Source organism: Capnocytophaga periodontitidis (assembly GCF_016126015.1).
Classification (GTDB): domain Bacteria; phylum Bacteroidota; class Bacteroidia; order Flavobacteriales; family Flavobacteriaceae; genus Capnocytophaga; species Capnocytophaga periodontitidis.
The window spans coordinates 1-57,671 of sequence record NZ_JAEFDB010000012.1 but is presented as its reverse complement, the minus strand read 5'-3'; the positions used below and the strand labels follow the sequence as shown (position 1 = coordinate 57,671).

Genomic DNA, 57,671 nt, shown 5'->3' with positions numbered 1-57,671 from the left:
CAAATTATCTAATGCTTGCTTTTAAATACTCACGGTTGAGGCGTGCGATATTTTCAAGTGAAATACCTTTAGGACATTCTACTTCGCAGGCACCAGTGTTGGTACAGTTACCAAAACCTTCGTGTTCCATTTGGTTTACCATATTGAGTACGCGCTCGGTAGCCTCTACACGACCTTGAGGAAGGAGGGCAAATTGCGATACTTTGGCAGCCACAAACAGCATAGCCGAAGAGTTTTTACAAGTAGCCACACAAGCTCCACAACCTATACAAGCCGCAGCGTCCATAGAGCGGTCGGCATCGCGTTTAGGGATAGGAATAGCGTTGGCATCTTGCGTATTACCAGAAGTGTTCACAGAGATATATCCCCCTGCTTGTTGAATGCGTTCAAAAGCAGTTCTATCTACCATCAAGTCTTTGATAACAGGGAAAGCAGTAGCGCGCCAAGGTTCAATAGTGATGGTATCACCATCTTTGAACATACGCATGTGCAACTGACAAGTAGTTACCCCACGGTCGGGTCCGTGAGCTTCCCCATTGATAAAGAGCGAGCACATACCACAGATACCTTCACGGCAATCGTGGTCGAATGCTACAGGTTCTTCTCCTTTTTCAATGAGTTGTTCGTTGAGTACATCCAACATTTCCAAAAAAGACATATGGTCTGAAATGTTGGTTACTTTATAATCTACCATACGACCTTTCTCTTGCGAGTTTTTTTGTCGCCACACTTTGAGTGTTAGGTTCATCGTTGCCATATTTTTCTATTTATAACTACGTTGTTTCAATTCAATATCTTTAAATACGAGAGGTTCTTTATGCATTACCTCTTCACTAGGGTTGTAGGTATTCACTACTTCTTTAGGATTACCAGTGTATTGCCAAGCGGCTACATAAGCATAGTTTTTGTCGTCGCGGAGAGCCTCACCATCAGGAGTTTGATACTCTTCGCGGAAGTGACCACCACAAGACTCATTACGCTCTAAAGCGTCTTTAGCAAATAACTCACCAAGTTCAAGGAAGTCGGCTACACGACCCGCTTTTTCAAGCTCTACGTTCATACCAGTGAGTTCACCAGGTACTTTTACGTTTTTCCAGAAATCTTCGCGTATTTCGCGTATTTCTTTGATAGCTTCTTTCAAGCCTTCAGCATTACGCGCCATACCTACTTTATCCCACATCACTTTACCAAGTTTTTTGTGGAAGTAATCTACAGAGTGGGTACCTTTATTGTTGATGAAGTAAGCCAAACGCTCTTTTACGATGCGTTCTGCTTCGTCAAACTCAGGAGTATCAGTAGGGATTTTACCAGTACGGATATCAGCGGCTAAGTAATCGCCAATAGTGTAAGGTAATACAAAGTAACCATCAGCTAAACCTTGCATCAAGGCAGAAGCTCCTAAGCGGTTAGCTCCGTGGTCGGAGAAGTTTGCCTCACCGATAGCATAACAACCAGGGATAGTGGTCATCAAGTTGTAATCTACCCAAATACCACCCATAGTGTAGTGAGTAGCAGGATAAATCATCATTGGTGTTTTATAAGGGTTTTCGGCTACAATCTTTTCGTACATTTGGAAAAGGTTGCCATATTTAGCTTCTACGATTTTTTCACCGCGTTTTGTAACTTCTTCTTTAGTAGGTTCTACACCATGGATTTTACATTGTTCTTTACCGTAACGTTCGATAGCTGAAGAGAAATCCAAATAAACAGCTTCACCTGTTTCGTTTACACCATAACCTGCATCGCAACGTTCTTTAGCAGCACGTGAAGCTACGTCACGAGGCACGAGGTTACCAAAAGCAGGGTAACGGCGCTCCAAGTAGTAATCGCGGTCTTCTTCAGGGATTTCAGTAGGTTTTTTGCGTTTTTCGCGTATCGCTACTGCATCTTCCATTTTCTTAGGCACCCAAATACGTCCGTCGTTACGCAAAGATTCAGACATCAAAGTTAATTTAGACTGATAGTCGCCTGAACGAGGGATACAAGTAGGGTGGATTTGAGTGAAACAAGGGTTAGCAAAGTAAGCACCTTTTTTGTGGATTTTCCAAGCTGCGGTAGCGTTAGAGCCCATCGCATTGGTTGAAAGGAAGTATACATTACCATAACCACCAGAGGCGATAACTACAGCGTGAGCAGAGTGGCGTTCAATTTCACCAGTAACAAGGTTACGAGCGATGATACCACGAGCTTTGCCGTCTACTATTACCACATCGAGCATTTCGTGGCGGTTGTACATATCTATTTTACCACGAGCGATTTGGCGGTTCATTGCGGCATAGCAACCGAGCAAAAGCTGTTGTCCTGTTTGACCTTTGGCATAGAAAGTACGAGAAACCAATACCCCACCGAAAGAACGGTTATCAAGTAGCCCACCATAATCACGAGCGAAAGGTACGCCTTGCGCCACACATTGGTCGATGATATTGCCAGATACTTCAGCAAGGCGATATACGTTAGCCTCACGAGCGCGGTAGTCGCCCCCTTTTACAGTATCGTAGAACAAGCGATAGTTAGAGTCGCCATCGCCCATATAGTTTTTAGCGGCATTGATACCCCCTTGAGCAGCGATAGAGTGCGCACGGCGAGGAGAATCTTGGTAAGCGAATGCTTTTACGTTGTAGCCTAATTCAGCAAGGGTAGCTGCAGCCGAACCACCAGCCAAACCAGTACCTACCACAATCACGTCGATATTACGTTTGTTAGCAGGGTTTACGAGGTTGATATGGTCTTTATATTTCGTCCATTTGTCCGCTATAGGACCTTCAGGAATTTTAGAATCTAATGTACTCATAAGATTAAGCTGTTAAAAATTTAATGTAATGGAAGAGAGCTATAAAAATAAAGCCTCCGCAGATAATGTAAGAATACCAATTACCTACACTGCTGATGAGCTTTTTGCGAGCATCGTCTTTCCAGCCCATAGATTGGAAAGCAGATTGGAATCCGTGCAACAAGTGCAAGCAAAGGAAAACAAAGCACAATACATAGAATCCCACACGTAGAGGGTCGTGGAATTTCTCTACCAATTCATCGTAGTAGCGGGTAGGGTCTGGAGCTAATTGCTCAATGTACTTGTAGTTCATTTCGCTTACCCAGAAATCGTAGAGGTGTAACCCTAAGAAGAGGAGAATCATCACCCCAGTGATAATCATATTACGAGACATCCAAGTGGAGTTAGCTCCCCCATTATAGCTGTAATATGCCTCACTACCACGAGCTTTTTTGTTTTGGATTTCCAAGACAAATCCCATAATGAAGTGAAACAACACCCCAGCGAGCAATACAGGTTGCATAGCAAACTGAATCAGCGGGTTAGTACCCATAAAATGGGATAGCTCGTTGAAAGTACTCTCACTAATCACTGAAGTAAGGTTTACTGCCAAGTGAATGATTAGAAAGAGAATGAGAAAGAGTGCCGAGAGAGCCATCGCCACCTTTCTTGCAACAGATGTTTTAAATAATCCTGCCATTCGTTTTATAGTTTTTTTATATATTTACGTTAAATAATTTCGCTACAAAAGTAAGGCTTTTTAATTATGTATACAACAAAAAATATACAAAAAACATTAATTTATATTCGGTTTAAAAAAGAAGAAGAAAGTTATTTGCTGAAAGTAAGGTATTAACAAATTTTAGAAGTTAAAAATTAGAAGCTAATTGCTGAATTGTCAAATTGTCAAATTGTCAAATTGACTAATTGTTTGATCTCTTTTTCGGTATTAAAACTGTGTAAACACACCCTTAAACGCTCTTGTCCTGCGGGTACCGTAGGGGCTAAAATAGGCAATACCCCTATGCCTTGAGCTTGCAAACGCTCAGCAAGGGCTTTCACGCGATCGTTGCCGCTTACTACCATTGCTTGGATAGCTGAATTGGAAGGTATAAATCCTTCAATACCGTATTGAGTTATCAACGATTTGAAATATTCTATATTGTGGTGAAGTCCGTTCATTGCCTCCGTTTGTTGCAACTGTTCGTAACCTGCGCGAATAGTCGCTACACTATGTGGACTCATAGCTGTTGTATAAATAAATGAGCGCGAGAAGTTTACTAAATATTGTATCACCTCATCATTAGCAACTACCGCTGCTCCGTGAGCTCCCAAGCCTTTGCCAAAGGTGACAATGCGCGCGAAGATTGCTGTTTCTAATCCTAAGGCTTGTACCAATCCACAGCCGTGTTTGCCAAAAACACCTATAGCGTGCGCCTCGTCCACTGCTATATAAGCACCATATTGTTGCGCTAAAGCTACCAAACGCACTAAATCTGGGCTGTCGCCATCCATTGAAAAAACGCTTTCAGTAGCGATGAGCACTGTTTTGTCACCCGTAGCAAACTTTTTAAGCAGTTTCTCCAAATCGTCTAAATCGTTGTGTTTGAACTTGTACGAATGTGCTAAACTGAGTGAAATACCATCGCGTATAGAAGCGTGACTATAACTATCATATAAAATTACATCGCCACGACCTACGATGCAAGAGAAAAAACCTACATTGGCATCATAGCCCGAATTGTACAAAAGAGCCCCTTCAGCGTTATGAAAATCAGCGATATAACGTTCAGTTTCTGTGAATAAATGAGAGTTCCCCGATAGCAATCGAGAGCCTGTTGCACCGTGAGGTGTTGTGGCGCTTATTAGTTGGCTAACACGTTCAGTGATAGTGGGATTTGTGCTAAAACCTATATAATCATTAGAGTAGAAATCAATAGCAAACGATCGTTCACTAAGTTTGCGCAAGGCATTGTTCTTTTGGCGTTCAGTTAATTTTTCTCGGATGTGTTTCATATTGCAAAAGTAGAAAATAATGACGAATTACGAATTACGAATGACGAAAATTTGTTACCTTTGCCACATTCTAAACTTCTTTAAGTTAGCTTATTATGCTGAAATTATAGGACAAATGGTAGATAAGGAATATCAATATTTTGTAAGAATAGGTTTAGAAAACGGTGGATTTGATTACGAAAAAGAGTTTAAAAAACACAACTACTACAATATCTCTGATTTTAAACAAGTGTGGGAAGATACGCGTTATGGCGGTACTTGGTACCCTGGAATGCCCGAATGAAAAAACAAACTTTTCTAATTCTCTAATTTGCTAATTAACAAATTATTTATAACTTTGCCCATTGTAAAATTTTAACTTATCACTTTTAACCTTTAACTTTTATGAAAAAATTGTATTCGATGCTCCTCGGCATCTTTCTATCAGCAGGTTTTACCGCTTGCAATCAACCTCAAACCAACTCTAAATCTGAAACTTCTAATGCACCTATCAAGTTAGAAACACCTCAGCGCGCTCAAGGTCAAACTGATGTGTTGAACCTCACGACCAATAAGTTAGATACAGTACGTGTGGGGATTATCGGTCTGGGAATGCGCGGTTATAGTGCCGTGGAACGCTATATGCACATTGAGGGGGCTAAAATCACCGCCCTTTGTGATATCCGTCCTGAGATGGTGGAAAAAGCCCAGCAAGTAATTGAAAAAGCAGGTCACCCACGTGTGCCTCAATACACGGGCAGTGAAGATGCTTGGAAAGCCCTTTGTGAACGCCCTGATGTTGATCTTGTTTATATAGTAACCGACTGGAAGCACCACACCCCAATGGCACTCTACGCAATGCAACACGGCAAACACGTGGCTATAGAAGTGCCTGCAGCGCTTGATATGGATGAGATTTGGGCGCTTATTGATACGAGTGAAAAAACACGCCGCCACTGTATGATGCTCGAAAATTGTGTGTACGATTACTTTGAGATTACAACCCTTAATATGGTACAACAAGGACTCTTAGGGGAGGTGATTCACGGTGAAGGTTCTTATATCCACAATCTCGATGAGTTTTGGACAGAATATTGGAATAATTGGCGTCTTGATTATAACCATAAACACCGTGGCGATGTATACCCTACACACGGTATAGGTCCTGTTTGTCAGGCATTAAATATCCACCGCGGCGACAAGATGAACTATTTAGTTTCGGTAGATACTAAACCTTTTAGAGGTAAGGAAGTATACCAAAAAGTAACAGGTAAAGACGCTGCTGATTTCCAAAATGGCGACCTTACCATTACAATGATTAAAACTGAACAAGGCAAAACTATTCAAATTCAGCACGATGTAGTAACCCCGCGTCCGTACTCACGTATGTACCAACTCACCGGTACTCAAGGTTTTGCTAATAAATATCCTATGGAAGGTTATTTGTTACAGCCCGAAAGTGTGGCAAAAGCCGAAGTGCCTAATCACGAAAATCTATCGGCTCACAATTTTATGCCTGAGGATGCTAAAAAAGCACTGATGGAAAAATACAAACCACGCATATTGAAAGATTTGGAAGAACAAGCTAAAAAAGTAGGTGGTCACGGCGGTATGGATTTCATTATGGATTACCGTCTTATCTACTGTTTGCGCAATGGGTTGCCTTTAGATATGGACGTGTACGATTTAGCCGAATGGTGCTGCTTAGCACCTCTTTCCAAACTGTCACTTGAAAACGGTAGTGCTCCAGTAGAAATCCCTGATTTCACTCGTGGTGCTTGGAATAAACAAAAAGGCTATAAACACGCGTTTGTTAATTAGTAAATTTGTCAATTAGCCAATTAGCCAATTGGTAGTGATGCAAAATGATTAGTAAATTAATTGATAGTGACAAATCAACAAATCATTAATCTTATGTCAAAACCTAATTTAATTGTGGATAAAACATTTCATTTTTCACTTATGGCAATTGAACTCTGTAATGCTTTAGATGAGAAAAAGAAGTTTGCAATATCTAACCAATTATTAAGATCTGCTTAATAGGAACTATAAAAACGAAACAAATAAGTAATTTGTCGATGACTCAATAAGTCAGTTTTCCAATTGATAGTGACACAAATTGACAAATCGGCAAATCGACAAATCAATAATCTATGTCAAATGTATTACGCCTTCCTGCGGAACAACTCTACGCTAAGGAATTAGAGGCTTTAAAAGAAGAGGATAAAAAACAAGAAAAGCCCATAGGCTGGCAATTGTCGCCTAAAGCTGTGCTGAAATTTGTAACTGGTGGTACTGCCTGCGGGGTGGAAATTACTCCTAAGTACATCGGTCATAATCGCTTGGTGGAAATCGCTATTGCTACACTCCTTACCGACCGCTCTTTGTTGCTCATAGGTGAGCCAGGAACCGCCAAATCGTGGCTTTCTGAAAACCTTACAGCTGCCATTTGCGGCGACTCAGGCAAAGTGATTCAAGGTACTGCGGGTACCAGTGAAGAGCATATACGCTATTCGTGGAACTATGCAATGCTTTTGGCTAACGGTCCATCGCACGAAGCCTTACTTAAATCACCTATTTATCGCGCGATGGAAACAGGAACTGTCGCTCGTTTTGAGGAGATTTCGCGTTGTGCTTCCGAAGTACAAGATGCATTGATTTCTATCCTATCGGAGAAAAATATCGCTATTCCTGAACTCAGTGAAGAATTACCGGCTCAGCGTGGTTTCTCTATTATTGCGACAGCTAATACCCGCGACCGTGGTGTGAACGAAATGTCATCAGCACTTAAAAGACGTTTCAACATCATTGTGCTACCTGCTCCTGCTACTTTAGAAACCGAAGTATCTATTGTAACCAAGCGTGTAGCCGAAATTTCTAACAACTACAAACTGAAAGCCGCCTTGCCAAGCAATGAAGCTATAGAGAAGATTGTAACTATTTTCCGCGAATTGCGCAAAGGAGCTACTTTAGACGAAAAACAAAAACTCAAATCGCCTAGTGGAGTTATTTCTACTGCCGAAGCTATTTCGCTTATCACCAATAGTATGGCATTAGCAGGTAGTTTTGGCAACGGCACTGTTACCGATGAAGATTTAGCATCAGGATTGCAAGGAGCTGTAGTAAAAGATGAAGACAAAGATAAAATGGTGTGGAAGGAATACCTTGAAAATGTAATGAAGAAACGCGGAGCATCGTGGCGTGAACTTTATAACCAATGTTCAGCAATGAACAATTGATAATTGACAATTGATAATTATCACATTGGCAAATTGGCAAAATTGCACATTTCCACATAGTAATAAATAAGCGAATTGTATTCAGGATGCGCTTGAATCCACTGATGCAAGATAGGTATAAAGGTGGCGATAATCTCTTTATCGCCACTTTCTAATATACGTTTGCTATAAGCGATATAGATTTGCTCTGCCAAAGGCATTATAAGTATACCTTGGTATGACTTAGGTGCAAAATCCTCAGCGCGCAGAAAAGGCATCACGTCAGTAATTACTTCCAAATATTCCTCACGATCTTTATAAGCTTTGTGCAACTGCTCTGCTAGGGCAGAAAACGCTTTTGAAGGCATCGTGAAATACATACCTTTCAAATTCTCGTACAGCACATCAATAAGCGTTATTTTTCCTGTTTTGCGCAACTGTGCGAAGAACTTCACATATTGCCAAAGCAGTTGGTCAGTGATGAGCACTTCTTCAATGCTAAAACGCAGGTCTTTGAGCGCTTGCACATATTGCAGAAAAGTGTCTAAGTCGTTTTCGACTACTGCCCTCTTGCAAAAATCGTAATACACCCAGCCCAACGAATATTTGTTGATACTGCTATCGTTTTCCTTAAATTCCTCAAGAGCGATGCGCAACGCTTCTTCTAAGTCACCTGCTTTGCGCAAAGCCGTTACCTCACTTATCATCATTTCTTTACAACTCTAAAAAGGGTGATTTTCTCATTGCCCGAAGCAACCATAGTTTGCTCATCTACAAAGAGTAGCGCGTGATAGACTTTATCTGAAAGTTGTTGCCAGCTCCTACCTTGGTCGTTAGAGAAGAAAAGACCATTAGGCGAAGTTGCTACTAAAGCATTTCCCTCACTATTAGGGATGTATTGCACACAACTCGCATAGCCAATAGCCTTGTCGGTCGCGATAGGCTGCCAAGTTTTACCCCCATCAAAAGTGAGTGCGCCAGAGCCTTTGCGCTCTGTAGGTTGTTCATAATCACCACCGAGAACGATGCCCTGCTGGTCGTTGTAGAAAGCTATGGTGAAAGCCCCTTGAGTAGCTTGCCCTTGAACGAGAGGTAGCGTAGCGAGGTCTTGCCATTTATAGCCCTTGTTGTCCGAGAACAACACCCTACTTTTGCTACCGCCTGTTACTACCCATAGCTTGTTGCCATAGTGCGCCAAAGCCGAGTTGCTAGCCGCAAATACACTTTCCCCCTCTTCGAGTTTGGGTGATTGTGACCACGTGAGTTTCGTCCATTGTTGTCCGCCATTGAGCGTTGTTACTACCGATAGGCGATTGTCGATAGGGTCGCCAATAGCAATACCAAATTGGTCGTCCGTAAAGCGCAATACATCGTAGAAAACATCGGGGTGTTCCTCGCAATATACTTCTTCCATACCACTTTGTTCAGCTTTGTAGAGCAAGGCAGGGTTGCCGATAGAGAGCATAAAAAAGTTCTGACTTGTCGCTGCCACCGCACGGAAATCGGAAATCACCCCGCGATTCTTCAAATTAGAAGTCGCAATGGTTTGGTTTTGAGTGTTGATAAAACCAAAGGTAGCGTCGGAGCCTGCAAAAGCCACGTTTTTCTCTAAGAGCACCATTGCACGCACGCTTATTTTCCCCAATGGAAAAGACTTTACCTCTACCAATTCGATAGTAGTGTCCTTATAAGGATTGGAGTGCTTACACGCCCCAAGACAAAGCAATATAAAAATAATAGCAATATGTTTCATACATCAGTGATAAACAAAGGCAAAGATAATGTTTTTGGTTGGAATAACAAAAAAAGATGTGTTTTTTCTATCACTGACACTATTTGGCAGAGTAATGCCTTACCTTTGCACCGTGAAACTAAAAAACAAATAAAAAATGGTATACTTAGAAACTTTTTATTTCCCTTCAGTAGAAGAAGAGGAAGAAGAACTACAGAGGTTTTTCTATAGTAAAGAAGATAGGCGTCCTATAGAGCCAGCCCTTAATTACATTGCTGAAAAAGTTTATCCATTTAGCCTTTTAGCCCATCGCCTTACCTGCTTGGATTTTGAACCTATCACTATTCTATATGGGGGTAATGGTTCAGGTAAGTCTACAATTTTAAATGTAATTTCAAACAAATTGAATATTTCAAGAGAGGCTCCTTATAATTCGTCTTATTTAATGGAAAAATACGTAAAAATGTGTTCTTTTAAGACTGATTTTCGCTACACAGATGAAGATTTAGACCTTGTAGATAAGACTAATCACAAATACGATATTTTAGAAATTAGTAAGATGATTACCAGCGATGATGTGTTTAAGAAAATGATAGACAGACGCCTTAAAGAGGACCAAAAACGCTTTAAGAGTGAGATGCTTATTAAAGAAAAGACAGTAGCAAAAGGAGTAGTACCTAAATCTATTAATTTGAAAGATAAGAGAAGTGTAGAGCAATTTAATGATTTTTACACTATGCGGAAAAGTAGCTATACCCAATACCTCAAAAAAACGATAGGCAGAGTAGAACCTTCATTTTCTAATGGCGAAACAGGGCTAATGTACCTTATGGAGCAGATAGCCGACCCAGGGTTGTACTTATTAGACGAACCAGAGAACAGTATGTCGTGCGAAACGCAACTCAAATTAGTAGAGTTCATTGAGCTTTCAGCACGTGCTTTTAATACACAGTTTATTATTGCAACACATTCGCCCTTTTTGCTTTCTATCCCCAATGCAAAAATATACAATCTTGATACCCACCCTGTAAGTTTATCTAAATGGTGGGAACTTGAGAATATGAAACGTTATTTCCAAATTTTCAATAAATACCAAACCGAATTTCAACAATCATTATAAATTATTTTGTTTGTACCTATTAATGTACCGACAACTTAATACATTAACATTATGGCAAATTACAAAAATCTCCGTTTTCAATTCCTATTGGAACTCTTAAAAAACAGAGGCGATAGTGGAGCTTCTTTCGCTGATATCAAAGATTATATCGAACGCCGTTTCGAGGATAAGGATATTCCTTACGATTACAAGGAACGCACCTTTGAACGCGACAAATGCGACCTTCTCACTGAACGCGATATACAGCTTAACTACACTCGTTCTGGCAATATCTATACCATCAATTGGAGCGAGCTTAGCGAGGAACAGAACTTCCAGATAGAAAACGACTGGCTACAAGAAGCGCTTCGCCAAAATCCGTATCAAAAACATTTTATACACTTTGAAAAACGTCCCACACGCGGACTCAATTGGCTCTACGGACTTATCTACGCTATTGATAATCACCAATTGCTGCAATTCACCTATCACAAATTTCGTGAAGATACCTATTTGTCTCATACCGTACAGCCCTACGCTCTCAAAGAGTTTGATTACCATTGGTATCTCCTCGCTTGTGATACTGCGCCTAACAACGACTCACCCTCTATAAGTGTTTTTGCACTCGACCGCATTACCGACCTTGATATTCTCAAAGAAACATTCACACCTGCACCTTTTAATGTAGAGGAACACTTTCGCAATGCCTATGGAGTGATAGCCTTACCCGACCCACCTGAAGATATTATTCTCCGTTTTGACCGTCATCAAGGTAATTATGCCAAAGTACGTCCTTTGCACCCCTCCCAAGAAATCCTTACTGACAATGCTGAAGAGTTAGTGATACGCCTACATCTTACCCCCTCCTACGATTTCGACCAAAAGTTATTATCGTTAGGTAACCGTGTACAAGTAATTGAACCACAGTGGTATCGCGAACATATTGTGATGCGACTCAAACAAGCATTGGATAATTACGAATGACGAAATACAAAATACGAATGGCAAATTGCTTAAAATGTTAAAATTAAGATTTTATTAGGAATTATTAAAGAATATTTTTTACATTTGTCGCTTGAAAAAGAGGAAAATTTTTACACTGTTGCTTTTTGGCAGAGAGAGGGTGTAATTTTGAATACTTAAAAAACAAATAGTATTCTTTCTACAGAAAAATAAACAACTTATGAAAAAGTATATATTCATACTATCAGTTATTATCAGTCTGTTTTCTTGTAATAAAAAAATAAGTATTGAGAAGAAGTGGGTAACTACAGATAATAATTACTTACTACTTACTCAACCTAATGATAGTCTTTCTTATCATTGGGAAGGAGGTGTTTTTGAAAATGTAATTCACGGAAAAGGAACTCTTTCTGCCTATTACAACGGAAAAAAGGTAAGTTCAAGTGTTATAGAAGCCTATTATGGTGCGACTTCTCAGCAAGACATCGTAAAAAGCAATAATGATAAGTATATAGGGAATGTAAAAGAAGAAAAATTTGTTGGTTTTGGAGTATGGGTACGTCCTGAAGAAATCTATATAGGCGAATTTTTAGAAAGTCAGCCCAACGGCTATTTATCTTATTATAAAGATGGAAAACTATCATACAAAGGAGAATGGCAAAAAGGAAAGCGCTCAGGCAGAGGTACTAATTATAAAGAAAATGGAAAAGTAGTATCAGGAATTTGGAAAGACAACAAAATATTTGAAGCTGATACTACAATTACTACAACTAATGGAATTTATAGAGGGTTATTGAGAAATAGTTTACCTCAAGGGTATGGAGAATTAAATTATTTTTCGGGTAGTCAATATCGTGGTAATTGGGATAAAGGCAAATGGCACGGTGAGGGTTCTTTTACATCGGCTACTGATACTATTATAGGTGAATGGGCAGGAGGGGAGCTCAATGGTTATGGACTCTATAAAACACCTTATGTTCTTTTAGAAGGTAATTTTAAGAATCATAATCTGAATGGTGAAGGGTATATGCTTCTATCTGATTCAACTTTTTATTCTGGCACTTGGGCTAAGGGTAAAAAAAGTGGTTATGGTGATATAACCCTTAGCAATGGCGATACCTATATGGGGAGTTGGGAAAATGACCAATATAGTGGAGAAGGACGTTATACTTACCACACAGGAGAAATATATGATGGACATTGGAAAAACGGACAACAAGATAGTTTAGGTAAATACATTTGTAAAGAGTTTACTTATGTTGGTAATTGGGCAGAAGGATGGATTAATGGGCAGGGTAAGATAACCTACCCAAATGGTGATTATTATGAAGGTGATTTTGTAGAAAACCAAAAATATGGAATAGGTTATTATCATTTCAAGGATGGTAATGCTTATGATGGTGAATTTGTAGATAATAAATTCAATGGATTAGGGGTTTTTACTTTTAAAGATGGTAGTAGGTATCAAGGGGAGTTTAGAGATGGTAAAATAAAAGGAGATGGTACACTTTTCTTAAAAGAAGGTAAAGAAACAATTGCCATTACTGCTAATTGGGATGGTTCTTCCAAATTTCCTAAAAAAGCAAGTATACTCTTTGAAAATGGTGATCTTTATGAAGGAGAATTAGATAATAATGGTTTTCCTACCAAAAATGGAACTTGGACAACAGCTCAGGATAGAGAAAAACAAATCTCTAATACTGATAAAGCTAATGAGTTTTATAAGAAACATAAAAACACTTGGAATAATATTGTTAATTATACAAGTACAGCTCTTATAGTTGTAGCAGCAGTAGCGGTAACGCCTATAGCTGTAGTAGCAGTAGCAACAGTTGTAGTAATAAATGTAGCAGATGCAGGAGTTGCTGTAGCTCATTCCGAAATAGAAATTAAAAATGCAGGTGATGATAAGGAACGAATAGCACAGATAAAAGCAGAACGAAATGCAGAACTTTTAGATAATGGTGTGAATATAGCTTCTGCTTTAACAGTAGGTTATGCAAGTAGCGCCAGAGCTACTACTGAAATAGGAAAGACTTCTGCAAAAGGAGTTATGAAAACAAGTGCAAAGCAAGGTTTAAAAACTGCTGGAAAAAATATGCTCAGAAATATTGATGGACAAGATGTTATTGATATGACTGAAGCTGTTATCAAAAAGGATAAAAATGGAATGTTACTTACGGCTGGGGCTGTGGTAGCAGGAGCTGTAGTAAATGTAAAATTACCTAAAACATCTCCTATTAGGAAAAGTATTGTCAAACTTAGTACTGTTGCCCGACAAGTAGGCAAATCAACTATATATTTTGCTAAAAACAAGACTTTTGGAAAAGTAGTAAAATTAGCAAAGAATAGTAGTGGAGCGATTGAAAAACAATGGGTTCAAATTGTTGATAAAGTATGGATCAATTCAAAACTTCACATTTTTACAGAACGTTTGGCTAAGAAGTTTGATAATCAATTTATTACACAATCTCGATATGATCGTAATGCTGAGTTTGTCAAAAATCAAGATTTAGGGAAGTCTGCAAGTGGAACAATTTTACTAAAAAATTTGATGTCTTTTATGAGTGGCAAAGAAAAAAGAGCTATACTAAAAGAAAAATTATTAAGTAGAAAATTAGGAGAAAAAGGTATTCAAGCACACCATATAGTGGCAGGAAATAGCCCAACAGCAAAAGAAACAAGAAAAATGTTAGAGAAATGTGGTATTGATATAAATGACGCTCGAAATGGTATACTCTTACCAATGCATCCTAAAAGTATTTTTAAAGGTAGTCTTCACGGGAATCATATCAGACAATATGACGAAATAGTTTATCAGAGGATTTTAGAAGCCTATAAAAAAACTGGAAAAAAAGGAGTGGAAGAAGCTCTTGATAATATAAAACGTGACTTGTATAAAGGGAATGTACAGCTCCTATCAAAAGACAAACATTATGTGAATAGGCTTTGGAACTCTTTTAATAATATAAGACGATAAAATTATGAGTATTTTTTTAGTAAAAAAACAAGATATTGATTGTGTTGAGCCATTAATTGAAGACGAAGATGTTTTATCTCTTTTAGAGGAATACTTTGGAACACAATTATCTAATAAATGGAAAGAAGTAGAGGCAAAATGGCACCAAGAAAGAGGAGGTCTTATTTGTGATTTTCCTTTTCTGTTAGGAACAATACCTTTATGCAGTTTAAAAGTATATCATAAACTACAAGAAAAACTCAATTTAGAAGGTATAGAATTTCTTCCTATTAAGATAGAAAATAAATTGTATTATATTATGAATCCTTGTCTTTCTATAAAGGGGATACTTAATAAAAAGAAATCTAAGATTGATTATTTTTCTAACGGAGAAATAATGTGGGTTTCAAAATATGTATTTTATCCTAATGAAATAGAAGCAAGTATGTTTAAAATCCCTGAAATGTATACCTCTATTTTTGTAACAACAAGTTTTGTAGAATTCATTAAAGAGAACCATTTTATAGGAATAGATTTTGAACCTTGTGAAATAAAAAAAGAATCAATTTTAAGTAGAATCTTTAAATAACTTAAATATTATGTCAGAAAAATGTATTAAATGCTCTAAAATGATACCAGATGAGCAGGTGTCAAACGGAAAACAAACTTCACAAGGGTTTGTATGTGCAAATTGTAATCGCAAAAAGAAAGGCGGAATAATAGCAGGATCTTTAATAGCTCTAGCGTTGTTGGGTAGTGGAGGATATTGGTATTACAATAACCAACAGAACACTAACACACAGGAACAGCCTAACATTTCTAATGACTATGCAGGAGTAGGAGAAGCTGATGATAATATAGATGCTCAAACTCCAAAAGAACCTGCCTTCAATTGGCAAACTTCTTTAGCTATTAGTAGTCCGCTTACTAATGTAGGAGGTACAATAGATAACATAGATTTTTTTAAACGCCAAATGGAAGAAAATCTAAAAAATGCTGAGGCAAATAAGAGTGCCCAAATAGTTATTCCGTCAATTGGAATGTTGTTTGAAAAAGGTTCTTATGTCCTAAAACAAGAAACCCAAAATTTGCTAAAAGAGTTTGCTAAAACTTACCTACAAACTAACAAGGAGGCAGTTCTTTTAGTAGAGGGCTATACTTGCGATTTAGGCACCGATAAACTCAATGATCGCCTTTCAGAACACCGTGCTGAAACCATCAAAAACAGCCTTATTGCTGAAGGAGTGCCTACTGATAAAGTAGAAATAAAATGGTATGGTGAGAGTCAATACAACAATTCTCCTTATAAAACTAGAGAAGAAAATAGAAGGGTGAATGTGTCAGTGAAGTAATTTTTTGTAGGGGCAAATTATTTTGCTCCTACAAATCATTATCATAAACGTGTTTAAACTTTTTTCATATAATCATTTATAAAAGATTTGAAAATGAGTAAAGATTTAAGTGATAAAGAAAAAATGATCTTAGAAAATCTCTATAGATGTAGAGATTTAGAACTCAATAATCTGTGGCAAAAAAGTATATTTTTAGGACCTTTTTTGATATTGTGTTTTACTGGATATGGTTTTCTATTGGATAAATTATTTCAAGGAGAGAGTTTTTCACTCAAAACAAATATACTATGTATAGCACTATCCATTGTTAGTGCTATATTCTCTATGTTGTGGATTTATATGTTTAAAGGTTCAAAAGCTCAATATGAACTTTGCGAGAGAGCTATTGCTAATTATGAACAAAAAGAATTAAATATTCCTTATGGTTATGCAATGGGAACATTAAGATATAATGAAATAGAATTTGATGATAATCTGTTAAGTGCTAAAGCAGGTAAGTTTTCTCCTTAACGTTTTATACTAGAGAGTTTGCAAGAGATTTATAATATTAGTTCTGAGAGAGCTAAACAATTAGAAGAGTTGTCAGAATTAAAACTTTTCTTCTCTCTGATAAATAAAGAGGAAAAATATGTTGAAAAAGGTAAAGAGTTTGTTGAAAAAGGTGAAAATATAGAAAAATATGAAGAATTACTTAATTGTCTTGCTTCCGCACTCGGTATTGAAAAAAAAACGAATGAAAGAATTAAACAAGTACATTAGAAAAAAATATCATAAATAGATCAAGGAACATTTGGCGAAGTAGTAGCAAGCATTTCTTTAGTGTATGGTATAGCTTCATTAAACAGAAAGTCGTTTAAATCATCATCTTCACAATCGAAAGGTTTAATGGTATGGTTTTCTGTGAGTAACAAAATACCGCCGTTATCAGGGTTATTTGTTGTCATTATCTTTTCTTTTAAAAAGTTCTCTAAAACGTGTGGCTTCTTCTTCTATTTTTTTACGGTTTAGAACAATACCTTTTTCTTTAAGATAATTGTCGTAATTAGCTATTTTCTCCCAAAAAGCTTCAGCTTCTTTTCCAAGTAAGGTGGGAGTAGGTTGAATACTTGTTGCCATCTTTTATATAATAATTGGTTAGAATTTTTAGCAAAAATACGAAATAATTGCCAATCAACAAAATCACTTTTCAGTTACCACTTTTCCCAAATCTAAATATACTAAGTATTTTCCTTTTACTTGCCAGCCTATGGCTGTTAGGTTTTGTTGGTAGTGCTGTAGTTGGGTGCGGTATTGGTCGTTGGGTTGTCCGGTTTTGTAATCTATGATATAGACTTCGCGAGTGGTGGGTTTGTAGGCAAGTCGGTCGGGACGGAAATAGTTGCCGTTAGCATCTATAAACTCGCGTTCCATAAAATATTCGTAGTCCTTGCTAAAGAAGGGTGCTAAAGTGCTGTTGCTGAGCAATCGCGCCATTTGGGGGTGCAATAACTCGTATTGTTCGGCAGTGAGTGTGCCCTCTTGTAGTGCATCGTTGAGTACAGTATCGAGGTCGGTGGCGTAAGTGATTTTTGAGAATAACTCGTGAATGAGGTTACCGCGTTCCAAGGCTTCTTGTTGGTGAGTGTCCCATAGCAGGGAAGCTCCCGTCGCAATCTTGTAGTTCGGCTGCTGCCAACCTTTTTGAAAAGGAATAGGTGATTCTTCAGCTGCTGCATTCTCTTTCTTCTCAGGAAATACAGGGTTTCCAAAGGTATATTCCACTACATTCTCATTCCACTGTTTGTTTTTTTCTAAAAACTCTTTGAAGAGCGTGCCATACGTTCCAGCACTGCCTTTGGGGAGTGAGGTGATTACATAAAGGAACGATTCGGGGCGCGTCATTGCTACATATAGCACATTTAGCTGGTCGAGGAGGTTTTGTTCGTGCAATTGTGTCATCAGTTCTTCGGCTTGCGGGTCGTAGTTCACTAAACTTTTATTGCTGTTTACCAGCAGATAGTCAAAACCGTTAAACTGCTCGTGGTTTACGGGAAACCAAAGTTTTTCAGTGTGAGTATCAATGAGTTTGCTATCGGCAAAAGCGTAGATAATCACGGGGGCAGAAAGCCCTTTGCTCTTGTGAACCGTCATCACCGTAATAGCGTTTAATCCTTCGGGTGAGCTGATGCTGAGTTTTTCTTGCTGGTCGTCCCAGAACTCTAAAAAATCGGCTAAGCCTCCTTTGCGCGCATTCTTGAAATCGAATACAATATCCATAAAGTGTGTGAGATAAGCATCGGAAGGACGAGCGAGGTCAAAACAATTCACCGCCAAAGCTACTCCTTCGTATAGAGAATATTGGTTGAACAGCTCTATAGAGAACTGAAAATCGGCAAGGAAAGTATTTATGGGTTCTTCTACATATTTGCTGAGGAATAGATGAGGGTCTTTAATTTCTTTAAAACACAAATAATCAAAGAGTAATTGCAGTTTGATTTCCTTACTATCAGGGTGGTAGAGCAAACGTAGCAAGGTGACGAGAAACTGTACTGAAGCGACGTTTTTCAGCAATAGCGAATCGGGGGAAATCACATTTCTTTGGTGTTCTGAAAGGAAAGAGGCAACAGCAGCTCCTTCGCGGTTAGTGCGCACCAATATAGTAATATCCTTATCGGCAGCCCCTGCACGGTTAGCGTGTTCTATTTTCTCTAAAATGGCTTCACAATAGCTGTGTTCGCGCGGTGAGAGTATAACGGCATTACTGTTGTTATCCTCTTCCGTAAACATATCCTCTTCTTCTGTAGTGATAAAAGAGAGATTGAAATAACCTTTGGGTAAGGATTGTTCTTTTTTGTTTTTGGGATATTCTTGTGCAGCGTTTTTATAAAGGTTTTTGTAAGTCTCACTTTGGAAAAGGTCTGCTGCAAAGTTGAAAAAGAGGTTGTTGAAATCGATAATGGCTTCTAAACTTCGGAAGTTTTTGTCGAGGTCTTTTACTTCTCCTTTGATGAGAAAAGGGTTTACTTCATTGTTATACAGACTCATAAACTGTTCAGCCTTGCCTCCTCGCCAACGATAAATCGATTGTTTGGCATCACCCACAAGCAATACCGACCCGCGTTGTTTGTTTACCTCACTTTGTACTGCATTGAGGATAAGCGGTATAAAGTTCTGCCATTGCAGCACTGAGGTATCTTGAAACTCATCGATGAAATAGTGACGGAATTTCTCGCCAATACGCTCGTAGATAAAAGGTACGGGCTGGTTGCTGAGTTCTGAAGAAATCACCCCGTTGAACTCCCATATAGGCAAGATGTTTTCTTCTTCTTTAATGTTTTCTATTTCTTTTTGTATGCGGTTGAGCAAAGCCAAAGGCACAACATATCTCAGCGCGTTGTTAGCAAAAGCAAGGGTGCCAAAAGCCTCTTTGATAGCCAAAAACAGGTTGGCAATCGTATCTTGCAAACTGTCTATCAGGGCAGTGTCGTACTTCTTAGCTGCCGAATTAGCATAAAGTGGTTCGCCTTGTAATAGATTGTTTTGCCAACCAACGCCCCACGAGGGCTCCTTAGGGTTGTTGGCGGTGAGTTTATCGAAGAAATCGTATAAATAACCTCTGTTAAAAGCACCTCTGTCTAAACTGTTATTGCGCATCAGTTGCATAAAGTCATCGGCGGAAGTTTTAATCGTTTTTAAGGCATTGTTGCGCTGGGTGAGTAGGGTGTTTTTTAGGGCTTTAAAATCAGATATTTCCTTGTCTTTCAGCAATTGTAAAGGCTCGTAATAGTTTTCGTTAGTGAGCATTTCGGCTACGTCAAGCAGTTCTTTAGTAGTATCCCAATTCTTGTCGTCGTCTATTTTTTCGTTGGCAAAATCGATGAGTAGTTGGGTGAGTTCAGTGTCATTTCCTGCTTTACTCATCAAATTATCTACCGCACGCTCCAGTAAAGCCTTGCTGTCCAATTGTACTTCAAAGAAAGGATTGAGGTGCAAATCGTGTGAAAAGCGGCGTATCAGTTGGTGGTTGAAGCCATCAATAGTGCTGATATTAAAAGCCGCATAGTTGTGCAGTATATGCTCCAAAGTTTTAGCTGAACGCATTCTCAGTTCCTCATCGGGGAGCTTCAAATCCTTTGCTAACTCGCTAAACATAGGGTGAGGATTGGTGAGCATTTTGTCCTCACTGAATACGCCTAAAAGCTCAATGATGCGGTTCTTCATTTCAAAGACCGCCTTATTGGTGAAAGTAATAGCGAGCAATTGCCTAAACAAATCGGGGTATTTGCTGCTGAGGATAATTTGCAAGTAAGCCTTTACGAGGCTATAGGTTTTTCCAGAGCCTGCTGAAGCGTTGTAAATGGTATAATTTGCTGGTTCAGTCATTTGTTAATTGTTAAAACTGTGCTGCAGGAGCGGTATCATTATTGAGTTTTTTGTCTATAGAGTTGTTTTTTCCTTTAGAGAAATCGTAGCTAACACCGAAGACTAACATATTGCGGTTGTTCTCTATGTGGGTATAGCTATGTTGGTTTACCAAACCTTCGTAACTGCTCTTCATTTTGTATTCCGAAGGCATTCCTAACCAAAACACGCCACCTTTAAGTGTCCAATTACCTAACTGGTATTCTACAAAAATATCATTGTTATTTTCATAAGTGCTCATCGTATTCCCATCTATGTAATAAATAGGAAAATTGAAACTGTAATCAATCCTCAAATCGTTATAGGTGAAAGTAAGTGATAGGTTGTTGTCGATATAATCATTGCGGGCACGTAGTCCAGCATCAGTAACCAAAGTTTCACGTGTAGGGGCTATATTAGCTGAAAATACAAATAAATCATTTCTTAATGGTTTAAAAGTGCCATCTAATGAAAAACCAAATTCCTCGTGATATTTACTATTTTCATAAGTGCTGAGTATTCCATTGCGCACGGGGTCTTTGATATAAATATCAGTAATTACTCGTTGGGTGTTTTTGTAGAAGGGTTGAAGGTTAAAATCGGTGTACTCATTGTTGAAAGCATAAGAGAGTCCAGTCCAAAATATATGTTGTGATTTTAAGTAAGGATTTCCTGTCTCCAAAATGTTCGGCGCTTGCTGTGCTATATTGCTACTGAGTTCTGCACTACGCGGACTGCGGGGTACATAGTAACTTGTGAGGCGCAAACTCTGGTTATTAGCGAGTTCATAACCCAACACTACTTTTGGGGTAAATACCCATTCGGTAAAAGTATTTTCGGCACTACGGTTATGGGTGTAGGTAAGCCCAGCACTGGCTCTGTACATAAAATTAGCCTTTTTGCCTACAAACTCGGTGTACAAATACTGATTGGTATAGGTAACATTGTAAGCCGAAGTACCTGCTAAGTTAAGCAAATCATTGTCGATAAAAGTACTGCTAATGCGGTAGCCCGAATTGAGTTTGCCTATAGTAAACTGATGAGTATGAGCTACTTCACCTACCCAACCGCGTTGTTTTACTTTCAAATCCATATCATCGTTGTACACATTTTGTGCAGTTGAGGTCTCCCATTCCTTTGAGAGGTTTTCTTTGGTAGTGTTGTAATAACTCCCTACGACGTTCACGCTCAATTCATCACGTTTGCCTAATTTTTTAGAGAAGTATAGGTCTACTTTGGGGCGCAACCAGTGGTCGTGACTTTTACCTGATAATGTGTGATGGCTAACCGTTGTTCCTTGTGTAAATAGATTTACGCCATTGCTATGTGCAGAGCGATTCAAAAGTTCCATTTCGGCTTTAACTTGAAAATTGTAGTTTTGTGGTACTACTGCGCTATAACGCACTGAGGCGTTGTGCGCATTATAGCTAAACCCTGATTTTGACTGTTGGTCGTTTGCATAACGGACACCCGATAGTTCGTAATCGGAGTGTTTTTCATAATGTGTGTCGTTGTAATCGCGAAACTCCAATTTGTATTCCACTCCCAACGTATGTTTGCCTTTGGTGTAGTTACCATAAGCCGAAGCATCTACAAAACCCGTAGTAAGAGCCGAAAGTGCATCCACCCCTACTGAATACCCCTCTTCAGCCGAACGAGTGATGATATCCACCACTGTGTCAGCTCTATTGCTCCAGCGCGCAGGCGGAATATCGTAATAGTCTATGCGTGCTACGTTTTGAGGAGCAATACCGCGTATTTGCAGGTCGGTTGCCTCTACACCGTTTACCAATACCAAGAGCGTACCCCTTTTAAGGGTAGCAATCTCGTTGGTTACAGGATTGAGGTGCAGGTTAGGCAAACTGCGCAAGAGGTCTTTGGCATAACGTGCTTGTTCCACAGCTTTCTTCTCAAAGGTAAAACTCGCTTTATCGGTATACTGTGTTTTGCGCTGTGCTTTTACAATTACCTCATTGAGCACAATTGTATCCAAAGGAGTTTCAGGCACTACTTCTTGCGCTGTAGTGGTCATAAAATAAACTAATAGTAAGGTGTTTAAAAGGAGTTTCATAGTGTTAATCTTTCTAATTCTGTAGGGTCATTTCTATTATCCCAAAAAGAAAGTATTTCAATTCTGTCGGTTATGCGGTAAATAATAGAGAAGTTTTTAAAAACTAATAGACTTCTTATCTTGAAATATGGAGTGCTCAAATAATGCTCTTGTCCAATAAAGGGATTATATATAAGCAAATCCTCACTTTTCTCCACTTCATTCATAATTTTTATAGAATAAGAGTTTGATTTATTATGGTTTGTCCAATAAGACAAAATATCATAATACTGCATTTCTGCTTCTGGTGTCCATTCTAATTTCCACATACTATTTCACGCGCTTTTTTTCTAACTTCAGTATAAGGTTTTAACAATCCGTTATTAGCTTGTTCAATACCTCTTTCTACGGAAGATAATTGAGCTTCAGTGAAATGTGTTTCACTCCTTTCAAAAGAAATTTGTTGTTCCTTGAGCCATTCTTCCACTAAAAGTAGCTCTTCTGTGTTTAAAGGTTGTACTAGTATATTCATAGTTTTTTAGGTATATTGTTAAGGATAATTAGTTATATAGTTCCTTTTATCCTGCAAACTCGTCTAACATATCCAAAGATGGTACAAAGAAAAGTGTTCCTGTTTCGGCAGTGCTGAAATCTAATAGACGGTCGTAATTGCCAGCGGGATTTCCTATAAACATATTAGTAAGCATCTTTTCTACTGTACTAAACGTATTGGCATAGCAGATGAAGTAAGTGCCCATTTGGTGACTTACGGGGTCGTGGAAAGGCATATTGTCTCTCACTACTTTCAAATCATCGCCTACATTGGCAAGTGCTGAGTGTGCATTGGTAGGCTTGGTATCCTCGTCCATTTCTATGTCCATTTCTTTGCTACGCCCTATTACTTTTTCTTGTTCGCTAACGGGGAGCGCACGCCAAGCGTTCATATTGTGTACGTATTTTTGTACGAATAGGTAACTTCCTCCTTGGTAATCGGGGTCTTCATCACCTACTACCGCAAACTGTTCTCGTTCTGCGCCACGAGGGTTTTCGGTACCGTCTACAAAACCAATGATAGCGCGCCCATCCCAATATCTAAACCCTTGTACGTTTACGATACAGTCGGCAATGTGTTGCATTACCTCACTAATGGCAGCTGCCATATCGTAAGCCAAACTTTGGTTGTGTGCGCGGATATGAAAATGCAAGTCGCCTTCGGTGGCTACAGCAGTGTGTTTACTCCCTTTGATAGGCTGAAAATCTTTGAGTTCTTTGGGGAGTGGTTTTGGCAGCCCTAAAGTAAGCCACGCGCTGCGGCTAATGCCTATGGTTACACTGGCACGACCTTCGGGAAAGCGGTCGGCTACTGAGTTGTTGAGGTTGCCTACTAACCCACATACTTTTTCAAAAGTGCTGTTTAGCAGTTTTTTTGTTATATTCTTCTTAAATGCCCATACCAAAAATACAGTATTGTTATTAGGCAAATCAATTACATTTTGATAATTCATTATTTTTATTTGTTAGATGTTAGTAAATTAGCAAATTACCTTACGATTCTAGCTTGCCTATTGATAGACTCTTGGTGAATAGCTTTGAATACCTGAATAACAAACTCTTCACTGAGGTTGCGTTGTTCGCCTTCTAAAATCATTTTGCCGAGGATTTCGTGCCAACGGGTATTTTGCAAAATGGCTACGTTGTTGGCTTTTTTTAAAGTGCCAATCTCATCGGCGATATCCATTCGTTTTTTGAGTAAATCCAATAATTGTTCATCAATAATATCGATACGTGAACGCAAATTTCCCAGCTGACTCACATAATCTTCTTCAGAGGTAGATGTTTTCCGAATACGTAAATCATTCATTATTTCAACAAGGCGTTCGGGGGTGACTTGCTGGGCGGCATCGCTCCACGCGGCATCAGGATTGCAGTGGGTTTCAATCATTAAGCCATCGAAGTTGAGGTCGAGAGCCGTTTGCGATACATCGAAAATCAAATCGCGTTTGCCGGTGATATGTGAAGGGTCGCAGATAATTGGCAAATTAGGGTATTTGTTTTGCAGTTCAATCACCAATTGCCATTCGGGGATATTGCGGTATTTGGTTTTTTCGTAAGTAGAGAAACCGCGGTGTATCACTCCTAATTTCTCAATGCCCGCACGTTGCAGGCGTTCTAAAGCTCCTATCCACAAAGGAAGGTCGGGGTTTACGGGATTTTTTACCAAGATAATCTTATCAGTACCTTTTAGTTCATCGGCTATCTCTTGAATGATAAAAGGGCTCACTGTAGAGCGCGCACCTATCCACAACATATCAATATCGTGTTCTAAGGCGAGCTTCACGTGGTCTTTATTAGCTACTTCGGTGGCGGTTTTTAAACCTGTTTCATCTTTTACACGTTGTAGCCATTGGAGTCCTAAGGCACCTACGCCTTCAAACATACCAGGGCGGGTACGAGGTTTCCAAATTCCGGCACGGAAGAAAGATACATCGGTATTTTTGAGGCTGTGTGCTATTTTTAGCACTTGCTCTTCAGTTTCGGCACTACAAGGTCCCGCAATTACGACGGGGTGGTTGAGGTGTAAATTGTCTAACCACTTTCTGTTTTCTTTTGTTATTTCCATTGTATTATTAGGTGTTAGGGGTCAGGTGTCAGAGTTTGGTTCTTCTCAATCTTAAAGCATTACTAATGACACTTACTGAGCTAAAGCTCATTGCTAAAGCTCCCAGCATAGGGGAGAGCAAAATACCAAAGATAGGGTAGAGCACTCCTGCAGCGACGGGGATACCTACAGCATTATATACCAAAGCAAAAAATAGGTTTTCGCGTATGTTTTTCATTACTGCTTTGCTGAGTTTTTTGGCTTTTACAATGCCATTTAAATCGCCTTTTACTAAGGTGATTTCAGCACTTTCGATAGCGATATCAGTACCTGTACCCATTGCGATGCCTACGTTAGCTTGTGCCAAAGCAGGTGCATCGTTGATACCATCGCCTGCCATTGCCACGATTTTGCCTTCGGTTTGCAAGCGTTTCACCTCTTCTTGCTTGTTTTGAGGTAGCATTCCCGCTTTATAGTTACTGATGCCTATTTCTTTGGCTATCGCAGCGGCAGTAATAGGGTTGTCGCCTGTAAGCATTACAATTTCTACTCCCAAGTCCTGCAACTCTTGTAAGGCTTGAACAGTAGAGGTTTTTACTCTATCGGTGATGGTTACTACCCCAATGATTTCTTTTTCTATGGCGAGAAGTGAAACGGTTTTTCCTGCTGCTTGCGCTGTTTTTACCACAGTTTGTATTTCTTCGGATAAAGGAGCACCGATTTCTTCCATCAATCGTTCATTGCCAAAGAAAAAATTTTTTCCTTCGTAAGAGGCTTTTACCCCTCTGCCCGCCAAGGCTTCAAAGTTAGTAAAGGATAGGGGAGTAGCACCTTGTGCTTGAGTGTATGCATTGGTAGCTTTTGCTAAAGGGTGTTCACTGTGCTGATTGAGACTATAGAGCACTTGTAACAAATCCTTTTCACTTCTGTTGCCAAAGGTAAATACTTCGCTCACACTGGGTTTCCCCTCAGTAAGTGTGCCTGTTTTGTCGATGACTAATGTGTTTACTTTGTTCATCACTTCTAAGGCTTCAGCATTGCGTATCAAGATACCGTTTTGAGCTCCTTTGCCTACGCCTACCATTACCGACATAGGGGTGGCTAAACCGAGTGCACAAGGACAAGCGATAATCAATACTGCTACGGCATTGAGCAGGGCGTATACGTAAGCATTTTCACCTCCAAAAACCGACCATATCACAAAGGTAAGCACTGAAATCCCTATCACAATAGGCACAAAGTAAGAGGCTATCTTGTCGGCTAAATTTTGAATGGGAGGACGGCTACTGCTGGCTTGTTGTACCAACTGTACGATTTGAGAGAGCAGGGTATCGCTACCTACCTTTTCCGCTTTCATCACAAATGATTGAGCACCGTTGAGCGTACCTGCCGACACTTTACTGCCTACTTCTTTTTCAGCAGGAATAGGTTCGCCCGTAATCATACTCTCATCTATGCTCGCACTACCTTCGGTAATTACACCATCAACGGGGATTTTCTCACCAGGTTTCACTCGCAACAAATCGCCTAAGGTTACTTCTTCTATAGAGACTCTTATTTCCTCGCCGTGAACAATTTTAGTAGCCTCATTAGGGGCTAAATTCAACAGTTTTTTGATAGCCCCTTGCGTACGACTGTGGGCATCGGCTTCGAGCACTTGCCCTAAGAGTACCAAAGTGAGAATGACGGTAGCAGCTTCGAAATACAAGTGTACTGAGCCGTGTTCTTTGAATTGTTCAGGGAACATATCAGGAACTAACAGTCCTACTACACTGAAAAGCCAAGCTACACCAGCGCCTATCCCTATAAGGGTAAACATATTGAAGTGCAAGGTGCGGATACTGCGCCAAGCCCTTTCGAAGAATATCCAGCAGAAATAGAAAACTACTGGTAAAGAAAGCGCAAACTGCACCCAGTTCCAAGCACTTACGGGCATTAACTCATACAGCGGATTGTTGTGCCACATTCCGCTCATTGCGATGATAAAGATAGGGAGTGTAAAAGCTACGGCACCCCAAAAGTGACGGCGTAACTTTTTGCGCTTTTGGTCTTCTGCACTTAGCCCTCTAACCTCCGAAGGGGAAAAAGCTACTTCTGTGCTTACTTGTTCTACCAAATCCATACCGCATACGGGGCAATCACCAGGATGGTCGTAGGTTTTATCACCTTCGCAGTGCATAGGGCAATAGAAAACGCCATTGCCTTTAACTTTTTTGGGAGACTCTTGGTGGTGATGATGTTGTTGAGCTCCTCCTACTTGCTCTACTAAATCCATACCACATATAGGACAATCACCAGGGTGATCGTAGGTTTTATCACCTTCGCAGTGCATAGGACAATAGAAAACACCAGAGCCTTCAGAATTTGAAGACTGATGAATGCTATAATGAGTACCCTCTAAGGCTTTTTCAAGAGCTTCAAAAGGGATTTCTCTATCAGTTTCGACAGTAGCTTTTTTAGTAGCAAAATCTACGGTAACAGCTGTTACGCCTGCTACTTCAGAGAGCTTTTTTTGTATGGTATTGGCACAACCTGTGCACCCCATACCTTCTATATTGTATTCCATAAATTGTAAATGTTAAAAAGTTATTTGTTTTACGCTGCAAAGATACAGCAAAACATCTACTTGGATATTACACAATTTTGTATTTAATTTGTAAGATTTTAAACCTCATCTAAAGACTTACGTTTGTTATCTTTTATCTGCTTGAAAAAGCTAGGGGTGAGTCCTGTAACTTTTTTAAACTGATTGCTTAAGTGCGCTACACTTGAATAGTTGAGTTGATAAGCTATTTCACTAAGCGTCAGTTCGTCATATACTAAGAGTTCCTTTACTCTCTCAATCTTTTGAGCAATAAAGAATTTTTCAATTGTTCTGCCTTCTACCTCAGAAAACAAACGCGATAAAGCCCCGTAATCTCGACCTAATTCACTGCTGAGTATTTCAGAAAGGTTAAACGATAGTTTGTTGTCTTGGTTATGTATCAAATTGATAATGATAGATTTTATTTTTTCAATAACAACACTTTTCTTATCGTTCATCACCTCAAATCCTAAGGGTAAGAGAGCTTGTTTGATAGCTTGTATCTCATCAGACGAAAGTTCCTGTGTAAAAGTAATTTCACCCAAATTGATGCTTTGTGGTGTTAAGCCTAATGCTTTTAACTGTTCATCGAGTACTATTATACAACGATGGCAGACCATATTTTTTACAAATAACTTTGTCATATATTTCCTTTAAGGATTAAGATATTATAAAGTGCTTAAAAGTGGTACCCAAAACCTATGTTCATATAGATAGGATACATATCAAAAGTAATTGTTTTAAAGTCCTTTTTAAAGATATTATTTATTCCGTAGGTGAGTTCAGCATTGATATTGAAATGCTTGAACGCTTGCCAAGAGCCTCCTATCAGTGTGCCCCAATGCCAATGGCGTAGATGATTGCTAAAATCATAAGAAGCTACTTGTCCGTTAGAAAAACTAACTTTTTCACCTATTGGGCTACCTTCACGTAAATAACCTTCGGTTACATAGCCAGAGAAATTGCCGTCCATACGGTAAGAAACGAATGTACCTAAGCGCAGTTTCCAACGATTAGCAAGGCGATAGTTCAGTGATATGGGCAGGGTAACAAATGAACTTTTGTAAGTAGTATGTACATCACCCGTCCAATAGCCCGCCACGTGGTTACCTTGTTCTATAATCTCCATTCCGTAGTTCTTTACATTTGCATCGGTTTCCATACCCTTTTCTTCCAATCGTAAGCTAGCTGAGATACCCCATTTAGGAGTAAGCCATTTGGTTACAGTCCCCTCAAATGAGCCATTAAACTTTGGGCTATATCCCTTTATCTTGCGTATTTCTTTAGGGAGTGGTATTGGGCTTGCACCTCCTATATTTACGCCAGCTTTTAGTTCGTATTCCCAACCTTTTTCTTCTGATTGTACAAGTGTTTCAGTACGTTCGTTTTGCGCGTATGAAAAACAGCTCAATAGCATCAAGCATATAATAAGGATATTCTTTTTCATAACTTCATTATTCATAAGACAATTGCATTTCATCTACATAAAGAGTACTACCTACGGCTGCTGTAAAATCAGCGCCTTTTTCACTGGAACTAAGTACTATAGCGAGACTATACTTTCCTTCTTTTAGTTTTTTAGTATCGATAGAGCGACCTTTTATTGTTTTAAAAGGAATAGAGAACTGTACCCAATTATCGGTTTCTCTCTTGTCGGTTAGTTGCGCCATTAACACTATATTATTGTGTGTTTTGATGTTAGTACCATCTAAATGAGGTACTTGAGAAGTTACCTCGTAGAACACTGCATAAATATCACATTTGTCCTTTTGGTTAGGTATTACATTGCCGTTTTTATCGGTAAGTTTTTCACCAGCTTTGTATTTGTAATATCCTGAGAGATGAGTAGGTTTTCTTTTGAAAGGAATCCCGAAATGGGTAGATTTTGCAGGGGTGAACAAATTTATTTCAAAACTTCCTGTGAAGAGATTACCAGCTGCGATAGGAGCACCAAAAGTTTTTCCTAAAACCCCTGTGCTTTGTGTTACGAGTTTCACGCATTTCCCCCTGTATCCACTCTCACTCTGACTTGTAGGGAACTCATCGGGTTTAGCATTACTGTTGGTAAATTTAAAACCTGCATTTCCGCTACTCCAAGCGATTTCTTGTCCGCTTACTGAGGTATCGTAAAAAGTGTAGTAGCCATCAGTAATACGAGCGTTTTCGAAGTGATAGTGAGCGATAATTTCGTCAGTAAGACAACTCACTTTATAAGTTTTCTGCCAATTACCGTCCTCAGACGTTACCACATAAGTTTGAGGGGTAGAAAAATTGCGTGCTGTACCACTGGTAGGACTGATAGTTGCCCCTTGTGTAAGGGTAAAGCGAGGTGCGAGGTTTTTTACGTTATCCAAAGAGTTTACATAGAGTTTTATCTCGGTATTTTGGATCACAGGTTTGCGAATCAATACATTGCCATCTACTTCACAAGTGAGAATATCGGCTTCGGTATTTGGGGCTTCGCTTTTGATACAGCTTTGCAATGTGAGGAGCAAGGCTGTAATGATAAAAAAGTTTTGAAGTTTCATATTTCATTGAGTGTTGAACTAAACAGATCGCAAAAGTATGAAAGAATTAACAAATTAGCAAATTAGTAAATTGTTTACGTTTGTTAAAACGAAACGAATGGAAAAATCGCTATCATTTTTTGTTCATTTTTTGTTAAAAATAATCAATCACTTTATTTACAGCATTTTAAATTTTTACACTTATGCTTCAGTATCAAAAAATAGCCACAAATTTGATAGTGTTTGACCGGTTTTTGATAGTGGTTTGCTTTCTTTTGACCTACCTTTGCCACCGAAAATTAATCGAAAAAAACATACCAATATGATGAGTAGAAAAATAAACAAACGTATTTTACTATCGCTTTTGCTCTGTAACTTTTCGGGTGCTCTTTTTGCCCAAGAGGTAAAAGGAGTGGTAAAAGCAAAAGCCGATAACAGCCCTATGATGGGTGTAACGGTGATGGTGAAAAACAAAACAGTAGGAGCATCTACTGATTTTGACGGGAATTATACCCTTCATCCCGTCGCTGCCACCGATAGTTTGGTCTTTTCATATATTGGCTACAAAACCCAAACTGTAGCTGTGAAAGGACGAAAGAATATAAGTGTGACCTTAGAAGAAGAAGTAACTGCCTTAGAAGGTGTTACCATATCGGTAGGGTATCGCGCTGAACGCAAAACCGACCTTACAGGGGCAGTATCGGTAGTAAAGGTAAACGAAATGATGTCTACCTCCGAAAACAACCCTATGAAAGCCCTACAAGGTCGTGTAGCAGGGATGCAAGTAACCGATAACGGTGGTCCTGCAGGGAAAGCAACCATTCGCATTCGCGGTATCGGTACGCTCAACAACAACGACCCTCTTTATATTATTGACGGAGTACCTACCCAAGGCGGTATGCACGAGCTCAACTCTAACGATATTGAGAGCATACAAGTGTTGCGAGATGCTTCGGCTGCTAGTATCTACGGGTCGCGTGCTGCCAATGGGGTGATTGTTATTACCACTAAAAAAGGTAAGAAAGGTGTGCTAAAAGTGGATTTCGACCATTATACTACCATATCGATGTTTCACTCACGTATGAAAATGCTCAATTCCAACGAGTACGCACAAGTGCTTTGGAAAGCGGCGGTGAATCGAGGCAACAACCCTAACCAAAACCCATTGGGCATTCACTATGATTACACTACCGATGCCAATGGACACGCTACCCTCAACAATTTGTACTACCCACGCGAGTATTTTGATAAAACAGGTAGCCCTATGTTACCTTCTAATACCGATTGGTTCAAAGAAATCACCCGTATGGGGGTAACCGAATCGTACAACCTTTCAGTTACTAATGGTACTGAAAAAGGGAATTACTTCCTCTCTTTGGGCTATTACAACAACGACGGTATGGTAAAGAATACTGATTTCTCTCGTCTTTCAGCTCGTATCAATACTGATTACAAGCTCTTTGGCGATGTGGTAACCATAGGTGAAAATTTCACCGTAAATCGTACCAGTGAGGTAGAACAACCGCACCAAATCACCGAATCGGCAATGATAGCGGTACCTTTTATTCCAGTACGCACTACCGATGGCAAACACTGGGGAGGACCTGTAAACGGATTGCCCGACCGTCAGAACCCTGCACGCCTTGTAGCCGATAATAAGGATAATCGCTACAACTATTGGCGTATGTTTGGAAATGCTTTTGTGAATATCCAGCCTATCAAAGGATTGAATGTGCGTTCTAACTTTGGTATAGACTATGGCAACTTCTACAAACGTGTGCTCAACCGTTCGTATGTTTCAGGATTTATGGAAGAAGGCAAAGAAAAAACTTTCTCTCAACTCGAGCAAGCCCACTGGACAAAATGGAACTGGGCTAATACTGCTACCTACGACTTTGAGCTCGGCAAGAGTCGTTTTGAAACCCTTGCAGGGATGGAGATGTACTCACAGAACGACCTTAATTTTGCTATCAAAGGGAATAACCTCGCGGTAGAAACACCTGAATATATGTGGCCTTCATTGGCAACTGGGGGTGTGAGTGGTAGTGGTTCAACTACGGGCTACAAGTTGCTTTCTTTCTTTGGAAAAATCAACTACGCTTTCGATAATAAATACCTCGCTTCAGTAACCCTCCGCCACGATGGTTCTTCACGTTTTGCCAAAGATAATCGCTGGGGTACTTTCCCTGCGTTCAACTTAGGATGGCGCATCTCTCAAGAGTCCTTTATGGAGAAAATCAACCATACTGTTTCCGACCTCAAATTGCGTTTCGGTTGGGGACAAAACGGTAACCAAGATATCAACAACTACGCTATCTACGACATCTTCGACCCTTACTATGGGGTAACAGGCGACTTTATATGGAATGGTATCTGGAAAACCTCTTATGACCTCGACGGTAAGGGCTCAGGACAATTGGCTTCAGGTTTCCGTCGTACACGTCTTGGTAACAAAAATCTCAAATGGGAAACCACTACCCAAACTAACTTTGGTATCGATTTCGGTTTCTTCGATAATAGCTTGTATGGCTCAGCCGAATACTATATCAAGAAAACTAAAGACATCTTAGTAGAACCTCCTTATGCAGGTATCAAAGGAGAAGGCGCTTACCAATGGGTAAATGGTGCTGCTGTTGAGAATAAAGGTTTAGAAGTATCAGTAGGTTATCGCAATGAAACTAAAGGCGGACTCAAATACGATATCAACGCCAATGTCGCTACTAATAAGAATAAAATCACAGAGCTCCCTACTTCAGTAATCAACTCTTATGGTGGTAATGGTAAATGGGACAATGGTTTAGGTCGCCCTATAGGCTCTAACAACTTCTATGGCTATGTAGCCGATGGCATTTTTAAAACTCAAGAAGAAGTAGATCATCATCCTATACAAAACGGTAAAGGTATCGGTCGTATCCGCTACCGCGATTTGAACAACGATGGCAAAATCGATGAAGACGACCGCACTTGGATAGGCAATCCACAACCCGATTTTATCTATGGTCTTAACCTCAATTTAGAGTATAAAAACTTCGATTTCACTGCTTTCTTCCAAGGCGTACAGAATGTAGATGTGGTGTCTAACGTAAAACGCCACACCGATTTCTGGAGTGTACAAGATACGTATGGTAACAAAGGTCGCCGTTTGCTCGATGCTTTCGACCCCGTTACCAACCCTGATTCTGATATTCCAAGTGTGTCAAGCGTAGACGACAACAACGAAGGACGTATGTCTACTTACTATGTAGAAAATGGTTCATACCTCAAACTTCGCAACGTACAATTGGGCTATACCTTGCCTAAAGAACTATCTGAAAAGATAAAACTCAGCAAGTTGCGCTTGTATGTAAGCGGTCAGAACCTATGGACACTCAAAAGCAAATCGTTCACCGGTAAAGACCCTGAAAATCCTAACTACGGCTATCCTATCCCAATCACCTTTACGATGGGACTCAATGCTAGTTTTTAGCCTACTAAAAATAACAGACAAATGAAAAAGATAATATATACCACCGCGATATGTGCAGCGCTTTTTACAACAAGCTGCAGTTTTTTAGACGATAATCCACAAGGGATTATGAGTGAAAAAGAGGCAATCTCTAAAGCCGATGGACTTGCAACCGCTGCCTATGCTGCTTTAGGTAACGACCACTACGATACACCTTTTAGCCTTTGGATATATGGCAACGTACGCGCCGATGATGCCTATAAAGGCGGTCAGGATGTGAGTGATATTCAAGTGTTTCACTTCTACGAAATAGCTCAAAATATCGACCCTACTTATGCGGAAGCAGATAAGTTCTGGTTTATGTGTTATCAAGCTGTTTCGCGTACCAATACCGCACTGAAAGCACTACAACAAGCATCGGATGCCGAAGTGCCTAACCGTCAATCACGCATAGGCGAAATGTACTTTTTGCGCGGGCACTTCTACTTTATTCTTAAAACCATTTTTGGGCATATACCTTTCGTAGACGAAAACACTCCTGATAGTGCCTACGAAACTACCCCTAACACCTTGCCTAACGATGAACAATGGCAAAAGATAGCTGCCGATTTTAAGAAAGCTTACGACCTATTGCCTGCCACTCAAGCACAAAAAGGTAGAGCAACCAAAGGGGCAGCAGCGGCTTACCTCGCTAAAACTTACTTGTACAAGGCCTATCGCCAAAGTGAAAACAACAGCGTAACTAGTATCAACAGCCAAGATTTACAAGAAGTGCTCACCTATACCAGCGCTGTGTTAGGCTCTACTTACGGTTTGGAAGACGACTTTGCCTTCAACTTCCTTCCTGGGGGCTATGAAAATGGTAAAGAGTCGCTCTTTGCTGTGCAATACTCAGTAGACGATGGTACTCAATACGGAAGTCTCAACTGGGGTGATGTACTCTCTACACCACAAAAGTTAGGCTGCTGTGACTTCCACAAACCGAGTCAGAATTTGGTAAACGCCTTCAAAACAGTGAATGGATTGCCCGATTTTGATAACTTCAACAACAACGATTATAATGCGGCTAACGATAAAGCCGACCCTCGTTTGTTCCACACCGTTGCCTTACCTGGCTTGCCTTATAAGTACAACACCGAGTTGATTTACAAAAACGACTGGAATCGCAATAGCAACGTATATGGCTTCTATGCTTCACTCAAAGAAAATGTAGACCCTTCTTGCTCTTGCTTCCGCAATATCAACCCTTTCCGAGGTAATTCTAAGAACCGTATCGTAATACGTTATGCCGATGTACTCCTAATGCGCGCCGAAGCCCTTATCGAGCTCAACCGTAGCAACGAAGCCTTGCCACTTATCAACCAAGTGCGCCAACGTGCCAAACAAAGTACTTCTATGATTCCTTATGCTACCAATGCTAATATTGCCTTATACCAAGATGGCGTAAATATCACTTGGAATCAAGAAAACGCGCGCAAAGCACTCCGTTGGGAACGCCGTTTAGAGTTTGCTATGGAAGGCAGTCGCTTCTTCGACCTTGTACGCTGGGGTATCGCCGACCAAGTGCTTAACGACTATTTCACTAAAGAGAAAACACGTCGCCCAGCAATATTTAGCAGTGCTTATTTCACTAAAAACAAGAATGAGTACATCCCTATTCCACAAAACCAAATAGGGTACGTAAAAGGTATTTACAAACAAAATGCAGGATTCTAATATGAAAACAACAGTACACAAACTCGCCCTCGGTATGGCAGCTTTGCTCGGCTTGTTTAGCTGCGACGAGAAACACGAAGGCGAACTTATCAATGATAAAGAGGCTAAAATCAATGCCTTTCAAGCCAATGGTATCGATGGAATCATCGACGAGGAGAAACAAACCATTACTGTTTACGCTCCTTGGTCGGCTACGCTTACCAATATGTCCACCTCCCTTAGCTTGCCCGAGGGAGCTACCTCAGTGCCTAAAGGTGCTACAGGAGTAGATTTGAGTAAAGGTGTCAAGTATCGCATCTTTAATGGTAACCTCTATTGGGATTATACCGTTACCGCTCAGTACCCTAAGATAGAGAACTTTGTAATCGGGAAATACAAAGCTACTATCGACCACAGTACAGGTAAAATAAGTGTGAAATATCCCAAAGGAGAAGCAGTAACTGCGCTAACTCCTACTTTTAGCACTACCCCTAACGCTACCGTAAGCCCTGCTTCGGGAGTTGCCCAAAACTTCACTCAAAGCGTTACTTACACTATGAATTACCGCGGTGAGAGTTTTGCGTATAACGTAGAGATTATACCTACAAACTTTGCGCCTATTGCCTTTGTAGGTACAGCTAAGAGTGCTTCTGCTATCGCCAATGAAGACGAGAAAGCTGCCTACACTTGGCTTGCCGAAAACTACGATACCGCCAAATACATTTCATTTAGTGACATCAAGGACGGCAAAGTTAATCTTACCGACTACAAAGTGATTTGGTGGCATTGGGATAACAACAAAGAGTTGCCTGCTGAAGCCAAAGCAGATGCCGTTGTAAACAAGATGAAACAATTCTATGCTGCTGGAGGCTCGTTCTTATTGTCTTCTTGGGCTGTACAGTACGTAGTCGATTTAGGTATCGCCTTAGACGGCAAAGTGGTAAACAATATGTGGGGAGAAGGCAACAGTCCATTTGCAATTGGTGATGACTGGGGTATTTGCTATAAAGGCAACGAAAGCCATCCACTTTTCAAAGGATTGACTAAGAAAACAGGTACTAACGATGTCGCCTTCTTACTCTCTAGAGGGGTAAAAGCCAAAGCACATAACGCCTTATGGAACTTTGAGTGGGGTGATTATGCCAATAATGTAGCAGGCTGGCAAACTGCCAGTGGTGCTAAGTTATTAGCAAGTTTCCACTGGAATGATGCTATGAACCGCGCAGCGATTTTTGAATATACCAAACGTGGCAATGCAGGTCGCACCATTTGTATAGGTATTGAAGGCTACGACTGGTATAACGAAGATAATTCACCCGCTAATACCTACAAAAGCAATATTGAATTGCTTACTGCCAACGCTTTAGAATATTTAGCAAATTAATAAATAAAGATGATGAAAAGAACACTTACATTAGCGCTTTGCGCTACCGCCCTAATAGCTTGTGAAAAAAAAGAATATTGTAGTAACGACCCTAATGCAGCTCCCGATGCCGCTACTTGTTATGCCGTACAAGATTACGGTCGTACTTATAAACATTTCTTCCAGCCCAAAAATGCGTGGGTAGGCGACCCTATGCCGTTCTACGATAATGGTAGATTTCATATCTTCTACCTCTACGACCAACGTCCCGCACCTGCAACCTTCCACCCTTGGTATAGTGCCACCACTACTGATTTAGTGAATTATACCGATAATGGTGAAGCAATTGCTTGTGGATCCGATGGTTCGCACGAAGATGCCCTTGGTACAGGTTCAGTATTCAAAGACGGCAATACCTATTACGCCTTCTATACGGGGCATAACGGCGATTTAGACCCTAAAGAAATCATCTATTGGGCTACTTCTACCGATTTGAAAACGTGGACAAAGGATACCCAAAACTCTTTTCGTGCCCCCGACGGCTATGACCGCAATGAGTTCCGCGACCCTATTGTATTTAAAGAAGGAAATGCCTACAAGATGCTCCTCAGCACTCGTGCCGATATAGGAAGCGGTGTTTGGAAAGCTGTTGTAGCTCAATTCACCTCTACCGACCTTAAGAATTGGACGAAAGACCCGAATACTCCCTTCTTTTATACTGACCCTTCTGCCTTTATGGTAGAATGCCCCGATGTGTTTACACAAGGAAACTACCAATACTTGATATTTTCCAACATCGAAGAAAGCGTGCGCCGTGTGCAATACAGATACCGCCGTGTAGGAAGCACCGATTGGATTACCCCTGCACAACAAGACTTAGACGATCGTGTGTTCTATGCCGGAAAAACCGCTACCGACGGCACTCACCGCTATATATGGGGGTGGAATCCATCACGTATCAATTATGAAGATAACGCCGCTTACCACTGGGGAGGCTCATTGGCAGTGCACGAGCTCACTCAAAACGCCGATGGTACCCTTAACGTGAAAATGCCTACCGCTTTTGATAGCAAGCAAGCCATATCTGCTTCACTTGGCAACATAGCCTTAGACAACAATAACCGTGTGTTCGACCGCCTTGGCACTGGGTTTAACAAGATAGTTACTAAAATAAAAGCCAATACCGCCACCGAGTTTGGGGTGATGTTTGGCGCTTGCGGTAACCTTTATGAAACCTACCGCGTAACGATTAATCTCAACAAAGGAGAGTTGCAACTCAACCGCGTAATTAGAGACGGAGGCAATGCTACCATCAATAGCATAAAACTCCCCGTGAACGCCAGCAAGGAATACACTGTGAAAATAGTGCAAGAAGGCTCAGCAGCAGCAATCTATGTGAACGATGAAGTAGCTCTTTCAATCCGTTGTTACAAGATGAACCAAAATCCTTGGGGTATCTTTGCTAACGGTACAGCAAACTTTACTTTTTAGGTAAAAGGTAAAAGATAAAAGGTAAAAGGAGGAAGGGTGAACCTAAGACGAACAAAGGACGAACAAAAGACGAAGAAAAGACGAACAAAAGACGAAGGAAGGACGAAGGAAAGACGAACAAAAGACGAAGGAAAAATGAGTCTAAGGCGAAGCTAAAGCGAACCTAAGGCGAAGGACGGGTATAAACATCTTATCTTTTACCTCAAAAACAGATACTTTCATTACTTTATAAGTCTCAACTTCCTCCCTCTCCTTAGTGAGAGGGAATGAAGATGAGGAATTAGTTTACTTATTTGCTAATTCAAAAAAAAAATAATGTATATTTGTACCATCTTTTAAATAAAAAGAGATATGAAAAAGTATATGAATAACAAACTAATAGCAGGATTAGGAGTCTTAGCACTCACTGCCTGCCAGCAAAACACCGATGATATCATCATCGAGGACTTTGAATCAGGCACTTATGCCAATTGGACGGTAGAAGGCGACGCCTTTGGCGCGACTCCCGCCACGGGTAGCTATACCGGTCAGCAGCCCGTAACAGGCTTTGAAGGCAAGCACCTTGCCAATAGCTTCAACAACGGCGACGACTCTCGAGGAGCGCTTACCTCAAAAGAGTTCACCATCGAGCGCGATTACATCAACTTCCTCATTGGGGGAGGCACTCACGCCGATACCTACATCGAGCTATTAGTCGACGGAAAAAGCGTGCTACAAACGCGTTCTCTCTACGAAACCGAAACCCTACAATGGCTCACTTGGGATGTCAAAGCCTATAAAAACAAGAAAGCTACTATCCGCATTGTCGATAACCAACGCGGCGGTTGGGGGCACATCCTTATAGACCAAATCGAACAAGGCAACAAACAAAAAAGCGTTTTTATGACTGATTACACCCGTACCTTTGAAGCCAAAGACAAGTACCTGCTCATTCCTGTGGAAGACCAAGCAACCGAAAACAAAGTCCAACTATCAGTAGATGGTACCCTTATAGGCGAGCCAATGACCATTCGCATTGCCCAAAACAAAATAGACTACTGGGTGCCTATCGCTATCGAGGCATACAAGGGCAAAAAAGTAACCCTTACTTTTGCAGTAGCCAAAACTACCGATATAGGCTTAGCCGAAATCAAACAGTCGGCTGAATATAACTTCAACTACAACGAAAAATACCGTCCGCTATACCACTTTACCCCTCAATACGGCTGGATGAACGACCCTAACGGAATGGTATACCTCGACGGAGTATTCCACCTCTTCTACCAATACAATCCTTACGGAGCGCGCTGGGGTAATATGCACTGGGGGCACACCGTTTCTAAAGACTTGGTGAATTGGGAATACAAGCCTTATGTATTAGCTCCCGATAAGTTAGGAGCGATTTTCTCAGGCAGTGTTGTGATTGACCACGATAATACTGCCGGCTTTGGCAAAGGCGCTATGGTGGCTATTTTCACCTCAGCAGGCGAACGCCAAACACAGTCTATTGCTTATAGCCTCGATGGCGGAAAAACCTTCACCAAATACGAAGGCAACCCCGTACTCACCGATGCCAATATCATCGACTTTCGCGACCCGAAAGTATTCTGGCACGCGCCCTCTAAACAATGGGTGATGAGCCTTGCCACTACCCAAACGATTACCTTCTACGGTTCTAAGAACCTCAAAGAATGGACACGCCTCAGTGAGTTTGGAGAAGGCTTAGGCGGACACGGTGGCGTGTGGGAATGCCCTGATCTCTTCCCGCTTACTTACGAAGGAAAAACCAAATGGGTGCTCTTTGTGAGTATCAACCCAGGTGGGCCTAACGGCGGAAGTGCTACTCAGTACTTTATCGGTAATTTTGATGGCAAAACCTTCACCCCTGATACTATGAACTATCCACTTTGGTTAGACTATGGTCGCGATAATTATGCAGGTGTAACGTGGAGTAATGTCCCCGCCACCGATGGTCGTCGTCTCTTCATAGGCTGGATGAGCAACTGGGATTACGCCAATGAAATCCCTACTCAAAACTTCCGTAGCGCGATGACTGTTGCCCGCGCTTTGCGTTTGGTGCATAATGGCGAGCATTTGGTAGTAGCCAGTGAGCCCGTAAAAGAGTTGGAGAGTTTGCGTCGTGAAGCGGTACTTTTAGGTGATAAAACACGTACCAACACCTCCGATGCCATAACTTTCGAAAACTTCTTGCCCAATAATCAAGGAGCTTATGAACTCACTTTCACGGTAACCCCTAACGAAACTGATGCTTTCTCATTCGCCCTTGAGAATGCCAAAGGTGAAACTATCAAATATCTATTTGACGGCGCTAATAAAACCCTATCGGTAGACCGCAGTAAGAGCAGTGTAGCCTTCAATGCTAACTTCGCCGAAACGCTCATCAAAGCACCAATGGTAGCTAAGAAAAGCTATACTGTACGCTTATTGGTAGACAAAGCCTCAACCGAGCTCTTTGTGAACAACGGCGAAGTAGTACAAACCAATGCTGTATTCCCTACCGAAGTGTACAATACCCTCCGCTTCAATACCAGCAAAGGTACCCTCACTCTTAACAATGTAACTGTCTATAAATTGAAATAATAATCCTCTCCCTCTGCCCCTCTCCCAAGGAGAGGGAAGTGCGTGAGACTAATAATATATTCATAGTATGCAACAGAATAACAACTATCTAAAATATTTATTACCTGTACTCCTATCATTCTTCTGTATGGGCTTCGTAGACCTTGTAGGCGCCGCCTCTAACTTTGTAAAAGACGATTTTGGCTTGACCGAAACCACCGCCAAAGCACTTCCTGCAATGGTATTCTTTTGGTTTTTGCTTTTCTCAGTGCCCACAGGCGTACTGATGAGCAAAATAGGTCGTCGTAAAACCGTACTCCTCAGCTTGGTGATTACTATCTTAGCGATGGTAGTGCCCTTTATCAGCTACAATTATACCACTATGTTGGTAGCTTTCTCCTTGCTTGGTATTGGTAACACACTGATGCAAGTATCGCTAAACCCACTAATGTCAGTTATAGTAAAAGGCGACAAACTCGCGAGTTCACTCACTTTTGGTCAGTTTATCAAGGCGATAGCCTCGTTTTCTGCCCCCTTGCTGATGAGTTTTTGCTTTGATAAATTCAATGATTGGAGACTCTTCTTCCTGCTCTTTGTAGCTATTTCGGTAGTATCCCTCTTGTGGCTTGGAGCTACCCATATTGAAGAAGAGAAAAACGACAGTAAAAACGCCACCTTTGCTGAGTGTTTTGCACTGCTTGCCAACCCTTATGTACTCTTGTGTTTCATAGGTATTATGTGCCACGTAGGGATAGACGTAGGAGTTAATGCCTCAGCCCCTACAATCTTTATGGAACGTTTAGGGCTTACCACTACCCAAGCCTCTTTTGCCACCAGCTGGTATTTCTTGTTCCGTACCATAGGATGTCTGTCAGGAGCTTATATTCTCACCAAAGTATCACCTAAGAGTTTCTTCACCCTTAGTGTGCTTTGTATGGTAGCCTCAATGGCGATACTGTTCTTTTTCAGTGATAAAACAATGCTCTACATCGCCATTGCTTTGGTAGGTTTTGGTAACTCCAATGTATTCTCAATCATCTTCTCGCAAGCCCTTTTGCAGAACCCTACTAAGAAAAACGAAGTATCAGGCTTGATGATTATGGGACTCTTTGGCGGTACTATCTTCCCTTTTGCAATGGGCTTAGCCTCCGATGCGATGAACGGCTCACAGATAGGTGCCCTTATTGTCCTCAGCATAGGAGTATTATACCTATTGCTAATGAGCACCCGACTCAAAGCAAATGCTAACACTTAGTCGTTAGAGAGCCCTACAAATTGTATAAGTCGGATTAGTCAGAAAGGTTTGATGACTGATAGTATTTATTACTATTAGTAGGAAATCTCAAAAAGAATTTATAACTTTGTACGCTGAAAAAGAATTAACAACAATACTCTTGCCTCCTTCCCCCCAAGGGCAGGGCAGGGGAGAGGATAACATAACATACAATGAAAAATACAGTAGTAGGATTGGGAGAAATCCTTTGGGATGTTTTCCCTGAAAGAAAAGTATTAGGTGGTGCGCCCGCTAATTTCGCTTACCACGTGTCGCAATTTGGTTTCAACGGCTATGCTGTGAGTGCCATTGGGGGCGACCTCCTCGGTAAGGAAATACTAAAAAGTTTAGAAGAAAAAGAACTCAACTACATCATTGAGAAGACTGATTTCCCCACAGGTACTGTAAAAGTACAGTTAGACGGTCGTGGGGTGCCTACCTATGAGATTAGCGAAAATGTAGCGTGGGACAATATTCCATTCTCTTCGCGTATTGAGAACTTAGCAAAGAACACTAATACCGTGTGCTTTGGGTCATTAGCACAGCGCAGTGAAATATCGCGTGCCACTATCCACAAGTTCTTAGATTTGATGCCTGCCGAGAGTTTAAAAGTATTCGATATCAACCTCCGCTTGAAATACTTCAGCAAAGAGGTAATTGCCGATTCGTTAGACAAGGCAACCGCATTAAAAATCAACGATGAGGAGATAGTGAAAGTAGCTGAAATGTTCAATTTACAAGGAACTGATGAAGAGGTATGTAAGCGCCTATTGGAGAAATACAACCTCAAATTCCTCATCTTAACGCAAGGCACACGAGGTAGTTATGTGTTTACGCCTAATGAAAAATCGTTCTTAGGGACACCTAAGGTTACCATCGCCGATACGGTAGGAGCTGGCGACTCGTTCACGGCTGCCTTTGTAGCCTCTTACCTCAATGGTCGCAGTATTGCCCAATCGCATCAATTGGCGGTAGAAGTATCGGCTTACGTATGTCAGCAACACGGTGCGATGCCTCGCCTTGCCGATGCTCATTTAGAGTTGTTTAGATAAAATGACTTTTAGGAAGTATCATATACTTTTTTTATATTTCGCTCTCTTTGCTTGCTTAGCTTGCCAAAGGGAGCGAAACCCCCGTTATGTGATAGGGGTGTCACAGTGCAGTGAAGACCTTTGGAGACAAACGATGAACGAGGAGCTAAAACGCGAAGTAGCCCTTTACCAAGCCAATGCTGAGTTGCTCATTCGCAGTGTGAAAGACGATACTCCCAAACAAATCGCTGATATAGAGTGGTTCATAGAACAAAAGGTAGATGTGCTCGTCGTTTCACCTAATGAATCGGAAGCCTGTACTCCTGTGGTTGAAAAGGCTTACCAGCAGGGTATTCCCGTGATTTTGGTAGATAGGAAAATCGCTACTGAGAGTTATACTGCCTATGTGGGAGCTAACAATTACCAAATAGGAAAAGAAGCGGGGCACTATGCAATAGGTATTCTCAAAGGTAAAGGCAATATAGCCGAAGTGCGAGGTACCAGAGGCTCAACCTCCGATGCGGAACGCCATAAAGGCTTTGTAGATGCCCTTAAAAATGCTCCTGAGGTGCGAATAGTAGCCGAGACCTGGGGCAACTTCCTCAAAGCAGATGCCAAAGTGCAAATGCAACAACTTTTTCAGCAACACCCCAATATCGACCTTGTGTTTGCAATGAATGACCCAATGGCAGCGGGTACTCACGAAGCAGCGATGCAATTCAACGGTAAGATACCATTTATCATAGGGGTAGATGCACTACAACAAGAAGGAATTAGCAATATAGAGAACAACGTGCAAGACGCGTCGTTTATCTATCCTACGGGAGGTGAAAAGGTTATTGACCTTGCAATGAAAATACTCCATAAACAACCTTTTGAGCGCGAAAATATCCTCAATACCGCAGTGGTAGATAAGAGTAACGTGCGTATTTTACAGTTGCAAACAGAGCAAATTGCCCAAAAACAAGCTAAGATAGAGGATATCAATCAGCAGCTGAGTGAGAGCCTTATTCAGCATACTACTCAGCGTACACTCTTCTATATTTCAATTACTGCTATTGGTTTGATTACTATATTTTTGGCAATAGCTATCAGAGCATATCGCACCAAGAGTCGTGCAAATAATCTGTTAGAAAAACAAAACGAAGAAATCAAACGTCAGGCTACCGAATTGCAACAACAGAAAGAACGCTTAGAGGAAATCTCGACGCAATTAGAAGAGGCTACCCAAGCCAAATTACTCTTCTTTACCAATATTTCTCACGAGTTCAAAACACCGTTGTCGCTTATCTTAGGTCCTGTGCAGACGCTTTTGGCTCACAATTCACTCCCCAAAGAAGAACAAGACTTGTTATTCCTCATCAAAAAGAACAGCAACCGACTTTTGCATCTTATTTCCGAAGTAATTGAGTTCCGCAGTTATGAGAATGGCAAGATGCAAATGTACTTCACTAAGGGCAACTTAAAACGGTTTCTTACTGAACTCAATTCTTTTTTTAGTGACCGTATCAAACAAAAGAAACTCAACTTTCAGTTTCTTGCCGAAGATACTTCTTTTGAAATGGCTTTTGATAAGGAAAAAGTAGAGAAAATCTACTTCAACCTGCTTTCTAATGCGCTGAAGTTCACACCTCAAGAAGGAAGTATCACCGTGTCGTTAGAAAAAGAAGACCTCCCCCTAACCCCCTCCAAAGGAGGAGTAGCTGTGCTACGTGTGTTCAATAGCGGTTCATATATCCCAAAAGACAAGCAAAATGAGGTGTTTGAACACTTCTACAAAATAAATCCCGATAGCGAAGGTTCGGGTATTGGCTTGGCGTTGGTACAAGCCTTAGTAGCCTCACACAACGGTACTATCAACGTGGAGAGTACAGAAGGCGAGGGGACAACCTTCCTCATTCGCCTGCCTTTCACCCAAGAACAAATATCGGCAAAAACAGTATACGACAGCAATTACATCGAAACCCACCTCGATTTATTGCCTTCATTGCCAGCATCTGCCGAGAAACTCAAACTGCCAACAGCTGCATCCTCAGCTCCAGAGAAACCTACCGTACTGATTGTGGAAGACAACGAGGATATGCGCCAGTTTATTCGCTATATCCTCAGTGATAACTACAATCTTATAGAAGCCGAAAATGGAGAAGAAGGCTTTGAAGTCGCTAAAAAGCACCTCCCCGATGTAGTAATCAGCGATGTGATGATGCCCAAGACTGATGGCTTTGATTTATGTCAGTTGATAAAAACTAACGTGGCTACTAATCATATTCCCGTGATTTTGCTCACCGCTTATGCTTTAGACGAACAGAAACAAGTAGGCTTCGAGAGTGGTGCTGATGCTTATATCTCCAAGCCTTTCAACGTAAAACTGCTGAAAACACGGGTGCGTAAGCTCATAGAAAACCGTAAGAAGATACGTGAGAGCTTTAATAATTTCCTCCTAAACGAAACCAAACAAGAGACTTTAGGCAAAGTAGAACAACAATTTATCACCGATTTTACCCAGTATGTTGAAAACTCTATCGCCAACCCCGAACTGAATATAGACGAAATTGCCGATGCCTTAGGCTTGTCGCGTTCTAACCTATACCGCAAAATCAAATCCCTCACCGACTATTCGCCCAACGAACTCATTCGCACCATACGAGTAAAATACGCCAAACAATTGCTCAACAGCAAAGCCAAGAGCATCTCGGAAGTTGCTTATGAAGTAGGATTTTCTTCTCCTTCCTACTTTGCGAAATGCTTTAAAGATTTTTATAACGAAAGTCCGACAGAGTACTTGGAACGGATTAGGTAATAACTTTTTGTATCAAAGGCATCTAACCTAAAAAACTTTTTTTTAAGTTTAAAAACATATATTTATGAAAATATTTCCCATATTTTCTTGCATATTTCATCTCTTATTCCTACCTTTGTGCCGATTATTACCAAACTTACCAAACAATGTTAAAGTATCTTCTCTTCTTTTTTGGTACTTTAAGTATCTACGCTCAAAAAGAGTACTGTTTTCAGTACGATAGCGCTGGCAACCAGCGCCGTGCGCTCTTGTGTCTCAATGCAACCGATGAAGCTACTGATGAAGAAATTTTTGATGAACTCCCTGATAATCTCAAATCTTCAAATAGCGATAACTCAAAAGTACAACTCTATGGTGTACCTAACCCCGCTACCGACCAGATAGGAGTCTATTGGCAACACAGCGAAAATGGTACACTCACGCATTTAGCAATCTTCACCCTCAACGGACAGTTAATGCAACAAATTGATAACCTCCCACCTACAGAACCTTACCATATCAATATCTCCACTTGGTCAGCAGGCTATTACTTTATGGTGGCTACATTCTCGGATGGTAGCAAAAAAATCTTTAAAATTGTAAAAAAATAACAATACCTATATTACTATGAAACGCTTTTTATTCCTCATAACACTTTTTTATTCTCTTAACTTTACAGCTCAAGAGGTTTATCCTTTACAACCTATTGAACGTACTTCGTTTTATGCCGAACCTTTAGATGAACCTACTTATACCGAACTACCCTCAGGGAGTATTACGGCACGAGAAAGTGGAGCAAATACGATTGGTTTGACTACAGGTGAATTGAGTGTATCGGGTAGCGGCGCAGCAGTGTATACCGTGCCTATTGCCGTACCTCAAGGTATTGGAGGTGTAGCACCTACCTTAGCACTTACCTATAATAGTCAAAGTGGTAATGGGATAGCAGGCTATGGCTGGCATCTCGCAGGCTTATCAGTAATAAGTCGCGTAGGTAGTACAATGTACCACAACGGCAAGATTACTGAGGTAAACCTCACTAATACCGACCAGTTTGCGTTGGACGGACAGCGATTGATGCTTAAAGAAGGTACCCACGGTGAGAGTGGAGCGGTCTACGAAACAGAGACTTTTTCACAACTGCGTATCAAAGCGGTAGGTAGAAGCAAAAATTCAGCTTTTGGACCCGATTACTTCGAGGTGCTCTATCCCGATGGCTCTAAAGCCTATTATGGCAAAGATAACAATAGTCAGTCACCTATGGAATATGCCATAAGCTACTGGGAGAATGCGCAAGGAGTGAGCATACGATATTTTTATACTATAGAAAATAATCACCTTCGCATTGAACATATTGAATATGGCTACAATACAAAAATTGAGTTTAAATATGATAATCGTACACGTCCTGAAGTTGCCTACATAGGAGGTATGGAATTTACAAATGGGAAAATACTATCACAGATTAATGTAATAGATAATAATGTTCCTTATAGAAACTATAAACTTAGTTATAATACTAATAGTTTGGAGTATAACCGATTAACTTCAATACAAGAAAAAGTAGGAGAAGAAGAATACTCCCCCATAGAGTTTAAATATTGGGATTCTGCAAAAGGATTTAAAAATAGAAATTTTAAATCGAAAGTAGCATTAGAAAAAGTTGATAATCAAAATTCAGCAATAGTTTCATTAGATCTTGATGGAGATAACTATACTGATTTTATTATGTATCCTACGAAAGGAAATAATGCTTATAAGCAAATATACATTTTTGACATTTTTAGAAAAAGTCCTTACCAACTCGCAGAAGATCTTCCATTAGGCTACACTTTCAATGATATTTTTGCTTCTAAATTTGTTTCAAATACAGGGAAGTTATTTAATGGACAAGGATTTATAACTACTCATCAAGAAGGAGATAAAGTTATTTTTAATACCTATACAAAATCCTCCCAAACAGCTTTATCTCGTGAAGATGTAAAAGAGTGGAAACTTCCTACTTATATAGAACGGGGGAGAGAATTCTGTGATCTTTTGCGACAAAAATGGAGAGAAGAAGGAGGACGTGCTCGTGTTAATCCTAGAAAAATAAGTGTTTCATACAAAGATTTAAAATTTTTATCTGGAGACTTTAATGGAGATGGACTTACTGATATTATTGCTATAGAATATCCTATAAAAAGAGAGAGTTGTACCATAAAATTCCCCCGCCCAAATCAGACTCATTCTATACCTACCTGTGAAGAATGTAATTATTTCACCGATTATCGAAACGGTGTGTATTGGATTGATTTGGATGGACGGAAAAAGACAGACTATTCAAAACAGATAGGTTTTATGCAACAAAAAACTTCTTCAGATGATTTGTTTTGGACAATGGATACAAACGGAGATGGTAAAACCGATATGATTCATATTACCAATGGTTCTCTTTTTGTTTATGGGATGGATAACAATCAGAATTTAAATTTATTGTATAAATACAATAATAGCTATATTAAAACCAATGTATTTCATCCTATAGCTGGAGATTTTAATGGAGATGGTAAATTAGATTTTTTATTACCAACAGCTGATAAAAGTAATACTTTTGCTGTACTAACTAATACAGGAAAAGAATTTGATTACAAATTAAGAAGTTTTGATTTTACATTTTATGCCAGTACAGTTGAAGAGGAAGAGCAGGTAGAAGATGGAGTAGATCATTATACAGGAGATATTATTTATCATTATGATTATTACTACAGAAATTATTCTCTAATCCCTGTAGATATTAATAATGATGGCAAAACAGACATCATACAGTACGAATCTACAAAAACTAATTTTCCAGAAGCTAAATCTGACCATATTCGGAATATAACACTATTCAACAATCAAACAAAAGGTGCAGAATATCTCTTTATAGGAGGAGCTTCTAAAGAACTCACTAATGGACTTCCAGCTCACATTATTTTTTCAGCTATAGATGAACGCAATAAAGTAATAGATATTTCTTTCTTTTCGGGAGATTTGATAGAAACAGTTCTTTTACAAGAAAATAATAAGGAAGATGTCTTGCTTAGAGAAGTTTACAAAGGAGGTTTACAAGAGAAAATTTCATATAAATCTATGGTTTCTGATACTGATATTGATAACAATCCTTTCTATAGGTCAGAAATTTACAGTGAAACATATCCTTATGTAGCTATTGTGAATATGCAATCTGTACGATTGGTTTATAAGTTAGAACGCGAAGGAATCACCATTCCTAAAACTATGCGTTATTTTGGTTATTATAACGCTATTACAAATACAGAAGGTTTAGGTTTTTTAGGCTTTACAAAAGTAACAAGCACTAAGTGGTGCGAACTACATAAAACTCAAGAAAACGTGCTTTACACATATAAAGTAATGAATCCTCACTTGAGAGGAGCCTCAATAGAAGATTTTCTATTTAAAGAGAATTTTGATCTCCCATCGCCTTTTACCCCCACAGGATATATACAGCATACCTCCTACCAATACACCCATACCCTCAGTCCTAACAAAGTTTTCAAACTTCAGCTTACTCAACAAACCACCGAAGATAAACTTTCAGGACTAACGACTACCAATAATTTTACTTATGATACCGATGGAAACCTTACCGAACAACGTACCCAAACCGACGGTTATAGCCAAAGTACGCGCATAAGTTATTTGCCTAAAAGCGAAACTCCGTATTTTGTAGGCTTGCCTCAAAAGAAAGAAACGACCACCACTTTGGCAGGCGATAGTTTTAGCACAGCCGAAGCTTTTGCTTACGACAAAGGCTTGCTCACTACCCATAAAACTCAAGGCAATGGTACAGCTTGGCGTACCACTGCCTACCGCTATGACCAGTACGGCAACATAACCGAGCAAACCGCCACTGCTGAAAACGGTGAGCAACGCACCGAACGCTATACCTATGACCCTACCCATCGATTGGTTACCTCCCATACCGACCACGAAGGACAAGTAACCAAGTTCAGTTATAACAACAAAGGTCTCTTAGAACGCAAAACCTCTCCATTAGGGCAAACTACTCTATATACCTACGATTCTTCAGGTAGACCTATCCAAACAACAGATTTCTTAGGTAAGAAAACTACAACACATTATAGCTTTAACGGAAGTATTTTTAAAACCATTACCGAAAACGAAGAAGGTACTTATAGTGCAGAGAGTTATAACACTTTAGGTTGGTTGTTAGAAAAAGAAAGTAACGATGCTTTCAACAACCGTTATGCAATTAGCTACCAGTACAACGGCATAGGGCAACAAGTAGCTGTAAGCACTCCTCACCTTGCAGGAGGTGCTTCTCAAAAGGTAAAACGTACTGAATACGATGTATATGGACGACCTACCACTATCACTAATCCCGAAGGTAAAGTTACCCGCTTTAATTACGACAAACTCAAAACCACTGCCGATGACGGACAGCAACAAATCATAAGCACTCGCGATGCGCAAGGTAACATCGTAGAACACCAAGATAATGGGGGTACCGTGCGCTATACCTACTTTGCTAACGGCAACCTAAAAACAGCCGACTATAGTGGTGCAGTACAACGCATCACCCAAGACGGTTGGGGACGCAAAACAAGCCTTACCGACCCCTCAGCAGGGCGATATACCTATCAATACGACACGTGGGGCAACCTCACAGAAGAAACTACCCCTAAAGGAAAAACTACCTTTAACTATGCGCAAGGTACCGACCGCCTTACCGAAAAACATATCACGGGAGACTATACCGATATGCACATACGCTACACCTATAACGCCGACAAATTGCTCACCCAAATAGACAACCAAAACAAAGACGGCAATAACGACAGTTACCGCTATGAATACAACGGACTCAAACAATTGGTTCAAACTACCGAGACCAACCCTCAAGCAGTATTTACTAAAAACTATACTTATGATGCCTTTGGACGTGTGCAACAAGAAACCACTACCGCCCAAACGGCAGGTAAACGTGTGAGCAGTGCCGTGCAATACCGCTACCAAAATGGCGAACTTGTGGAGATGAAGGACGATAAGGGGATAACTCTTTGGAAACTGACCGAAAGTAATGAGTACGGACAGCCATTGAGCCTCTACAAAGGCAAAACCAAAGAACTTTTAGACTACAACAGTCATTTCCCTAAAACACAAACCGTACAAAGGGAAGATACCCCACTAAACGTATTGCAATACGATTTCAACCCACAACGAGGGCTACTCAATCATCGCATTTATAGTTTTTATAACCAAAAAGAAGAATTTGCGTATGATACCACCGACCGCCTCACCCGCTGGGGCAATGCCACCCACCAATACGACGAACGGGGTCGCATTACCGAAAACAGTGCCATTGGTACCTATGAATACACACGTAATGGCTACCAACAACAAAAGCTCACCACCAACGAAGCAGGTGAGACGTATTTAGAAAAACACCCACTACCCACTGTAAGGTATAACGCTTTCAAAGCTCCTGAGCAGATATATGTAAAGGATAAAGAACGGATAAGCTATAAATATAACGCCTTTGGCGAGCGTTCACATTGCTATTATGGTAATGCTGAAATAGAAAAAGCCAAACGCCCAATGCTTAAACACTACAGCCACGATGGTAGTGTAGAAATCGTATGTAACAAAACCGATAACAGCACCAAGTTTATACTTTACTTAGGCGGTGATGCCTATAGTGCCCCTGCAATACTCATTTCGGACGGTGAAACGCAAAAACTCTATTACTTACATAGAGATTACTTAGGTTCTATAGTAATGCTCACTGATGAGAACGGCAACATCGCTGAAAGACGCCATTTTGACCCTTGGGGACAACCCATAAAAGTAGAAGACGGCGCAGGCAATACCTTAGACAAACTCACCTTATTAGATAGAGGCTTTACAGGGCACGAACACCTGCAAACCGTAGGGCTTATCAATATGAATGCTCGTTTGTACGACCCAGCCTTACACCGTTTCTTACAACCCGACAACTACGTACAAGACCCTTTTAATACACAGAATTTTAATAGGTATGGCTATTGCTTGAACAACCCACTGGTGTATGTAGATGAGAATGGAGAGTTTATTATAACAGCTATCATAGTAGGTGCTATAGTAGGCGCTGTAGTAGGTGCTTATATAGGAGGTTCTCAAGCCAATGGTACATACAATCCTTTTAGGTGGGATTATAGTAGCGGAAATACTTGGCTTGGTATAGGTGGAGGAGCTCTGATAGGCGGGGTCTCAGGAGCCGCTGCTACTTATGTAGGAGGATTAGCGGCAACAGGATTAGCTACTTATGGAATTACTGGTGGAATAGTAGGAGGAGCAGCTGTAGGAGCAGCTAGTGGATTCGTAGGAGGAGCAATAAGTGGTGGTTTTATGTCGTTATTACCCGGAGGGGATGGGATGTTTTGGAGCAGTGCAGGATGGGGAGCTTTGTCTGGTTTTGTAGGAGGAGCTATATTAGGAGGAGCTACAGGAGCTCTTACTACCCCTAAAGGGCATAATATTTGGACAGGACGAGAAATTCCTCAACCTGTTCAAACTTTAGAAACAACACCAATGGGTGTTCATTTAGATGTAGAAAATAACATAACAGGTAATTTAGAACTAAAAGCTCCAACTTCAGTATCTTTAGAAATACAACAACCTAAGTTAATTCCTATAAGACCTCTTGATGAAAATCTTAAACTTTTAACTCCTGGACTTAAATTAGCTGATAATAAATTGGCTCAACACGCTTATCAATGGGGAATTGGAGAGAAAGGGATAGCCTTAACAAAGACTCAATTAGGTGCAATGAGAAAAATAGCTAATTATATTTATAAAAATGCAAGTACAATACGTCAGGGAACTTGGGGTAATCCTGATTCTGGAGGTTTTTATAATGCATTATTTTATTCTAATGGACGACATGTTATTGTTACAAGGTCAGATGGGACAATGATCACAATATTAAAAAATGCTACTGGTAATAAACATTTTAATAACGCTACAACTATATGGCAACGATAGAACAAATAAAAGACTATAAAATATGCAATATAATAGAAGTAACTTTAGAAGGAATACTTTTAGAATTGCATTTAAACCTCAAACACTTGGACAGTGAAAAATCTATTAGTATCTTGGCTTCTGATGTGGGAGAAACATTGCTTTTTTCAATAGGGAATTATTGGAAAGATAAGAACAATATTAAATATGAAGCATATACTATACAAAGAATAGGTAGTAATTCCTCTTTATCAAAATTAATAGGAGATAAAATTACAAATATTGAGTTTGGCATAGGAAAAACTCTTTATACAGAAGAGCAAGTAATCTATTACATTATGTTGCAAACAAACGATAGTAAATGTCTATTCTTTAATAATGGTGATGAATGCGCCTATTCATTAGATAAAATAAATAAAATTTTAGCCGATGATATCTATGGTTACAAATGGGAAGAGATTCCTCCTTATTTAATTTAAAAGAGAATTTTTACTATGGTTTTTATTTGAACTGAAAAGAATGTGGTAGCTATGAGATGTACGCTTTCAGCACAAGGAGATATTATTCACGTAAAATCAAAATTATGATGACAGACAGGAAACAGTTACTTTTAGACTTAATTCTTTTAAGAGGTAAGCCCCGAGATATAAAAAAAAGAACTTTCTAAATATTCTTGGGATAGTGTGTCACCTATTGTCAAAATAGATACACAGTCTATGATTTTTGTTTTAACAAAATACATCAAAGGGGATATATCAACTGATGAATTAGAAGAGTGGGCTAATCTGGTAGAATGTAGAGATGATATAGAAATTCCTTCGCTGATACAAGAATTTATTTTTGAGTTAGCTAATCCTGAAATAAATGGAGATATAACTAAGAAAAAAGTAAATGATTATGTAAAAGTTTTAGAATGTGAGAATATTTAAAAAATTATGAACATAACACTATTTTTGAAGGATACGAAAAGTATGATTATATCTTTTACGTAAATAATACATATCAAGTACGGGTAACAAATAATGAAAGAAAAGAAAAAATGTAAAGAATGATAAAATTTATTTTCTCTTGAATATACAACGCTTTTGGCGAGCGTTCGCACTGCTATTACGGCAATGCCGAAGTAGAGAAAGCCAAACGCCCACTACTAAAACACTACAGCCACGACGGTAGTGTAGAAGTAGTATGTAACAAAACCGATAACAGCACCAAGTTTGTGTTTTACTTAGGCGGTGACGCCTATAGTGCTCCTGCGATACTCATTTCGGACGGTGAAACGCAAAAGCTCTATTACCTACACCGCGACTATCTCGGAAGCATTGTAATGCTCACTGATGAGAACGGCAATATAGCTGAAAGACGCCATTTTGACCCTTGGGGGCAACCCATAAAAGTAGAAGATGGAGCGGGAAAAGTGTTACAAGGTTTAACATTATTAGATAGAGGCTTTACAGGGCACGAACACCTGCAAACGGTAGGACTTATACATATGAACGGACGCTTGTACGACCCTGCGCTACACCGCTTCTTACAACCCGATAACTTTGTACAAGACCCTTTTAACACGCAGAACTTTAATAGATATGGGTACTGCTTGAACAACCCCCTACTCTATACTGACCCTAATGGGGAGTTTTTCTGGGCAGCGGTTATTATTGGTGCTATTATAGGTGCTTCAAGTTATGCGGTAAGTGCTGCTATTAACGACTCTTGGTCTTGGGGAAGTTTTGGACTGTCAGTTTTAGGAGGAGCTGTAGGAGGTGCTATTACGGGAGCTTTAGGATCAACAGCAGTGCTGACGGCTGAATCTATTGCCAATGGTATAGCTACAGGAGCAGTATCTTCTATGTTACCAAGTGTCAATTTTCCTATAGGAGATTGGAATATAAGCCTATCTTTAGCTGTAGCTTTTGGCAATGCTTCGGGTATGGGGGCAAATTTTGCAGTAGGCTATAACGATGGTAATTGGGGCTTTTCAGCTGGAGTAGGAATAATGGCATATAATAATTATTATGGGTTTGGCAAAAATGCTATAGAAGTACGCAATTCTATAATGGCCTCTTGGGATGATGGTACTACCGGAGTTAGTTTAGGCACTAATGCTTGGTCAGGTGATTTTTCACAAAGAACAGGGATGATAGGATTTAGAAGTGGCGATTTTAAACTAATGTATGAGAATGATGGCTCTATAGGATTCTTAGGTGATGATGGAGATAGCTATAGAACAGCAGCTCTAAATATGAGTATAGGTAATTTTACAACTGGCTTTAATCTTTTTACAGGATATAGAGATTATGATAATGAAAATGGAAGTATTTCTAAGCACAGAGATCCAATGTGTATTGATGAATATGGTAGAAAATTACCTAATGGGGCAGTTTTAGAAGCAAAAGAAAAATACCGTTTAGGAGCTTTAACCATTGGGTATGGAGGTTGGCGTGTAGGAGGTAATAGTGAAATGGTAAGAGACGCTATTCAAACTCAAACATTTCATAATTTTAGAATCCCTTGGTTTGGAGGTAAATCAATACTGGATAAACGTCAAATGAGTTTTGAAAACCAATCTTGGGATTGGAAACCTTTTTATCAATACAGAACTTATAATCCTTTTACATCATGGTAAGAAAAATCATCATATTATTAATTTTATTTCTTTCTACTACTGCTTGTTGGTATATAGGGAAGACAAGTGAATATGGCTTACCAAGACGAAAAATAAGACCTTTACCTGAAAATACTGATTATAGCAAAATAGATACAATGGCATTGTATAAATTGGATAGCTACTATTTTTACAATAGTTTAGAAAAGAAAATAAACGATTTTACAAAAAAAGAAAACGACTCTTATCCTTACATAAGTTATTTAAAATTCTATAGTAAAGGTAAATTAGGTCTTTTTGTAATATCTAAACAAGATACCTTAAATCTGCAACGGTGTTTTTTTAATCCTCAAAAAGCCAAAATGGGGTATTACTATATTGAAGGTAATAAAATTAAAACTAAAATCTCAACTATTGGTAATGCTACCTTGCATATTAGTAGAAAAAAAGGTTTTATATATAATGATTCTATAGATATAAGACATCATAATTTCTATGGTAATATTTTTATAAAAAGGAATGTTCCTAAAGAACTTTTAGAAGGCTGGGAACCTGATTGGTAAGCTTAATATTTTTTAGCGTAATACAAAACTTATAACTCTTTTACATTATGGTAAAAATTATTATTTCTGTATTTTTATTCATTTGTCTGTGTGCGTGTAGTGTTATTTATAATAAAAAATCTTTTGTATTTAGTGATACACCCAACGAAAGAAAATTAAGAACAAATGGATATTATTATCATGTTTACAATCTTGATAAAGAATATATGCGACAAAAAGGTGTATATATCAATATGCAACTCTTTTTAGATAATGGATATACCTATGTTGTCAAAAATGGTTTTGGAGATTACTGTGGTGATTTAATAGAGAAGGAATGTGCTGTTAAAGCCTCAGAATATATGTTAGATAAAAATATAAATGAGTTTTTAGAAGAAACTGATAAACAAAGTAATAGAAATTATCATATTTGGAATTGGGGAAAATATCATATTCAAAATGATACTATAGTTGTAAAGTGGTTTTATAACAGTTTTGGCGACTATTTTTTAGTAGAAGAAAAAGGCATTGTAACAGACTCTACGACGATTGATTTTTTCTATTTTAAAGATTACCAAACTAATAACGATACAATATATAAGATTCCTAAAACATATAACTTTAAAGTTTACCCCATTGATAAAATATATAATAAAATCCCAAGGAAATTAGTTGAATGGAAATAGAAAGTTTTCAGTACAGAACTTATAATACTTTTACATTATGGTAAGAAAAATCATCATATTATTAGTTTTATTTCTTTCTACTACTGCTTGTTGGTATATAGGGAATACAAGTGAATATGGCTTACCAAGACGAAAAATAAGACCTTTACCTGAAAATACTGATTATAGCAAAATAGATACAATGGCATTGTATAAATCAGAAGTAGTTTACTTATATACGACTTCTTTATGTGGTACAAAACCCAAAAACATTCGTATTATTGAAAAAGAAGGAGAACCTTATCTTCCTACTACTACTTATTTAAAGTTTTATAGTAAGAATAAAGTAGGGGTGTTTATACTATCTAAGCAAGAATCGCTAAATTTACAAAGATCTTTTTTTAACCCTCAAAAAGCAGAAATGGGCTATTATTATGTTAAAGAGAATGACAATAAAATAGAAATTAAATTTTCAACTATAGGAGCTTATTCTACTATGCAAGTCAATCATAGAAAAGGAACTATATATAATGACTCTATAAATATTTTCGGAGGTAATAATATTGGAGAAATTTATGTAAAAAGGAATGTTCCTAAAGAACTTTTAGAAGGTTGGGAACCTGATTGGTAAACTTAATGTTTTTTAGTGTAATACAGAACTCATAATCCTTATTCATTATGATAAAGATATTTAAAATATTAATTGCTTGCGTACTGCTTGTCTCTTGTGCCGATTATATCCCTAAAAGAGTAAGCAAGAACTTTTTCTATTGCTACGACTCTCATACAGATTATAGCAAAAATTCTGTTGTGAAATTCAATGGAATTTATAAGATTTGTTACTGCGATTCTATATCTATAGAATGCAATAAAAATTGCTCTTCTAAGTATATGAGATTTTTTCCTGATGGGATTTGTGCTACAAGTTGGAGAATGATTAGTAAGGCTAATTTTGAAAAGGAATTATTAGCAGATAATGATACTTTGTACTACTATACCTCAGAAGATTA

At 39.6% G+C, this 57,671-nt stretch carries 43 protein-coding genes and 2 pseudogenes; 27 read left to right on the top strand and 18 right to left on the bottom strand.

What is annotated here, in order from left to right; translation table 11 throughout:
• Window positions 1-4: 4 nt before the first annotated feature.
• From I7X29_RS13245 to I7X29_RS13230, 4 genes are all read right to left on the bottom strand, one after another.
• Entirely contained in the window at window positions 5-757 is a 753-nt protein-coding gene (locus I7X29_RS13245) for a succinate dehydrogenase/fumarate reductase iron-sulfur subunit (protein WP_002673219.1), read from the bottom strand.
• Between the two features lie 6 nt (window positions 758-763).
• Window positions 764-2,791: a fumarate reductase/succinate dehydrogenase flavoprotein subunit gene (locus I7X29_RS13240; protein ID WP_009750977.1), complete on the bottom strand. Its 2,028-nt coding sequence runs from the start codon at window positions 2,789-2,791 to the stop codon at window positions 764-766.
• Window positions 2,792-2,795: 4 nt separating this feature from the next.
• Entirely contained in the window at window positions 2,796-3,470 is a 675-nt protein-coding gene (locus tag I7X29_RS13235; protein ID WP_198475316.1) for a succinate dehydrogenase cytochrome b subunit, read from the bottom strand.
• Between the two features lie 206 nt (window positions 3,471-3,676).
• Window positions 3,677-4,786 carry an aminotransferase class I/II-fold pyridoxal phosphate-dependent enzyme gene (locus tag I7X29_RS13230; protein ID WP_198475314.1) on the bottom strand — a complete coding sequence of 370 codons (1,110 nt, stop codon included), beginning with the start codon at window positions 4,784-4,786 and terminating at the stop codon, window positions 3,677-3,679.
• A gap of 19 nt (window positions 4,787-4,805) precedes the next feature.
• Here I7X29_RS13230 and I7X29_RS13225 point away from each other — a divergent pair, with 19 nt between their 5' ends.
• The 3 genes from I7X29_RS13225 to I7X29_RS13215 all read left to right on the top strand — a co-directional run bounded on the left by I7X29_RS13225 (window position 4,806) and on the right by I7X29_RS13215 (window position 8,004).
• A complete protein-coding gene (locus I7X29_RS13225) occupies window positions 4,806-5,069 on the top strand; it encodes a hypothetical protein (protein WP_198475312.1) in 264 nt (87 codons plus the stop codon).
• 101 nt (window positions 5,070-5,170) lie between these two features.
• Window positions 5,171-6,586, top strand: coding sequence for a Gfo/Idh/MocA family protein (locus tag I7X29_RS13220; protein WP_198475310.1), 1,416 nt, complete (start codon window positions 5,171-5,173; stop codon window positions 6,584-6,586).
• Window positions 6,587-6,918: 332 nt separating this feature from the next.
• A complete protein-coding gene (locus I7X29_RS13215) occupies window positions 6,919-8,004 on the top strand; it encodes an ATP-binding protein (protein ID WP_002677472.1) in 1,086 nt (361 codons plus the stop codon).
• A gap of 20 nt (window positions 8,005-8,024) precedes the next feature.
• Here the strand turns inward: I7X29_RS13215 and I7X29_RS13210 are convergent, their stop codons facing one another.
• Entirely contained in the window at window positions 8,025-8,693 is a 669-nt protein-coding gene (locus tag I7X29_RS13210) for a hypothetical protein (protein WP_198475308.1), read from the bottom strand.
• Window positions 8,690-9,736 carry a WD40/YVTN/BNR-like repeat-containing protein gene (locus I7X29_RS13205; RefSeq protein ID WP_198475306.1) on the bottom strand — a complete coding sequence of 349 codons (1,047 nt, stop codon included), beginning with the start codon at window positions 9,734-9,736 and terminating at the stop codon, window positions 8,690-8,692. The genes I7X29_RS13210 and I7X29_RS13205 overlap by 4 nt, the downstream gene beginning before the upstream one ends.
• 136 nt (window positions 9,737-9,872) lie before the next feature.
• On the opposite strand from I7X29_RS13205, the gene I7X29_RS13200 reads away from it, so the two are divergent.
• The 7 genes from I7X29_RS13200 (at window position 9,873) to I7X29_RS13170 (ending at window position 16,847) form a co-directional block, all read left to right on the top strand.
• Window positions 9,873-10,835, top strand: coding sequence for an AAA family ATPase (locus I7X29_RS13200; protein ID WP_198475304.1), 963 nt, complete (start codon window positions 9,873-9,875; stop codon window positions 10,833-10,835).
• A 51-nt stretch (window positions 10,836-10,886) separates the two neighbouring features.
• Window positions 10,887-11,798 (top strand): helix-turn-helix transcriptional regulator, encoded by a 912-nt coding sequence (locus I7X29_RS13195; RefSeq protein ID WP_198475302.1) that lies wholly within the window; start codon window positions 10,887-10,889, stop codon window positions 11,796-11,798.
• 199 nt (window positions 11,799-11,997) lie between these two features.
• Window positions 11,998-14,757, top strand: coding sequence for an AHH domain-containing protein (locus tag I7X29_RS13190; protein ID WP_198475300.1), 2,760 nt, complete (start codon window positions 11,998-12,000; stop codon window positions 14,755-14,757).
• Between the two features lie 4 nt (window positions 14,758-14,761).
• Window positions 14,762-15,325 (top strand): hypothetical protein, encoded by a 564-nt coding sequence (locus I7X29_RS13185; RefSeq protein WP_198475298.1) that lies wholly within the window; start codon window positions 14,762-14,764, stop codon window positions 15,323-15,325.
• Between the two features lie 40 nt (window positions 15,326-15,365).
• Window positions 15,366-16,088 carry an OmpA family protein gene (locus I7X29_RS13180; protein WP_198475296.1) on the top strand — a complete coding sequence of 241 codons (723 nt, stop codon included), beginning with the start codon at window positions 15,366-15,368 and terminating at the stop codon, window positions 16,086-16,088.
• Between the two features lie 93 nt (window positions 16,089-16,181).
• Window positions 16,182-16,598, top strand: a complete 417-nt coding sequence (locus I7X29_RS13175) for a RipA family octameric membrane protein (protein WP_225883763.1) — start codon at window positions 16,182-16,184, stop codon at window positions 16,596-16,598.
• Between the two features lie 18 nt (window positions 16,599-16,616).
• Window positions 16,617-16,847, top strand: coding sequence for a hypothetical protein (locus I7X29_RS13170; RefSeq protein ID WP_198475294.1), 231 nt, complete (start codon window positions 16,617-16,619; stop codon window positions 16,845-16,847).
• 38 nt (window positions 16,848-16,885) lie between these two features.
• Here the strand turns inward: I7X29_RS13170 and I7X29_RS13165 are convergent.
• The 12 genes and pseudogenes from I7X29_RS13165 to I7X29_RS13110 form a co-directional block, all read right to left on the bottom strand.
• Window positions 16,886-17,032: pseudogene (locus tag I7X29_RS13165) on the bottom strand (GNAT family N-acetyltransferase); the annotation flags it as partial.
• Window positions 17,019-17,204 (bottom strand): hypothetical protein, encoded by a 186-nt coding sequence (locus tag I7X29_RS13160; RefSeq protein ID WP_198475292.1) that lies wholly within the window; start codon window positions 17,202-17,204, stop codon window positions 17,019-17,021. The gene I7X29_RS13160 and the pseudogene I7X29_RS13165, both read right to left, overlap by 14 nt.
• A 63-nt stretch (window positions 17,205-17,267) precedes the next feature.
• Window positions 17,268-20,450 carry a UvrD-helicase domain-containing protein gene (locus I7X29_RS13155; RefSeq protein ID WP_198475290.1) on the bottom strand — a complete coding sequence of 1,061 codons (3,183 nt, stop codon included), beginning with the start codon at window positions 20,448-20,450 and terminating at the stop codon, window positions 17,268-17,270.
• A gap of 10 nt (window positions 20,451-20,460) precedes the next feature.
• Window positions 20,461-22,539 carry a TonB-dependent receptor domain-containing protein gene (locus tag I7X29_RS13150; RefSeq protein ID WP_198475288.1) on the bottom strand — a complete coding sequence of 693 codons (2,079 nt, stop codon included), beginning with the start codon at window positions 22,537-22,539 and terminating at the stop codon, window positions 20,461-20,463.
• Window positions 22,536-22,847, bottom strand: a complete 312-nt coding sequence (locus I7X29_RS13145) for a type II toxin-antitoxin system RelE/ParE family toxin (protein WP_198475286.1) — start codon at window positions 22,845-22,847, stop codon at window positions 22,536-22,538. Before I7X29_RS13145 ends, I7X29_RS13150 begins: the two co-directional genes overlap by 4 nt.
• The gene (locus I7X29_RS13140) at window positions 22,835-23,050 is read right to left on the bottom strand and encodes a hypothetical protein (RefSeq protein ID WP_198475284.1); all 216 of its coding nucleotides are present in this window, start codon (window positions 23,048-23,050) and stop codon (window positions 22,835-22,837) included. Before I7X29_RS13140 ends, I7X29_RS13145 begins: the two co-directional genes overlap by 13 nt.
• A 46-nt stretch (window positions 23,051-23,096) precedes the next feature.
• Complete coding sequence (locus I7X29_RS13135; RefSeq protein WP_198475282.1) at window positions 23,097-24,023, bottom strand: Dyp-type peroxidase; 927 nt, start codon at window positions 24,021-24,023, stop codon at window positions 23,097-23,099.
• A 35-nt stretch (window positions 24,024-24,058) separates the two neighbouring features.
• Window positions 24,059-25,138: a bifunctional 3-deoxy-7-phosphoheptulonate synthase/chorismate mutase type II gene (locus I7X29_RS13130; protein WP_198475280.1), complete on the bottom strand. Its 1,080-nt coding sequence runs from the start codon at window positions 25,136-25,138 to the stop codon at window positions 24,059-24,061.
• Between the two features lie 28 nt (window positions 25,139-25,166).
• Window positions 25,167-27,683, bottom strand: a complete 2,517-nt coding sequence (locus I7X29_RS13125) for a heavy metal translocating P-type ATPase (protein WP_198475278.1) — start codon at window positions 27,681-27,683, stop codon at window positions 25,167-25,169.
• Window positions 27,684-27,781: 98 nt separating this feature from the next.
• Entirely contained in the window at window positions 27,782-28,345 is a 564-nt protein-coding gene (locus I7X29_RS13120; RefSeq protein ID WP_009421255.1) for a helix-turn-helix domain-containing protein, read from the bottom strand.
• Window positions 28,346-28,380: 35 nt separating this feature from the next.
• Window positions 28,381-29,163: a porin family protein gene (locus tag I7X29_RS13115; protein ID WP_198475276.1), complete on the bottom strand. Its 783-nt coding sequence runs from the start codon at window positions 29,161-29,163 to the stop codon at window positions 28,381-28,383.
• The gene (locus I7X29_RS13110; protein WP_198475274.1) at window positions 29,156-30,229 is read right to left on the bottom strand and encodes a PCMD domain-containing protein; all 1,074 of its coding nucleotides are present in this window, start codon (window positions 30,227-30,229) and stop codon (window positions 29,156-29,158) included. Before I7X29_RS13110 ends, I7X29_RS13115 begins: the two co-directional genes overlap by 8 nt.
• Window positions 30,230-30,530: 301 nt before the next feature.
• Between I7X29_RS13110 and I7X29_RS13105 the strand changes: the two genes are divergently transcribed.
• The 17 genes and pseudogenes from I7X29_RS13105 to I7X29_RS15510 form a co-directional block, all read left to right on the top strand.
• Window positions 30,531-33,674, top strand: a complete 3,144-nt coding sequence (locus I7X29_RS13105; RefSeq protein ID WP_088593898.1) for a SusC/RagA family TonB-linked outer membrane protein — start codon at window positions 30,531-30,533, stop codon at window positions 33,672-33,674.
• A 21-nt stretch (window positions 33,675-33,695) separates the two neighbouring features.
• Window positions 33,696-35,369, top strand: a complete 1,674-nt coding sequence (locus tag I7X29_RS13100; RefSeq protein ID WP_198475272.1) for a RagB/SusD family nutrient uptake outer membrane protein — start codon at window positions 33,696-33,698, stop codon at window positions 35,367-35,369.
• A complete protein-coding gene (locus I7X29_RS13095) occupies window positions 35,356-36,732 on the top strand; it encodes a DUF4960 domain-containing protein (RefSeq protein ID WP_198475270.1) in 1,377 nt (458 codons plus the stop codon). Before I7X29_RS13100 ends, I7X29_RS13095 begins: the two co-directional genes overlap by 14 nt.
• Window positions 36,733-36,744: 12 nt before the next feature.
• Window positions 36,745-38,202, top strand: a complete 1,458-nt coding sequence (locus tag I7X29_RS13090; protein ID WP_198475360.1) for a glycoside hydrolase domain-containing protein — start codon at window positions 36,745-36,747, stop codon at window positions 38,200-38,202.
• A gap of 363 nt (window positions 38,203-38,565) precedes the next feature.
• Window positions 38,566-40,782 (top strand): GH32 C-terminal domain-containing protein, encoded by a 2,217-nt coding sequence (locus I7X29_RS13085; RefSeq protein ID WP_198475358.1) that lies wholly within the window; start codon window positions 38,566-38,568, stop codon window positions 40,780-40,782.
• Window positions 40,783-40,849: 67 nt separating this feature from the next.
• Window positions 40,850-42,016, top strand: a complete 1,167-nt coding sequence (locus I7X29_RS13080) for an MFS transporter (protein WP_198475268.1) — start codon at window positions 40,850-40,852, stop codon at window positions 42,014-42,016.
• A gap of 191 nt (window positions 42,017-42,207) precedes the next feature.
• Window positions 42,208-43,086, top strand: a complete 879-nt coding sequence (locus I7X29_RS13075) for a carbohydrate kinase family protein (protein ID WP_002673142.1) — start codon at window positions 42,208-42,210, stop codon at window positions 43,084-43,086.
• A gap of 1 nt (window position 43,087) precedes the next feature.
• Window positions 43,088-45,865, top strand: a complete 2,778-nt coding sequence (locus tag I7X29_RS13070) for a hybrid sensor histidine kinase/response regulator transcription factor (protein ID WP_198475266.1) — start codon at window positions 43,088-43,090, stop codon at window positions 45,863-45,865.
• Between the two features lie 146 nt (window positions 45,866-46,011).
• Complete coding sequence (locus I7X29_RS13065; RefSeq protein WP_088593907.1) at window positions 46,012-46,455, top strand: T9SS type A sorting domain-containing protein; 444 nt, start codon at window positions 46,012-46,014, stop codon at window positions 46,453-46,455.
• A gap of 16 nt (window positions 46,456-46,471) precedes the next feature.
• Complete coding sequence (locus tag I7X29_RS13060; protein ID WP_225883760.1) at window positions 46,472-52,873, top strand: RHS repeat-associated core domain-containing protein; 6,402 nt, start codon at window positions 46,472-46,474, stop codon at window positions 52,871-52,873.
• Window positions 52,861-53,331 (top strand): hypothetical protein, encoded by a 471-nt coding sequence (locus I7X29_RS13055; RefSeq protein ID WP_198475264.1) that lies wholly within the window; start codon window positions 52,861-52,863, stop codon window positions 53,329-53,331. The genes I7X29_RS13060 and I7X29_RS13055 overlap by 13 nt, the downstream gene beginning before the upstream one ends.
• 237 nt (window positions 53,332-53,568) lie before the next feature.
• A complete protein-coding gene (locus I7X29_RS15515) occupies window positions 53,569-53,781 on the top strand; it encodes a hypothetical protein (RefSeq protein ID WP_225883759.1) in 213 nt (70 codons plus the stop codon).
• A gap of 287 nt (window positions 53,782-54,068) precedes the next feature.
• Entirely contained in the window at window positions 54,069-55,475 is a 1,407-nt protein-coding gene (locus tag I7X29_RS13045; RefSeq protein ID WP_198475262.1) for a polymorphic toxin type 23 domain-containing protein, read from the top strand.
• The gene (locus tag I7X29_RS13040; RefSeq protein WP_225883758.1) at window positions 55,469-56,017 is read left to right on the top strand and encodes a hypothetical protein; all 549 of its coding nucleotides are present in this window, start codon (window positions 55,469-55,471) and stop codon (window positions 56,015-56,017) included. Before I7X29_RS13045 ends, I7X29_RS13040 begins: the two co-directional genes overlap by 7 nt.
• 47 nt (window positions 56,018-56,064) lie before the next feature.
• Window positions 56,065-56,682, top strand: a complete 618-nt coding sequence (locus I7X29_RS13035) for a hypothetical protein (protein ID WP_198475260.1) — start codon at window positions 56,065-56,067, stop codon at window positions 56,680-56,682.
• 37 nt (window positions 56,683-56,719) lie between these two features.
• Entirely contained in the window at window positions 56,720-57,292 is a 573-nt protein-coding gene (locus I7X29_RS13030) for a hypothetical protein (RefSeq protein WP_225883757.1), read from the top strand.
• Between the two features lie 47 nt (window positions 57,293-57,339).
• Window positions 57,340-57,671: pseudogene (locus tag I7X29_RS15510) on the top strand (hypothetical protein); the annotation flags it as partial.

Excerpts from the sequence above, each read along its gene's own strand:
- I7X29_RS13100 (WP_198475272.1), top strand. The coding sequence starts at position 33,696 with ATGAAAAAGATAATATATACCACCGCGATATGTGCAGCGCTTTTTACA.
- I7X29_RS13095 (WP_198475270.1), top strand. The coding sequence starts at position 35,356 with ATGCAGGATTCTAATATGAAAACAACAGTACACAAACTCGCCCTCGGT.
- I7X29_RS13210 (WP_198475308.1), bottom strand. The coding sequence starts at position 8,693 with ATGATGATAAGTGAGGTAACGGCTTTGCGCAAAGCAGGTGACTTAGAA.
- I7X29_RS13195 (WP_198475302.1), top strand. The coding sequence starts at position 10,887 with ATGGCAAATTACAAAAATCTCCGTTTTCAATTCCTATTGGAACTCTTA.
- I7X29_RS13205 (WP_198475306.1), bottom strand. The coding sequence starts at position 9,736 with ATGAAACATATTGCTATTATTTTTATATTGCTTTGTCTTGGGGCGTGT.
- I7X29_RS13130 (WP_198475280.1), bottom strand. The coding sequence starts at position 25,138 with ATGGAAATAACAAAAGAAAACAGAAAGTGGTTAGACAATTTACACCTC.
- I7X29_RS13140 (WP_198475284.1), bottom strand. The coding sequence starts at position 23,050 with ATGAATATACTAGTACAACCTTTAAACACAGAAGAGCTACTTTTAGTG.
- I7X29_RS13125 (WP_198475278.1), bottom strand. The coding sequence starts at position 27,683 with ATGGAATACAATATAGAAGGTATGGGGTGCACAGGTTGTGCCAATACC.
- I7X29_RS13235 (WP_198475316.1), bottom strand. The coding sequence starts at position 3,470 with ATGGCAGGATTATTTAAAACATCTGTTGCAAGAAAGGTGGCGATGGCT.
- I7X29_RS13120 (WP_009421255.1), bottom strand. The coding sequence starts at position 28,345 with ATGACAAAGTTATTTGTAAAAAATATGGTCTGCCATCGTTGTATAATA.
- I7X29_RS13030 (WP_225883757.1), top strand. The coding sequence starts at position 56,720 with ATGGTAAGAAAAATCATCATATTATTAGTTTTATTTCTTTCTACTACT.
- I7X29_RS13110 (WP_198475274.1), bottom strand. The coding sequence starts at position 30,229 with ATGAAACTTCAAAACTTTTTTATCATTACAGCCTTGCTCCTCACATTG.
- I7X29_RS13220 (WP_198475310.1), top strand. The coding sequence starts at position 5,171 with ATGAAAAAATTGTATTCGATGCTCCTCGGCATCTTTCTATCAGCAGGT.
- I7X29_RS13090 (WP_198475360.1), top strand. The coding sequence starts at position 36,745 with ATGAAAAGAACACTTACATTAGCGCTTTGCGCTACCGCCCTAATAGCT.
- I7X29_RS13150 (WP_198475288.1), bottom strand. The coding sequence starts at position 22,539 with ATGAAACTCCTTTTAAACACCTTACTATTAGTTTATTTTATGACCACT.
- I7X29_RS13040 (WP_225883758.1), top strand. The coding sequence starts at position 55,469 with ATGGTAAGAAAAATCATCATATTATTAATTTTATTTCTTTCTACTACT.
- I7X29_RS13155 (WP_198475290.1), bottom strand. The coding sequence starts at position 20,450 with ATGACTGAACCAGCAAATTATACCATTTACAACGCTTCAGCAGGCTCT.
- I7X29_RS13035 (WP_198475260.1), top strand. The coding sequence starts at position 56,065 with ATGGTAAAAATTATTATTTCTGTATTTTTATTCATTTGTCTGTGTGCG.
- I7X29_RS13115 (WP_198475276.1), bottom strand. The coding sequence starts at position 29,163 with ATGAATAATGAAGTTATGAAAAAGAATATCCTTATTATATGCTTGATG.
- I7X29_RS13200 (WP_198475304.1), top strand. The coding sequence starts at position 9,873 with ATGGTATACTTAGAAACTTTTTATTTCCCTTCAGTAGAAGAAGAGGAA.
- I7X29_RS13240 (WP_009750977.1), bottom strand. The coding sequence starts at position 2,791 with ATGAGTACATTAGATTCTAAAATTCCTGAAGGTCCTATAGCGGACAAA.
- I7X29_RS13225 (WP_198475312.1), top strand. The coding sequence starts at position 4,806 with ATGACGAATTACGAATTACGAATGACGAAAATTTGTTACCTTTGCCAC.
- I7X29_RS13175 (WP_225883763.1), top strand. The coding sequence starts at position 16,182 with ATGAGTAAAGATTTAAGTGATAAAGAAAAAATGATCTTAGAAAATCTC.
- I7X29_RS13060 (WP_225883760.1), top strand. The coding sequence starts at position 46,472 with ATGAAACGCTTTTTATTCCTCATAACACTTTTTTATTCTCTTAACTTT.
- I7X29_RS13145 (WP_198475286.1), bottom strand. The coding sequence starts at position 22,847 with ATGTGGAAATTAGAATGGACACCAGAAGCAGAAATGCAGTATTATGAT.
- I7X29_RS13085 (WP_198475358.1), top strand. The coding sequence starts at position 38,566 with ATGAATAACAAACTAATAGCAGGATTAGGAGTCTTAGCACTCACTGCC.
- I7X29_RS13180 (WP_198475296.1), top strand. The coding sequence starts at position 15,366 with ATGATACCAGATGAGCAGGTGTCAAACGGAAAACAAACTTCACAAGGG.
- I7X29_RS13135 (WP_198475282.1), bottom strand. The coding sequence starts at position 24,023 with ATGAATTATCAAAATGTAATTGATTTGCCTAATAACAATACTGTATTT.
- I7X29_RS13230 (WP_198475314.1), bottom strand. The coding sequence starts at position 4,786 with ATGAAACACATCCGAGAAAAATTAACTGAACGCCAAAAGAACAATGCC.
- I7X29_RS13070 (WP_198475266.1), top strand. The coding sequence starts at position 43,088 with ATGACTTTTAGGAAGTATCATATACTTTTTTTATATTTCGCTCTCTTT.
- I7X29_RS13075 (WP_002673142.1), top strand. The coding sequence starts at position 42,208 with ATGAAAAATACAGTAGTAGGATTGGGAGAAATCCTTTGGGATGTTTTC.
- I7X29_RS13245 (WP_002673219.1), bottom strand. The coding sequence starts at position 757 with ATGGCAACGATGAACCTAACACTCAAAGTGTGGCGACAAAAAAACTCG.
- I7X29_RS13080 (WP_198475268.1), top strand. The coding sequence starts at position 40,850 with ATGCAACAGAATAACAACTATCTAAAATATTTATTACCTGTACTCCTA.
- I7X29_RS13105 (WP_088593898.1), top strand. The coding sequence starts at position 30,531 with ATGATGAGTAGAAAAATAAACAAACGTATTTTACTATCGCTTTTGCTC.
- I7X29_RS13160 (WP_198475292.1), bottom strand. The coding sequence starts at position 17,204 with ATGGCAACAAGTATTCAACCTACTCCCACCTTACTTGGAAAAGAAGCT.
- I7X29_RS13185 (WP_198475298.1), top strand. The coding sequence starts at position 14,762 with ATGAGTATTTTTTTAGTAAAAAAACAAGATATTGATTGTGTTGAGCCA.
- I7X29_RS13190 (WP_198475300.1), top strand. The coding sequence starts at position 11,998 with ATGAAAAAGTATATATTCATACTATCAGTTATTATCAGTCTGTTTTCT.
- I7X29_RS13055 (WP_198475264.1), top strand. The coding sequence starts at position 52,861 with ATGGCAACGATAGAACAAATAAAAGACTATAAAATATGCAATATAATA.
- I7X29_RS13215 (WP_002677472.1), top strand. The coding sequence starts at position 6,919 with ATGTCAAATGTATTACGCCTTCCTGCGGAACAACTCTACGCTAAGGAA.
- I7X29_RS15515 (WP_225883759.1), top strand. The coding sequence starts at position 53,569 with ATGATTTTTGTTTTAACAAAATACATCAAAGGGGATATATCAACTGAT.
- I7X29_RS13065 (WP_088593907.1), top strand. The coding sequence starts at position 46,012 with ATGTTAAAGTATCTTCTCTTCTTTTTTGGTACTTTAAGTATCTACGCT.